Source organism: Paenibacillus sp. J5C2022, assembly GCF_025567625.1.
Lineage (GTDB): Bacteria > Bacillota > Bacilli > Paenibacillales > Paenibacillaceae > Pristimantibacillus.
This window is the reverse complement of record NZ_JAOQJC010000012.1, coordinates 57,672-115,342: the sequence shown is the minus strand read 5'-3', so window position 1 is coordinate 115,342 and position 57,671 is coordinate 57,672. Positions and strand designations below refer to the sequence as shown.

Genomic DNA, 57,671 nt, shown 5'->3' with positions numbered 1-57,671 from the left:
GATCCTGGAGAAGGATTAGAAGAGGCCCGCGACAAGGATTATCCTTGTTGCGGGCCTCTTCTGCACTTTCTTGTGGCGCTTGATTAGAACGGCAAGTCCAACTTGAAGACGGACCAATATGTGAATCCAACGAATGAAATCACCATATATCCCCAGAACATCATGATGTATGTTCTTTCGGAGAAGTTCAAGTAGCCAAGAAATGTGAAAGCGACGGCTTGCGCGAAGAACAGCAGAGCAAATTCCGTCATATGGCCAGCGAAAGCCATTAGTCCGATGACTAAGCACCAAAAGCCGAGTACCCGATACATGCGTGCCATGATAGCATCCCCCTTTCCATACGACCCAATTTCCTATTGAACATTATAACGTTTGCATGATGGAGTGTAAACATGCAGCGGTGACGAATTGGCAAATTTTTTTTGAAGCTCGCTGTGATATCTTTCCTATAGTTTGCTCATTGGTTGAAGTAATCATGTATGAGCGCATTTAATTTTGGTTATACAAAATAGTATCCAATAGATTCTATGAACTCTACCAAGGGCATAGAGATAAAGTAAGCGCCTTTACGTTAGGAGGTTATTGTTGCATGACAGCAGTTAGACAAGATGCGTGGAGTCCGGACGATGATCTTATTCTCGCCGAAGTAACCCTGCGCCATATTAGAGAAGGCAGCACACAGCTTGCGGCATTCGAGGAAGTGGGCGAGCGAATCGGCCGCACCGCAGCCGCATGCGGTTTTCGTTGGAACAGCTGCGTACGCAAGAAGTATGAGGAAGCGATAAGCATAGCGAAGCAGCAGCGGCAGAAGCGCAATTATTTCAAGAAGCAATCGCCTGCGCCTCAGGTGTCTTCCATCGCGATGCTCGATGCAGAAGTAGGCACCGTCTATAAACCGGAAGCGGGTATGGTGGACGAAGGGATATCGATCGATGCCGTTATTCGCTTCCTGAGAAGCTGGAAGACGACCTATCAGGAGCTGTCCCGGCAAATTAAAATGTTCGAGAAAGAAATGAAAGAAAAGGACGAAGAGCTGTTCAAGCTTCGCAGTGAGAATGAGAAGCTGGCCAGCGAAGTCAACAATGCCCAGTCGGATTATCGGGCCGTTAACGACGACTACAAGACGTTGATTCAGATTATGGACCGGGCTCGAAGGCTTACCGTATTGTCGAATGAGGGTGAAGCTAAGCCGAGGTTCAAGATGGATGCGAACGGCAATCTGGAACGAATTGAATAGCATGTACCGCTAAAGCCTGTCAACCTTCTGCGAAGGGTGACGGGCTTTTCACTTGAATGGAGTAAAGTGTATAATAGCGATATTGGTTAACCTGACAGGCAGGAAGTATTGTGAAGGAGTGCGCGTATGCATATCGATGTGATCGGAGCAGGTGCGCTCGGCATGCTGCTTGCAGCGGGCTTGGCGGAATCCGGAGCGCATGTAACGCTATGGACAAGGACGAGACGGCAAGCCGAGCTAATTCAAGAGCGCGGAGTGCTTCGGTATAGACTGGATGGATGCAGCGACGTCATTCGCATCCCTTGCCGATCGATGGGAGAAGACGCAGCGCCTGCAGCCGAACGATGCGTAGTGCTTGCTGTCAAGGCGACGGCAATCAGGCCGGAACTGATGACGCAGCTTCACGCCATTGTGGGCAACGACGCACTGGGGGCTTGTGCAGTCGTCTGCTTGCAGAACGGAGTGGGCCATGTGGAGACGCTGGCTGCAGCGCTCAGTTCCATACCGATTCATGCAGCAGTAACGACGGAAGCATCCAGGCGCGAGGACGAGCGGACCGTGCGTCATACAGGCGCCGGCGAGATCTGGCTGAGCGATCGGGATCCATTCGGGAATGCGGCCGGTGACGCACCGATTCAAAAAAAATTGCTGCAGTCGTTGGAAAAGGCAGGATTCACCAGTTTTCTGTCGAATGACATCAATACTCGTATTTATCGCAAGCTGCTTGCAAACGCGGTCATTAACCCGTTGACAGCTCTCTATTGTGTAACCAACGGCGAGCTGCCGCAAGAGAACTGCCGGCTGACGCTCATGCGCCGGCTGTATGAAGAGACTGCCGAAGTTCTTATGAGGAGCGGACTGCTTCCATCCGAAGATTACTGGCAGTCTATACTGGCTATCTGTGAGGCGACGTCCGGGAATAGATCATCCATGCTGTCCGACGTTCAGGCCGGGCGCGAGACGGAGATCGCCTTCATTAATGGGGCAATTGCAGCGAAGGGCAGGGAGCTGAGAATGCCAACTCCGCTGAACGACGCGCTAATTGCTATTATTCAGGCGTACAGAAAGCCATTGGATGAGGATAAGGGGTGAGGTGCGATGATGGACGGCTTAATGAAGCTTTATGCGATTTTGGCCTTTATACCGGTTATTCCGTTTGCCGTAGTTCTCATCGGTTACGGCACTTACATAAAGGATTGGAAGCGGGCGTTCCGCCTGGCGATGGACGTGTCGACTGTTTTTTTTATCGGCTGCGTTGCCGGACAGTTCAATCTTATATTCAATAGCGAATTCGGCATTTACGGCATTATGCTGGTTATGATTCTTACTGGAGGTCTGCTTGGCAACGCGCAGTTCCGCAAGCGGGGCAAGGTTGAGGTGAAGCGTATTTTTCGCGCGGTATGGCGGCTCAGCTTCTTCGCCATGAGTGTTCTGTATGTTGTATTTATGGCGGTGTTGATCGGAAGGCTGCTCTTCACGATGTCGGCGTAATCCTGCATCAATTGCGACGAGGCCGATTCAGGCGCGCTGCGGCGTCCTGACTCGGCCTTTAATTTTCGTGGCATATCCTGTACAATTATTCTGATGTTGTATCGGAATATATGTAGGGAGGTTTTAATTGTTATGCAAGCTGAACCCTATTCACTACCATCCTCCCAACCATTGACGGAGGCGTATATATCACGCAATGACCCGGGGGTCATGTCCTTGTACGGCTATCATGCCGGTGAGGCTGAAGATTGGAGCCGTCGGCATGCCGTCATTCAGAGGAAGGCGGGGCCAAGAGTCGATGCCGCGCTGTTGGCGGACGTTCTCCGGGCTTATCAACGGCGCATAGGATCGTCGGACAAGGTGCAATGCTCCATCGATGCGATCGCAGAGGGAGCGCCTGTCATCATCGGCGGCCAGCAAGCCGGGTTATGGACGGGGCCATTGCTCGTCGTACATAAGGCCGTATCCATTATTCGTTCGGCCGGCTATGCCAGCGAACAACTGGGCATCCCCGTGATTCCTGTATTCTGGATCGCGGGGGAAGACCACGATTGGGACGAAGCGAACCATGCGTATGTCGTGACAGCGGAGCAAGAGCTGGGCAAGCTGACGGCGGCTATGCCGGAGCGTGTCCGCACGTCGGTGAGCCGCACCATCATCGGGAGCGAGCAATGGGAGAGCTGGCTGGCGGAGCTGGAAGCGGCGCTGCCGGGGTCGGAATTCAAGCCGGGCATGATGGAAGAGCTTCGGCAACTGGCCGATCGCACGACATCGCTGTCCGATATGTTCGCCTGCTTGCTTCACCGCTTGTTCGGCCGATACGGTCTTGTACTGATCGATTCCGACGATGCCGGCTTGCGCAAGCTGGAAGCGCCCATGTTCCGGGAGTTGCTGGAGCGCAACGACGAGCTGGAAGAAGCGTTCCGCTCGACATCTGCACGTGTGAAGGAGCTCGGTTATCCGCTGCAGGCGGATGTGGCGGAAGGAAGTTCGGGACTGTTCTTGTTCCATCCCGACCGTGACGGGGAGCGGACGATGCTCTACAAGCGGGACGGATTGTTCGAGGACCGGAAGGGAAGCAGTTCCTGGAGCAAGGAGGAACTGATCGGACTGACGCATTCCCGACCGGAGCTGTTCAGCAACAATGTGCTGACCCGGCCGCTTATGCAGGAGTATCTGTTCCCCGTGCTCGGCACCGTGCTGGGGCCTGGCGAGATTGCATACTGGGGCGCGACGGGGGCTGCGTTCCGTCTGATGGAGATGGAGATGCCGATCATCGTCCCACGCATGTCCTACACGCTCGTCGAAGGAACCGTAGCGAAGCATATGGCGAAGTTCGAGCTGGACTTCGCAGATGTGATGGAACGCTTCCAGGAACGGAAGGAGCAATGGCTCAAGGAACAAGATGAGCTGTCGCTTCAGGAGCGATTCTCGGCAGTAAGCGACTCTTTCCAGAATATGTACCGCCCATTGCTGGAGCTTGCCGCATCCATTCAGCCCGGCCTGACGAAGCTGGGCGAGACGAATATGGCCAAGATCGTGGAACAGATCGCATTCATGGAATCTCGAACGCTGGATGCCCATCATAAGCGGTTCGAGGCGGCTATACGCCAGCTGGAGCGCATTCGACTGTCGATCAAGCCCGCCGACAAGCCACAGGAGAGAGTGCTGTCCATGATCGGCTATTGGAGCCGGTATGGCGAGTCCTGGCTGGAGGAGCTGATGGAGGCGGATTACCGTCTGACAGGCGGCCATGAGATTGTATATTTGTAAGTTGAATGTAATGTAACTGATATTAACCAGTGGAGGGATTGCAACATGAATGCATTGAACAACAGCATAATCGCGAATCCGGAGCTTGCGCCGGAAGGGCATCTGAAGATAGAGTGGGTACGCGCTCACATGCCTGTATTGAACAAAATCAGGGAGCAGTTCGAGAAAGAACAGCCGTTCAAAGGGTTGAAGGTGACGATCTCCCTTCATCTGGAGGCCAAAACCGCTTACTTGGCGAAGGTCGTTCAAGCCGGCGGTGCAGAAGTGACAATTACCGGCAGCAATCCGTTGTCAACGCAAGATGATGTGTGCGCGGCGCTGGTGGAGGACGGCATTACCGTCTTCGCGAAATACAATCCTAGCGACGAGGAATTCAAGGCTCTCAACATGAAGGCGCTGGAATGCAAGCCGGATCTGCTTATTGACGACGGCGGCGATCTGGTCACGCTGCTGCACTCGGAGTGCAAGGACATGGCGGTCAATCTTCGCGGCGGAGCAGAGGAGACGACGACGGGCATTCTTCGCCTGAAGGCGCTGGAGAAGGAAGGCGCGCTAGCGTTCCCGATGGTTGCGGTGAATGACGCATTCTGCAAATACTTGTTCGATAACCGCTACGGCACGGGACAATCGGTATTCGACGGCATCAATCGCACAACGAATCTGGTGGCGGCCGGCAAGACGGTCGTCGTCGTCGGTTATGGCTGGTGCGGCAAGGGTGTCGCTATGCGGGCCAAGGGGCTTGGGGCGAATGTCATCGTCACGGAGATCGATGCGATCAAAGCGGTGGAAGCTTACATGGACGGCTTCGCAGTCATGCCGATGCTGGAAGCGGCGAAGCTTGGCGACATGTTCATTACGGTAACGGGCAACCGCGATGTCATCCGCGGCGAGCATTACGAAGTAATGAAGAACGGCGCCATTCTGTCCAACGCCGGACACTTCGATGTGGAAGTGAACAAGGTGGAGCTGGCGGCAATGTCGACCGGCAAGCGCACCGTAAGACGCAATATTGAAGAATACCAGCTGAAGGACGGACGCAGCATCTATCTGCTCGCAGAGGGCAGACTCGTTAATCTGGCGGCCGGCGACGGCCACCCTGCGGAAATTATGGATATGACGTTCGCGCTGCAGGCGATGTCGCTGAAGTATGTGAACGATCAGTATGAATCCTTGGGCAAGGAAGTGATCAACGTTCCATACGAGCTTGACGAGCAAGTTGCCCGCATCAAGCTTGATGCGCTCGGCATGGGCATTGACAAGCTGACGCCGGAGCAAGCAGCTTATCTGGACAGCTGGGCGGAATAAGCTGCCGACATAGAGGAAGCCTGCATAAGCCGAATGGCATATGCAGGCTTCTGTGCGTCCCGGCGGGCTACTCTTGATATACGCCGTCTTGTTCATGCGACGGAACGGTATTCATGCAACGGAGGCTAGCCGCTACCTTCCATCCGATATCCTTTGACGATGTCGGAAGGGGCCATTCCGGTATGCTTTTTGAATAAAGTACTGAAGTAGGGAACATTGCGGTAGCCCACTTTCTCGGCAATTTCGTAGATGAGAAGACTGCCTTCCTGCAATAGTTCTTTGGCGCGCTCAATCCGAATTCGTGTAAGGTAATCTACGAATGTCTCTCCTGTCGCTTTGCGGAACAGATCGCCCAGATGGTTGCGCGACAGGTAAACATGGTTCGACAACTGATTCAGACTGATATCTTCCGCATAATGCTCATGCATATATTGAATCACATGCTCGATCGCATGCTTGTGCCTCGCATTTTCGGTCCAATCGCTGATGAATGGACGGGAAGAGTCTGCTGTATTTTGGCCGTTCCGATCGTGCAAGCTTTTGATCGTTTTGCCTAGCACTTCTTTGATGGTCTTCACCGTAACAGGTTTGGACAAATAATCATCCACTTTCAGTCTTAGAGCGGTGCGGGCATACTCGAAGTCGGAATAACCGCTAAGAATAAGGATGGCGCCTTCATATGCGCGACTGCGCAATTTCTCGATCATCTCAAGTCCATTCATGACGGGCATATAAATATCCGTAATGACAATATGAGGGTTAACACTGCTAATGAGCTGTAGCGCTTCTTGTCCGTCTATCGCTTCGCCCGCAAGCTCCGCATTCAGTTCTTGCCACGGGATGACTTTCTTCATCGTACGCAATGCGCCTCTGTTGTCATCGACGAGAACGACTTTCCACATCGTTTTCTCTCCTCGCTTCTTCAGGTTTCTTCCGCATAACGGGTATTGTGATACTTGCCTCAGTACCATTACCGGTATTATAAACGGATAGACGACCGCTTGCGCCGAAGTGGACATCCAGCCGTTCTTGCACATTGCGCAATCCATATCCTCCGGATTGGCCTGTTTTCTTGAGAGCATCGTCCATGCTTTCAGAAATTCCGACACCGTCATCTCTAATGAGGAACAGTAGTTTATTTTCCTTTTCGCAGGCGCTTATATGGATAGAACCTGCATCCTTGCCGTGAAACCCGTGAATGACAGCGTTTTCTACAAACGGCTGAAGGGTTAGCTTCGGCAAATAACAGTGGAGCACCGTCGCGGGCACATCGATGTGGAACGTAAGACTGCCTTCAGAGCGGATACTTTGGATTCCGACATAGCATTCAAGCAATACGAGCTCCTCGCGAACGGTTATATATGTTTCTCCATTGGATAAGCCGATTCGGAGCATTTTCCCGGTAAGCTCCAATATGCTGCTGATTTTGTCTTGTCCTTCTTCAATCGCCATCCAGTTGATTTGATCCAGCGTATTGTACAGGAAGTGAGGGTTGATCATCGATTGCAGTGCATCAAGCTCCACGGCCTTCTGCTTCCTGTATTGCTCCTCCAAAGAATGATAAAGTTCAATGATTCTGTAATTCATCTGCCGGTAACCGTTAAATAGCGCTCCGAATTCGTTCGTATAATCATGAAGCAGCTCTTTCTGAGTTTTGTGTACACCGATGGTGCCCATGGCTTGTAGCAGTCGTCGAATTGGTCGAGAAAGCTGCTTGGATAAATAGAAGGAGTATAGCAAAGCAAGCACGACAGCAGTCAGTCCGATGGCAGCCAATATTCCGGCTAATTTCAAGCTTCCCTCCGTCATTTGACGATAAGGGGTAAGCTCAACAAGGTACCAGTACGAATCAGGCAGTCTGTTCCATGACAAGATAACGTTTTCATTTATTTCGGAACCGGAATCGTTTCTCAAGAGCTTGACCCATTGCTTCTCTGTCTCGCTTGTCGTTGTCGGTGTGGTGGATAAAATGACATTGCCTTGAAAATCCCACAATTGACGCTTCAGCGATTGGTCTGAAGGTTCCCCTGTCATCGTCTTCAGCAGCTCGTCAGCATTGACATGTATCATAAGCACTCCTAAATAATCAGACATATTAGAGTAAAGCTTGCGGGAGAAGCTGACGACCTTTTTCTCGCTATAGGGATTCAGCAATAGATGCTCGCCAATCCAAGTGAAATCGGATGTTATTACATTGGCATACAAGGGATCTTCCGAAATTGTGCTCAGGTCTTTCAGGGAGACGGCGAAATCCTGAGAAGTCGTAGGCGGGTTGCTCATAAAGAGATCCACGGATTCGATTAAAAGCGAGCTGTAAGTCAGCTCGGCAAGCAGCTTCTCGCTGTCTTTTTTCATCACATGCCGTTCATAGCCGGTTTTCTCCGTACTGAGATATTGTTGCAATACTTTGCTTCTGGAAGCCACGAGTGAAGCTTGCTCTACCGCATCCAGCTGAATGGACAACTTTGTGCTTAATTCCTTTAACAGTAATCGTTGATAGTGCGAAGTGTTGCGAATCAGCTCGGCAGATGTGAAGAAGTAACTGACGATCATGACGGCGGCAAGCAATAGTGCCATGAAGCCGGTGAAGGACAAAAACATGACCTTTCCCAGCTTCCACTTTTTTATCGGGTTATACAATTCATTATGCTCCTCCTTCAGATGGACTTCCATCACTTTCAAAATATAAGGGAAAAAGTGAAAGTTTCTGTGCATGACTCGTATACCTGAGGGGAATGGCCATTTGCTAATATGATTATAGATGAACTTAAGGAGGATAAACAATGTTGAAAACGATTTCGAGAATGAAGAGAATTCCTGTAATTCCATTATTTTTGTTGTTGGCCTTGCTATGCGGTTGTACGAGTCAATCAACGCCGGGGAAGAACAATGAAGAGCCGGTTCCCACCGCCCCCGATGCTGAAGAGAACAATGAGACGGTAGAACTGCGCATGGCTTGGTGGGGCTCTCAAGACCGCCATGACCGAACATTGAAGGTAATTCAATTGTTTCAGGAAAAGTATCCCAATATCAAAATTACGCCTGAATTCAGCGGATGGAACGGTTACTGGGATAAGCTCGCAACGCAAGCGGCGGGCAAAAACCTTCCGGATATCATTCAAATGGACATGCAGTATTTATTTGAGTACTCGACAAGGGGGCTGCTGGAGGATTTAACCCCTTACGCAGAACAGAAAATATTAAATCTGGATGATGTGAAGGAGCAGTATTTAAGCGGGGGCAATGTTGCGGGGAAGCTGTATGCGATAAATATTGGAACTAACGCGGTTGCGCTTGCCATTGATTCTGCCATGTTTCAACAGGCGGGAGTCGAGATTCCTCAGCCGGGATATACCTGGGATGATTATGTCACGATGGCAACAGAGCTGAAGCAGCGGCTCGGTGACGCATTTTATGTGCAAGGATTGACCGGACCGCATGAATTTCGCGCCTACCTGAGAGGACATGGACAACATCTGTTCAATGAAGACGGGACGGGCTTAGGTTACGATGACGGCTTGCTGATCGATTTCTTTACGATATGGGACACTCTGCTGAAGGATGGCGTTATGCCTCCGCCTGAAGTTACAGCAGGCGTGAGCAATCTGGAGGATGAACTGATTGTACATAAAATGGCGCCTAACCATGTCACTTCCAGCAATGTAATTGTCGCGCTGACGAAAGCGGCGGGCAGACCGTTGCAGCTAGTCGTTCCTCCAATTGTGCCGGACGGAGAGAAGAGCTCCTATTTAAAGCCTGGAATGCTTCTGTCGGTAACGAGAGATGCGAAGCATAAAGAAGCATCAGCCCGGTTCATTGATTTCTTTACCAATTCGTTGGAAGCCAACGAAATATTGGCTGGTGAACGCGGAGTTCCGATCGCCGGAAAAGTCAGGGAGCATCTGTACCAGACACTGGATGAAACGGCGAAGCAAATGTTTGACTATTTGGACATGCTTGTTCCTTATGCCGGCAAAGTGCCCATTGACCCGCCTGGTACAGGCGCTGTTATGCAGGAATTCAATAATGTGTACGAAGCATTGAGTTATGGAGAATTGACACCGGAGAAAGCGGCGGCAGAATTCCGTAATCGTGCGGAAAGGGTGCTGGCGAAAAATAAGGGGTAGACGACGGGAGGGAGCATCTCAGTCATGAAAGGCGCAACAGCTGGAGTTTGGAGAAAAGGGCTGGCGGGATATGCTTTCATTTCTCCATGGCTTATTGGTTTTCTTGTATTCATAGTTGGTCCGATGATTGTGTCGCTATACTTCTCTTTTACGCATTATGACATGCTTTCAAGCCCGAGATGGGCAGGATTGAGCAATTATGTCACGATGTTCACGGAAGATGCGCGATATGTAAAGTCTTTGCTTGTCACCTTTCAATTTGTATTCATATCCGTTCCATTGAAACTGGTTTTCGCATTGCTGATCGCTCTTGCTTTCCAGTTGAAATTTAGAGGGGTAGGCCTCTATCGTACGATTTATTATATTCCGTCTATCGTTGGCGGGAGTGTTGCAGTTGCGGTGATGTGGAAGCAGTTATTCGGACTGAACGGTACAGTCAACGCGGTGCTGGATTGGTTCGGAATAAAAGGGACGAACTGGATCGCTAGTCCCGATTACGCGCTGTGGACGTTAATTTTGCTCATCATTTGGCAATTCGGTTCTCCTATGCTCATTTTTCTGGCGGGGTTGAAGCAAGTTCCAGTGGAGTTGTATGAAGCGGCGGAAGTGGATGGAGCAAGCTTATTATCGAAATTTGCCCGGATTACGCTTCCCATGTTGACACCTGTCATATTTTTTAATTTGATTATGCAATTGATAGGCGGCTTCATGACCTTTACCCAAAGTTTTCTTGTAACCAGCGGAGGACCTATGGATAAAACACTGTTTTATGCCGTTTACTTGTACGAGAAAGCGTTCGGCCGGTTTGAGATGGGGTATGCTTCGGCTATGGCCTGGATATTATTGCTCATTGTCGGAGCGTTCACTTTGTTCATCTTTAAAACCTCTTCAGGGTGGGTTCACTATGAATCCGAGGAAGGAGAGGGATAAGATGAGCAAGGCGTCGAAATGGCTGTCGTTTCATTTTCACCTAGCCTCCTTGGTGATCGGTTTCATTATGATCTATCCCATCCTATGGACCTTTGCAAGCTCATTGAAAGAGGAGGAAGAAATTTTTCGCCGTGCAACCTCGTTGTTGCCGAGATCATTTGATTGGCGAAATTACGCGGAGGGATGGGTCGGTTTCGGCAATCTCGGCTTTGATGCTTTTTTTCTGAATTCCGCTATAACCACAAGCTTGATCGTTGTGGGGACGTTAATCTCCTCGACCCTCGTAGCTTATGGATTTGCCAGAATGACGTTTCCGTTTCGCGCCTTTCTGTTCGGCTGTTTGCTTGTGACCATTATGCTGCCTAGTCAAGTGACGCTTATACCGCAGTACATTATTTTTCATCGATTAGGCTGGGTGAATACCTTTCTGCCGTTAATTGTACCCGCTTTTATTGGAGGTACGCCGTTTTTTATCTTTTTGACCATCCAGTTTATGAAAGGAATACCTCGTGAGCTGGATCATGCGGCACGGATTGACGGATGCGGGTCTCTAGGCATTTTTTTGCGGATTATATTGCCGCTCATGCGGCCAGTCATGACGACTGCTGCGATTTTTTCTTTCTACTGGGCTTGGGATGATTTCATGACACCGCTTATTTATTTGAATGATCCCAAGCTGTTCACGGTCTCGTTAGGCTTGAAGATGTTCTCGGACCCGTACTCCGTATCGGCTTGGGGACCGATGCTGGCTATGTCAACGTTGTCGCTTCTGCCCCAATTCATCATCTTTCTCTTTTTCCAGAGGTATCTGGTAGAGGGAATAGCGACTACCGGATTGAAAGGGTAGTCCCGCAATTGCTGCAGTCCCAAACTTAAGCTTAAAGGGAGGATTCAGGATGAACGATAAAGAGGAATACAAGTCGTCAACCGATCGCAACAATGCGAATAAAAATGAGAGCAGCCAAGGGATGGCTGTCATGAGTAGGAGAAAGCTGCTTGCTTCGCTCGGGGTAGCGGGTTTGACTGCGTTGACAGGTTCTGTCTGGGTAAATGCGGGAGCATCGGCGCAGGCCGGCAACAGGTCAGTTGCCGATGCGGTATATGGAGAACAGGATGTCAAGAAGAAGCAATTGCTGCTGGCTGAATCACTGCAGTATGTCACTTATACGATGTTCGGCGCTGTATTGGATGGGTTGCATAATGATACGGGAGCGATTGTAGCCGCCCATCAATTTGCCAATGCTCACGGTTATGAAATTCGGCAATGCGGCGGCGTTGCTTTTGTTGATGGCGCAACCGCTATCATTTGGCAAGTGAACGCACGCTATTCCGGCGGTTTTCGCTTTAAGGTCACTCACTTATCCGGAAAGCCGTTTCAGGTGCTGCCTGAATACGAGCAATATGAATTGGATCAGTCGCCATTCCAAATATCGGAGTTTTACAAGTATGCGACACGTATCCCGTCCTTGGCCCGTTATCGGAATCATTTTGTCGGCATCGTCGCTTTAGAAGAAACGGACTTGATCCGTACGGGAGGAGCGCCCCAGCGCAAGCGGTGTGCAACGGTCGTCAACGAAGAAGGGGATCTGGTCTATCCCCTTATCACGGGCTTTAACAGCTTTAGCTCCATCCGAATTTCGCCAATCAATGTGCCTAGAGTCACTATTGAAGGATTCGCCCTTGAAGTATCGGGCGCCGTATCCAGAGCGACTCCAGTGAGCATTCAAAGAAATCGGGTCACCTTCTTGTCTCCCCGATATATCGATGGCGGGACGACGCAGGAGGTGCCGATCCAGTCCTTGTTCAGTTGCGAATTTGTTTACGACTTCCAGTTGATTGATCCCGTATGCGACAAGGTTGGCGGCAACCGGATACCGTACAGCTATATGCTGAATTATTGGACATCAGCCAAAATATTGATTCAAGGGGTCAAGTCATTCGCGGGCTGGGCGCAAACGGACGGGAATTACACGCGGGATGTGGTTCATCGCGATTGTGTCATTGATCGTGCGGGCGGCCATTTTGCATGCTGGGACTTTACGTTTGACAATATTTCGACCAGCAGAAGCCGGGCGATCGAAATTACCGGGGGCGGCCGGCTGACGATTCGCAATTTGAAAACAACAGTGAACGATGCTTATGAGCCCATCAATATCCTTCAATTGCGAGGCGATTACGCTTGCGAATGGGACGGGGAGATTGACATGGAAGGCGTTACAATTGATGCCCGTTCCATCACGTCGGCGACTCAGGACAAGATGGTGAACGTGATTTCCGCGATTACGGATTCTTCTGTCGGAACGCATCATTTCGGGCGGCAGACATATTTGCCCAAATGTATTGCAATGAAAAACATTACCCTTATGTTGAATCCAGTATTGCAAAAACGCGTTACATTGCGTGCTCTTGCCATCGGTCATATTACGGCTATAGGGAGTCCCACCGTGTATCCAGAGCAAATCGTTATCGAACATTTGAATATTATCGATAGCAGAGCCGAGGTCGGTCATGCCATAAAAGCGGTTGAGCTGTTCGGCGGCCAAAAAATGCCCGATCAAAAACAGAGCTGTCGTCTGTCCATCTCAGGCGTACATAATAAGGATCCCAGAGAGTACGGGGCAAATCCTGCTACGGTGGGCATGGATACCGTTGATTTGAAGACGAACGATAATCTTCTGCTGAATGTAGCGCTATCCGACTGTGACTGGCTCAGGATGAAGGTTGCTGGTGGAGACGCAGAAGTGAATGCTACAGGGGTGAGGTTCGCCTATCTGAACGGTGACGAGGCTTGTCGTGTGCAAGCTTATGATTGCCGCTTCGCATCTACACGAATGGCCGGTCATTTAAACTGATGATAGCGGGCGGATTGCTGGAGAGCTATTTGAATGCGGACGGCTCCGGCTACGGCGTACTGGGCTATCCCAACAATCCAGAACAAAATGTCGTTGCGGTACGCGGAATGTTCGTTCAGAAAAATGCGGGCATAAGAGGAACCGTGCTGACAACGGCCAATTTGCAATCCGGTTATTTCGATACTGCTTATTACCAGTCGTTTTGATTTTTTCGGATATCGGTAACCTTTTCCTTCCAAAGGACGTCAAACATGTAAGACGGCGGGGCATACCATAAAGAAGAGACGTCTTAGCCGAGCTTATACCATGTGTCCAGGGGGGATATGTATGGCGGGGTTACAGAGAGAAGGAAATCGCAAAGGGAGCGCGTGGCTGGTCTTGTTGCTGGCAATTGCGCTTATAGCGTCATTGCTCGGGGGCTGCAGCGGCGAAGCGAACAACAATGCCGACTCCGGCAGTGCGTCGTCGGAGATGGCCGACATGAAGAATGTCGCCACATCTTACGATGCATCGGCCAGTACGAAAGTGAAAGCGGATACGGAGGCTGACCGAGAAGCTGGGGGCGAGGCTCAGAGCTCGGCGAATGGCGGAAATGCCGGAGGCGGCGGTGTTTTGTCAGGAACATCATCATCCGAACGCGACATGTTCAACGCGAAAATTATTTATACGGCTAATCTGGTGATGCAAGTGAAGGAGTTGGCCGCGGCCGCTGTGGAGCTGCGAAATCATATTCACATGAGCGACGGGTACATTCTTGAATTCAAGGATACTCGCCATGACGGAGAGATTGCGGCATCCTATACGATCAAAGTGCCAGCCGAGGGCTTCATGTCTTTCCTGGACCGTATCGCGGAGATTGACAATCTGTCCGTCGAGAAGAGCGTGTCCGGCAAGGACGTATCGGAGGAATATGTGGATCTGGAATCCCGGCTGAAGAGTCAATTGCTGGTGGAGGAACGATTGCTGTCGATGATGGAGAAAGCGACGAAGGCGGACGACTTGCTCAAGTTCTCCAATCAGCTGGCGGCGGTGCAGGAAATTATTGAAGGGATAAAAGGAAGACTGCGTTATCTGGACAACAACGTAGCCTTCTCTACGATTCATCTTCGCATCTATCAGAAGGATCAGAAGCTGGCAACAGCCGTTGCCGAAGAGGAGACGACGCTTGGAGGAAAGCTGAACGATGCGTTAACGGGCAGCACGAGCGCTCTGCTGAAGGTGCTGGAAGGCATTCTGATCGTACTGGTCGCCATCCTTCCTTTCCTGCCTATCGCAGCCTTGGTGATTGCCGTTGCATGGCTGGCGGGCAAACTCGGGGCACGGCGGAGAACCGGAGGCACGAAGGCTGCTCCGTCTATCGGCTACGGGTCAGTCATTGACGGGCGGGAGAGCCCGGCAGTTGCAGACCGCTCCAGCGAGCCGAACGGAGAAGACGGCGAGGAACCGGTTCAAAAAAATTAATGAGAGAAAATTATTTTGAAAATCCTGCTCATGGAGCAGGATTTTTATTTTAGGTGGCGAACTATTGTATCTGAGTGGGGGAAAGTGGGTAGAAGTGGAGATAAAGGGGGAAGGGGTGGAGCGGAATTATGTTTTTGGGCGAATATCAGCATAGCATCGACGAGAAAGGACGCCTGATTATTCCATCTAAATTCCGTGAAGCGCTCGGAACCTCGTTTATTGCCACTCGCGGCCTCGACAACTGCTTGTTTGTCTATCCCATGAGCGAATGGAGCATACTGGAGCAGAAGCTCAAGTCGCTGCCGCTCATGAAGTCCGACGCTCGGGCGTTCACGAGATTTTTCTTCTCCGGCGCGACGGAATGCGAGCTCGACAAACAGGGAAGGGTAAATATACCCGCCAATCTGCGCGAATATGCCAAGCTGGATAAGGAGTGCATGGTGCTCGGCGTATCCAGCCGCGTGGAAATATGGAGCAAGCCGGCATGGGAAGGCTACTACGAGCAATCTGAAGGTGCCTTCAACGAGATTGCCGAGAAGCTGGTCGATATGGATATTAATTTCTAGCAAGTGCAGGTGCAACTTAGAATGGGCATCAGGAATGGGAGGAACAAAGCATTGTTTCAGCACACGACAGTTTTGTTAGAAGAAGCGGTGGATGGACTCGCAATCCGTCCTTCCGGCATTTATGTGGATTGTACGCTTGGCGGAGCGGGGCACAGCGAGCTGATCGCTTCCCGGCTCGGCGACGGCGGCCGTCTTATCGCTTTCGATCAGGACGATTGGGCGCTGGACAATGCACGCAATAGATTATCGGCCTACATGGACAAGGTCACGCTGGTGAAGAGCAATTTCAGATATTTGGAACAGGAGCTTCGCCGTCTGGACTTGCCTATGAAGGACGGGGTGCCGCAAGTGGACGGCATACTGTTCGACCTTGGCGTGTCCAGTCCGCAGCTGGACGAAGCGGAGCGGGGCTTCAGCTACAATCATGATGCGCCGCTGGATATGCGCATGGACCGGGACGGAGACTTGACCGCCCACATCATCGTCAACAGCTGGGAAGAGCGGGATATTGCCCGCATTCTGGACCGGTACGGCGAAGAGCGCTTCGCCCGCAACATTGCGAGGAATATCGTTAAAGCCAGAGCGGTCGCGCCGATCGCGACGACCGGCGAGCTGGCGGAGCTGATCAAGTCTTCCATACCGGCAGCTACCAGAAGAACGGGGCCTCACCCCGCGAAGCGATCCTTCCAGGCGCTGCGCATCGCCGTCAACGACGAGCTGGGTGCTGAGGAGGATGCGCTGGAGCAGACAGTTCGCTGCTTGGCCCCGGGCGGAAGGGCCTCCGTCATCACGTTCCATTCGCTGGAGGACCGGATATGCAAGACCATCTTCGCCAAGTACGTCGAGAAGTGCACGTGCCCGCCGGACTTTCCGATGTGCGTGTGCAACAACAAGGGACAATTGACGCTAGTTAACCGCAAGCCGATCGGGCCAAGCGATATGGAGCTTGAGCACAATCCGCGGGCGCGGTCAGCTAAGCTGCGCATTGCAGAAAAAAGGAAAGAGGGGGATTTATAGGTGGCGTACGTCAATGGTAATCTGGCGCTGAAGCCGAAGCAAAAACCGCAAGAGAGACATGTCTATCGCGAGTCGAAACGAAAAGTCATTAAACGAAAATCATTGCCTGTCGGGGAGAAGCTGCTCTACTTGTTCACGGTAATTGTCTGTGTCGCAATCGCCAGCGTCATCATTTTTCGTTATGCGCAAATCTATGATATGAACCTTCAAAATAAGAGAGTCAGCACAGAGGCTCAAACGTTGAATACGGAAATAGCCGATCTGAAGCGTCAAGTGGAAATGCTTAGCGATCCCGAACGGATCAGGAAGCTGGCGGAGGAGCAAGGAATGGTCAGCATGCTGGAGGGCGGCATTACGATAAAGCGGGATGTCAATCTGTCAAAAACGGCTACGCAAGATAGGAAGTGATAGGATGGAGAAGCGAGTCAAATTGCGTACGTTGTTATTTGGAGGGGTAATGACCCTCCTTTTTCTTGTTTTAATTGGAAGAATCTATTACGTGCAAGTTGTCTCAGGAGCGGCTTGGTATGATATGGCGAAGGTGCGCTGGTCGGCCTCGGAGGAATTGAAAGCCAAGAGGGGAAGCATTACGGACAGGAACGGAAATATGCTGGCGATGGATACGATCGCATACAACATCTCCGTCAATCCCAAAATGATCGCCGGCCATGGCATCGAGCAGGAGGTAGTCGACGGCCTGCATGACATTCTGGGCATTTCCAAGGAAGCTCTTATGGCGTATGTGACTGCTCAGAATGCGGAGGGCGAGTATTACAGCCACCGGGAAATCCGCAAGGGAGGCTGGCAGATCGAGAAGGCGAAGGCCGATGAAATCTATCAGTTCCGCGACGAATTAATCGTTCAGCTGAGGAAAGAGAAAAAAACGCCGGATACCGGCATCTATCTTCAGGAAACGCTCAGGCGTTATTATCCGCGCCAGACGCTTGCCTCCCAGGTGGTGGGCTATATTAGTCTGGACGGCCAATATATGTCCGGCGTCGAAGCGTACTTCAATGACCGGCTGACCGGAGAAGACGGTTATATGAGGTATGAGAAGGACGGCAAGCGGGTGCAGCTCTCGAACGGAGAGGTGGACTACAAGCCGGCAAGGGACGGTCAGGACATTCAACTGACGATCGACAACGACATCCAGCACTATGTGGAAGAAGCACTGCGCGAAGTGATGGAGAAGTATTCGCCGAAGAGCGCTACGGCAATTGCCGCCGATCCTAAGACGATGGAAATATTGGCAATGGCCAATATGCCGGAATTCAATCCCAATGAGTTCTGGAAGAGCGACTACGCCAACTATTACAATCATGCCGTCGGTTCGCTGTACGAGCCCGGTTCCACCTTCAAAATTGTGACGCTTGCTTCCGCAATAGAAGAAGGGGTGTTCAATCCCAACGAAACGTATATGTCGGGCAGCATAACGGTGCCTGGCGAGCCAAGGCCGATCCGCGATCACAACCGGGTAGGCTGGGGCGAGATTACGTTCCTGGACGGACTTATTCATTCCAGCAATGTCGCGTTCGTTAAGCTGGGATTCGAGCGGCTGGGCAAGGACAAGCTGCGCGAGTACTTTACGAACTTCGGCTTCGGTCAGAAGACGGGCATTCAGATCGGCAACGAGCTGGCGGGTGATATTAGCTTCCACTATAACAGAGAGGTGGCGGACGCCACGTTCGGACAAGGGGTGGCGGTTACACCCATTCAGCAGGTGGCAGCGGTAGCGGCCGTTGCCAACGGCGGCAAGCTGATGCAGCCGCAGCTGGTGAAGAGCTTCAAGGACCCCATCACGAAGACGACGACCGTCATCGAGCCCCAAATGGTTCGTCAGGTGATCTCGGAGGAAAGCTCGCGCAAGACGAGCGAGTACCTGGAGCAGGTCGTATCGGATATGGAGAAGGGCACCGGCAGAAGAGCCCATATCGAAGGGTATCGCGTGGCCGGCAAAACGGGAACGGCGCAGAAGTGGGTCGATGGCGGATATTCCACAACGAAATTCCTGGTCTCCTTTATCGGATATGCGCCGGTGGAAGATCCGCAGATCGTGATCTACATCGCTGTGGACGAGCCGGCTCATTCATACATCGGCGGCGGCAGTGCGATTGCCGCTCCCGCCTTCCGTGAGATTATGCTGAAGAGCTTGCGCAAGCTGGACGTTCCGCCGAGCTATGAAGTACAGCAGGAAGAAGCAGTGATAGAGACGATGATCTCCGTCCCCAAGCTGACTGCGCTGAAGTTGTCGCAAGCGAAGGCGGAACTGAAGGCGAAGGAGATGGCGTACGAGGTAATCGGGGACGGAACGACCGTTCTGCAGCAAATTCCTGCAGCGGAATCCGTCGTGCATCCCAGCCAACGTGTCTATCTGATTACTGAGCAGAAGGATAAACTGTCGATACCTGACCTGACGGGGGTGTCCCTGCGCGATGCGATCGAGCTGACCTCGCTGATCGGCGTACGCCTCGTTCCGGAAGGAGGAGGTTATGTCGTATCGCAGGAGGTCGAGGAACAAGGCGATGAGCGTATCGTGAAGGTCAAGCTTTCACCGCCGCCGGGCTCGGAGGAATACCGTGACGCATCTGAAGAAGTATCAGAAGGGAGCGAAGCATCGTCTGCAGAGGAGGACAATTCCGGCCATACGCAAGACGATGAAGAAGATGCGGCGGAGTCGACAGCAGATAATGCCGATGCTCCCGGAGTGTCCGATGATGCCGGAATTGCCGATAATGCCGGTGAGGCGGAACAATAAGCTTGTTCTATCCCCCGCCTGTCCCGAATAGGCTTGGAATGAGCCGGTCTATGACCGTTTCGAAGCCGGGAAGCTGGAGGGGGATGATAGGATGAAGGTATCCAATGTGACGGTCAGGCGCCGTCTGTTCATTGTCTTGCTGGCGGGATGCGTGGCATTTCTGGCGCTTTGCTTGCGTCTGGCCTATATACAGCTGTGGCAGGGATCGGAGCTTGCCGAGAGAGCCGAGAACTCTTGGAGGCGGGATATCCCTTACGTTGCCAAGCGGGGAGAGATATGGGACAGAAACGGGGTTCAGCTGGCATACAATATAAGTACGCCGACGGTATGGGCCATTCCCGCGCAAGTGAAGAATCGCGAGGAGACAGCAGCAGCGCTTGCACCGCTGCTGGATATGACGAAGGAAGCTGTCCTTAAGCTGATAACGAAGAAGGAACTGATCATCAGAGTTGGCCCGGGAGGCCGCAAGATCACGATGGAGAAGGCGGATGAGATTCGCGATCTCGAGCTGCCGGGCATTGTGGTGGCGGAGGACAACAAGAGGTATTATCCGTACGGAAGCCTCGCTGCCCATCTGCTCGGCTTCACGGGCATTGACAACCAGGGGCTGACCGGGCTCGAGGCCAAATATGACAATGCCTTGCAAGGGACGCAAGGCAACGTGTCTTTCCTGTCCGATGCGGCAGGCAGACAAATGCCCAATTCGACAGATACGTATATAGAACCGCAGGAAGGGCTGACCTTGCAGCTGACGATTGATAAAGATATTCAGACCGTTATTGAACGCGAGCTGGACCAGGCGATGACGGGATTGCAGGCGGATAGCGCCATCGCTATTGCGATGAATCCCAATAACGGAGAAATATTGGGCATGTCGAGCAGACCGACGTATGTGCCGGATCGCTACCAGGAAGTGCCTTCGGAAGTGTACAACCGCAATCTGCCCGTATGGATGACTTACGAGCCGGGCTCCACATTCAAGATTATTACGCTTGCAGCTGCGCTGGAGGAAGGCAAGGTGGATCTGAACCATGATCGGTTCTTCGATCCCGGAGCGGTGGAAATCGGGGGCGCAAGACTCCGCTGCTGGAAGAAAGGCGGCCACGGCAGCCAGACGTTCCTGGAAGTAGTGGAGAACTCCTGCAATCCGGGCTTCGTGGCGCTGGGCAACCGGCTTGGCAAGGAGAGTCTGTTCCAGTACATCAAGAACTTCGGATTCGGCAGCAAGACGGGAATTGACATCAGCGGCGAGGGGAACGGCATTCTGTTCAAGCTGAATCAGGTAGGACCGGTAGAGCTGGCTACGACGGCGTTCGGCCAAGGCGTGTCCGTCACGCCGATCCAGCAGATTACGGCTGTGTCGGCGGCGATCAACGGAGGAACGCTTTACAAGCCTTACGTGGCCAAGTCCTGGATTAACAGGGAGTCGGGCGAGACGGTGAAGGTGACAGAGCCGGAAGCGGTGCGCACAGTTATATCGGAAGACACTTCCAGGAAGGTACGGGAAGCGCTGGAGAGCGTGGTGGCCAAAGGAACAGGGCGCAATGCCTTTATCGACGGTTATCGGGTAGGAGGCAAGACGGGAACGGCCCAGAAGGTTGTGAACGGACGCTATTCGCCCAACGAGCATATCGTATCGTTCATCGGCTTCGCACCGGCCGACGATCCGCAGATCGTCGTCTACGTAGCGGTGGACAATCCGCAAGGCATCCAGTTCGGCGGCGTGGTAGCCGCACCTATTGTCCGCAATATTATGGAAGATGCGCTGACGATCCTGAAGGTGCCGAGGCGCGAGGGGCAGATCGATCGCTTGTACAAATATGGCGAGACGCCCGTCGTCACCGTGCCGGATCTGATCGGCCGTTCGGTTGTGGAGCTGTATGAAGACCTGAACATGAACTTCAATCTGTCGTCTGCAGGTACGGGCAAGTATGTGATCCGTCAGGCGCCTGCCGCGGGAGCGCGGGTAGTACGCGGCTCGACGATCCGCATTTATCTTGGCGACGAAGATGATATATCGCACTCACATTGACTATACTTGTAGAGGCTGTGTTTTATTGCTTCCTTATTTCCCTTCCGGCGTTAACGCGTTCGCTCTGGGCGGCATATAGTATCCCGTCAGAGTATTCGCGAAGGGATTGAGGTCCATGCGCTTGCGGGAATTGAGGGAATTGCTTCTAACAGCCAAGTTGGCGGGCGACGGGGAGACGGAATTCCACGGGATCGAGAAGGACTCCAGGAAGGTATCTCCCGGCCAGTTGTTCATCTGCGTCCCGGGATATACAGTAGACGGGCACGCCTATGCGGGGGAAGCGGAGAAGCGCGGAGCGGCGGCCATCGTGTCTGAACGGCTGCTGGATATTTCGCTGCCTCAGCTGATTGTGAAGGACAGCCGTCTTGCGATGGCCGTCATCGCCGATTACGTCTATGAGCATCCCAGTCGATCCATCGGCCTGATCGGTGTGACGGGTACGAACGGCAAGACGACGACAACCTATCTGATTGAGCAAATTTTTAATTATAACAACATGCCGACCGGCGTGATCGGCACGATCGAGAGACGCTTCGGAGGCGTCTCCGAAGCGATGAGCGGCACGACGCCGGAAGCGGACGCGCTGCAGCGCTATCTGGCGGGAATGCGAGATGCGGGAGCGCAATATTGCGCTATGGAGGTGTCTTCGCATGCGCTGGAGCAAGGCAGGGTGAAGGGCTGCCGGTTCCGGACGGCAATCTTCACGAATCTGTCGCAGGATCATCTGGACTATCATGGCACGATGGAGAAGTATGCCGACGCGAAGGGACTGTTCTTCTCCCGGCTCGGCAACGGTTACTCGCTGAATGCGGAAGAGCGCTTCTATGCGGTGCTGAACAGCGACGATCCCGCATCCGCCAGATTCCGTTCGATCACTTCGGCGGAAGTGATCACGTACGGCCTTGGAATGGAAGCGGATGTGCGGGCGGTGGACATCGACATATGTGCCGGGGGCGCATCCTTCCGGATCATCTGCTTCGCGGGGGAAGCGGATATCAGCATGCGACTGACCGGCAAGTTCAACGTATACAATGCACTTGCCGCAACGACGGCCGCATTGATCGAGGGAATCGAGCTGGAGCGCATCAAGGACGCACTGGAAGCGATACCGGGGGTGCCGGGCAGGGTGGAGACGATCGAGACGGGCCGGGACTTCTCGGTCATCGTCGACTATGCGCATACGCCCGACGGGCTGGACAACGTGCTTGGAGCGGTGAAGGAGCTGGCGCGGAATCGCGTCATCTGCGTATTCGGCTGCGGCGGTGACCGCGACCGGGGGAAGCGGCCGCTGATGGCGCAGGTCGCGGCGAAGCATGCCGACAAGCTCGTGGTGACCTCCGACAATCCGCGCAACGAAGACCCGCTCGCAATTATTGCGGATATTGAACGAGGGCTTCTGGAGGCGGGTGTGGCACGGGAGCGATACATTGTCGAGTCCGACCGCAGGCAGGCGATCGAAAAAGCGGTTGAAATGGCAAGCCCGGGCGATGTAGTATTGATTGCGGGGAAAGGTCACGAGACTTATCAGTTAATAGGCGGAGCTACGTACCCGTTCGATGACCGAATAGTGGCAAAAGAAGCGATAAGGAGATTAGTGCATTGATTAAACGGACGGTAGAACAAATAGCGAATATGATCGGCACGGTGTATCGCGGCGAGCATAGCGGCCGCTTGGTGCGCGGAATCATGACGGATACGCGGCAGGAGGGGAGCGGCGAGCTGTTCGTCCCGCTCGTCGGCGACCGCTTCGACGGGCATGACTTCGCGGAGCAGGCGGCGCGAAGCGGAGCGAAGGCGATGCTGTGGGAACGTGGCCGGCACGTGCCAGAGACGCTCGGCGATATGCCTCTCATTCTCGTGAAGGACACGCTGGCGGCTCTGCAAGCGCTGGCGTCCAGCTATCGCAGCGAACTGATGGTGCGTGTCATCGGCATTACCGGCAGCAACGGCAAGACGACGACGAAGGATATGACTGCCGCGGCTCTGGGAAGTCATTACCGCGTATTGAAGACAGAGGGCAATCTGAACAATCATATCGGCTTGCCGCTCACGCTGCTCAAGCTGGACGAGGAGACCGAGGTGGCCGTGCTGGAGATGGGGATGAGCGGCTTCGGCGAGATCGAGCTGCTGACGCGGATCGCACAGCCGGATGCGGCCATTATTACGAATGTCGGCGATGCGCATATGCTGCAGCTGGGCTCCCGCGAAGGCATCGCGAAGGCGAAGCTGGAGATAGCGGTTGGCCTCGGGGAAGACGGATTGCTGCTGTACAACGGTGATGAGCCGCTGCTACATAGCGGCCTTCAGAATATGCACTTGCCTGAAGGAGTTGCGTTGCGTACGTTCGGATTGGGAAGAGACAACGAATGGTCGGCGGGCGACATCCATCTGGAACCGGGCGGCAGCTCCTTCACGGCATCGCTGCATGGAGAGGGCAGCAGCCTCGGCAACCTAAGCATTGCAGTGCCCGGCCGCCATAACATCAGCAACGCCCTGGCGGCCATCGCCGTCGCGCGCCACTTCGGCGTGCCGGGGGAACGGATTAAAGCGGGCTTCCAGTCGCTCAAGCTGACCGGCATGCGGATCGAGCCGAGTCGGGCGGCGAACGGAGCTGTCCTGCTGAACGACGCATATAATGCCAATCCTACGGCGATGCGGGCGGCGATTGACCTGGTAAGCGGCCTGCAGGACTTCCGCCGCCGCTGGATTGTGCTGGGCGACATGCTGGAGCTGGGGCCGCAGGAAGCGGAACTGCACCGGGGAATTGGCGCCTATACCGGACCGGACAAGGCGGAGGCCGTGCTTGCGTTCGGGCCGCTCTCGGTTCACATCGCCGAAGGCGCCGCAGAATCGCTGCCCGAGGCGGCCGCAGCGGGACTTGTTCGCCACTTCACAGACAAGGCGGAGCTTGCAGTGTGGCTGCTGGAGCGGCTGCAGCCGGACGATCTGGTGCTGGTGAAGGGCTCCCGCGGCATGCGGATGGAAGAAGTCGTGGAAGCGCTGGAGAGGGGGTGAGGCCGACATGGACATGATGGTCATCTTATTTTCTATCGGGGTATCATTTCTATTAGCGGTGTTGTTGGGACCACTGTTCATCCCTCTGCTCAGACGGTTGAAGTTCGGCCAGCAGATTCGGGACGAAGGGCCGCAGAGCCATATGAAGAAGAGTGGAACGCCGACGATGGGCGGCATCATCATTATGCTGGCGCTAATGATCGCATTCCTGCGGTTCTCGGATAAGACTCCGGAATTCTGGGTGCTGCTGACCGCTTCGCTAGGCTTCGGCCTCGTCGGCTTCCTGGACGACTACATTAAAATCGTGTTCAAGCGCTCGCTAGGTCTAACAGCCAGACAGAAGCTGCTGGGTCAGCTGCTGTTCTCCATCATCGTATGCGCACTGCTGTACAATATGGGGCACAGCACGGAGATTACAGTGCCGGGTACGAGCTGGGGCTTCGATCTGGGCTGGTTCTACTATCCCTTCGTCGTCGTCATCATGTTCGCCGCCAGCAACTCCGTCAACTTCACAGACGGGCTAGACGGCTTGCTTGCGGGGACGAGCGCCATCGCCTTCGGCGCATTCACCATTGTGGCGCTGCAAGCGTCTGCGCACGAGTCGGCGGTGTTCTCCGCGGCGATGATCGGCGCGGCGCTGGGCTTCCTCGTCTTCAATGCGCATCCCGCCAAGGTGTTCATGGGAGATATGGGCTCACTCGGCATCGGCGGCGGCATCGCGGCAGTCGCTGTGCTGACGAAGACGGAGCTTCTGCTTATTCTCATCGGCGGCGTGTTCGTACTGGAGATGCTGTCGGTCATCCTGCAAGTCGCCTCCTTCAAGCTGAGGGGCAAGCGCATATTCAAGATGAGCCCGATCCATCATCACTTCGAGCTGGTGGGATGGTCGGAATGGAAGGTCGTATCCGTATTCTGGTTCGTCGGTCTGCTGTTCGCCGCGGCCGGATTATTGCTCGTCATCTGAATCTATCATACGAACTGGCCAAGCGGTTCTCTACAAGTGCGTGTTCAAAAAGCCCGGTTTTCAGCACCGAGAAGATGGGATGAAACTAGGAATTGAGGAGCGGAGCGTAGTGGAAGCTACGTGAGCACCGGAAGTTCCGGTTGAATTCAATATTCGATGTCGAATATTCTTCTAGGTATACTTCGTGATCAAAAGTGGGCTTTTTGAACAACCTCTACAAGAGAGCCGCTTCATGTGTCCATAGAATGGTGAACAAGTTCTGGAAAGGAATGTCGCTATGAATCATCCAACAACTTACAAGGACAGGCATGTCGTCGTGCTGGGTCTTGCCAGAAGCGGCGTCAGCGTCGCGAAGCTGTTCCACCGGCTGGGAGCGAAGGTAACGGTCAACGATCGCAAGGAGCGCTCGGAGAGTCCCGAAGCGGAGCAATTGGAGAAGCTCGGTATAGCCGTTATATGCGGGTATCATCCCGACAGTCTGGTGCATGACGGTACTGCGTTGCTCGTGAAGAATCCCGGCATCCCCTATAGCGCGCCTCCGGTGCAAGCGGCTCTGGCGCAGGGAGTAGAGGTCGTTACGGAGGTGGAAGTCGCCTCCCTGCTGTCGAAGGCGCCTATCATTGGCATTACCGGCTCCAACGGGAAGACGACGACGACGACGATGATCGGGGAGCTGCTTGAAGCTGTCGGCTTCCATCCGGTCGTAGCCGGCAATATCGGCACGCCGCTCTGCGAAGCGGTCATGGATACACCGGAGGACCATTGGATTGTCGCAGAGCTGAGCAGCTTCCAGTTGAAGGGGACGGCGGAGTTCCGGCCGCGCGTCGCTCTGTTGCTCAATGTATCGGAGACCCATCTTGATTATCATGGTGATATGGCGGATTATGTCGCTTCCAAGCGGAAGTTGTTCGCCAATCAGCGCGATGGCGACACGGCAGTATTGAACTGGGACGACCCCGTCTGCCGAAGCATAGGAGACGGGCTAACGTCTCGTATTCTGCCGTTCTCCCTGTACGAGAGGCTGGAGAATGGCGTATGCGTTGAGCCCCCTTACACGAAGGAGACAATCTCGCTCCCGAATGCAGAGGAGGAATCGGAACGAATGATCGTCTATCGCGATGGAGACCTCGGTAGCGAGGAAGAGACGTGCATCATTATGCCCGTTGCCGAGCTGGGCTTGCCCGGCCGCCACAACGCGGCGAACGCCCTTGCGGCCATCGCCGGAGCGCTGGCCGCCGGAGCCCCGGCTGCAGCTCTTGCCGAGCCGCTGCGCCGCTTCAGGGGAGTGGAGCATCGTCTGGAATATGTCTGCGAACATGGCGGCGTACGCTTCTATAACGACTCCAAAGCGACGAATCCGATGGCGACGACGATGGCGATCGGCTCCTTGTCCGCGCCTATTGTGCTGGTAGCCGGCGGTCTCGACAGAGGCTCGGACTATATGGAGCTGCTGCAAGTATTCCGAGATCGGCTGAAGGGGCTAGTCGCGCTTGGAGAGACGCGCGACAAGCTGGCCGGCGTTGCTCAGCTTGCGGGTTTAGAGCGGGTGGAATCGGTGCAACCTGAAGAGGACGCCGAGAAAACGCTGCTGCTCGCCGTGCGGAAGGCTGCCGCCATGGCGGAGCCGGGGGACATCGTATTGCTGTCTCCGGCCTGCGCGAGCTGGGATATGTTCGCCTCTTATGAGCAGCGGGGCAGCATGTTTAAGAAATCGGCGCATACCTTATAAGTAGGGGGCCTGTCCCTACTTCTCCATGTCAAGAGGTGTGTGTGCTATGGCAAAAGCGCGATCCGCTCCCGATATTTGGCTGCTGGCCGCTATCGGGATCATTCTTTCGATTGGAATAGTGATGGTATATAGCGCAAGCGCGGTGCTTGCTTTTCACGAATACGGAGACCGATTCTATTATGTGAAGAGGCAGCTGCTGTTTGCAGGATTGGGTGTCGGTGCGTTACTATTTACGATGAACGTTCATTATTCCAATTGGAAGAAGTGGGCGCCCGCAGCGCTTATCGTATGCTTCGGGCTGCTTGTGATCGTGCTCATCCCCGGCATCGGGGTGGTCAGGGGCGGTGCGCGCAGCTGGCTCGGGATCAGCTCCTTCGGCATTCAGCCGTCGGAATTTATGAAGCTGGCTATGATTCTATTTCTGTCAAAGTGGTTATCAGATAAGCAGGGGACGATCACGCAGTTTACGACGGGGCTGTTGCCTCCTCTCGGCATCCTGGGCCTCGCCTTCGGGTTAATTATGCTCCAGCCCGATCTAGGCACGGGAGCCGTCATGGTAGGCGCTTCATTGCTGCTTATCTTTACAGCCGGCGCCAGGCTGGCGCATCTGGGAGCTTTGGCGGGAGCGGGCGTGCTGGGCATGGTAGGGCTTATACTCGCCGCCCCATACCGGCTGAAGCGTATCACATCGTTCCTTGATCCGTGGTCCGATCCGCTGGGCGGCGGCTATCAGATTATTCAGTCCCTGTTCGCCATCGGTCCCGGCGGTCTCGTCGGTCTCGGCCTTGGCATGAGCAGACAGAAGTTCAGTTACTTGCCGGAGCCCCAGACAGACTTCATCTTCTCTATATTGGCGGAGGAACTGGGCTTCATCGGCGGAGCATTCCTTATTCTATTATTTCTCGTCGTGATCTGGCGCGGCATCCGCGCGGCGATTGCGGCGCCGGATACGTTCGGCAGCCTGCTGGCTGTCGGCATTACCGGCATTATAGGTGTGCAAGTATTGATCAATATCGGTGTCGTCATCGGCATGATGCCTGTCACCGGCATCACGCTGCCGCTGGTGAGCCACGGCGGCTCGTCGTTGACGCTGCTGCTGACAGCGCTTGGCATTCTGCTTAATATTTCCCGATACTCGAGATGACAGCACATGCGAATCGTGCTGATCGGTGGAGGACCGTTCCAATCTGCAGAGATTACGGGCTTTCTCCGCAAGCATTCGCTGGATAATGTGAACACGGTCATCCGGTTTGTGAAGGGCGTCGGCTGCTTCGAGGAGCTGCTGCCCTATTCAAGCCGGATGTTGTCGTTGGAACGGGCCGGCATGCAGGGGGGCAAGCGCTTGCGGAGAAGAGGCGCGTCCTCTGGGCGGCTGTCACACAACGGAATGCAAGGGCATATGATACTCTATATTCGTGACCGTCATCTTATGGACGCGGATACTGGCAATATACACGCGGCTCTTGAGCCGCCGAGGATAGGCATTCGCCGCATGATGGAAGGAGGAAATCATAATGAAAGCAGTTATAGCGGAGTTGCAGGCAGCGGGAGTCGGGGAGCTTCTGGAGCATGAACCGCTTTCGAAACATACGACGTGGAAGATTGGCGGACCCGCCGATCTGATGATCCTTCCTGGTGGAGGGGAGAAACTCGCAGACGCGATCAAAATCCTGAGAAAGCATGGTATCCCATGGACGAGTTTGGGACGCGGCTCCAATATGCTGGTGGGCGACCGGGGTATACGCGGAGCCGTCATCAAGCCGCATAAGGGACTGGATTACGTGCGATTCGACGGGACGGAAGTTGTTGCGGGGGCTTCGTACTCGTTTGTAACCCTGTCGGTCATGGCCGGCAAGCAAGGGTTGACCGGACTGGAATTTGCAGGGGGTATTCCGGGCTCGGTCGGCGGTGCAGTCTATATGAATGCCGGAGCACATGGTTCGGATGTGTCACGTATTTTCAAATCTGCCGACGTTGTTCTGGAGACAGGGGAATTGGTTACTCTCAGCCGGGATGATATGCGCTTCTCATACCGCCATTCCATTCTGCAAGACATGAAGGGAATTGTTGCGCAAGCCGCCTTCGAGCTGGCGGAAGGGGATCGGCTGGAGATTGCCTCGGCAATGGCTTCCTACAAGGAGCGCCGGCTTAGAACGCAGCCGCTGAAGCAGGCGACGGCGGGCAGTGTATTCCGCAACCCGTCTGGCGATTATGCAGCGAGGCTGATTCAAGAAGCGGAACTGAAGGGGTTCCAGATCGGTGGAGCGCAAGTGTCTCAGCTACACGCCAATTTTATTGTAAACACCGGGCAAGCGACAGCTAGAGATGTTCTCGCCCTGATGGACCATATTCAAAGCACGGTCAAGGAGCGCTTCGGCGTTGCCCTCGTGCCTGAAGTACTGGTGGTGGGCGAGCGGTAATTCGGAGGTGAGACATTGGACAAATTGGTGATTGAAGGCGGGAAACCTCTCTCAGGAACCATTGTTATCCAAGGAGCGAAAAATGCCGCCCTGCCGATATTGGCAGCCAGCTTGCTGGCGGAAGGCACAACGTTCATTCACGATGTGCCCCATTTGCTCGATATCGAAGTCATGTTAAACATTTTGCGCGATTTGGGATGCCGGGCAGAGCATAAAGGAGATAAGGTGTCGCTGGACACGACTTCTGCCGATCAATCCCATGTGCCCCAGCACTTGATGAAGCAGATGCGCTCATCCATCTTTTTGATGGGTCCGCTGCTGGCCAGATTCGGAGAGACGCAAGTCTACCAGCCAGGCGGCTGCGCGATCGGCGAACGCAAGATCGACCTCCATCTGCAAGGTCTGGAGTTGCTGGGAGCGAAGATTGAAGAGACGGGCAACCGAATAATATGCCGCGCCGACAGATTGCAGGGAGCGGATATTCATCTGGACTTTCCCAGCGTAGGCGCCACGGAGAATATTATGATGGCCGCGGTGCTGGCCAAAGGGCGTACGACGCTCAGCAATGCGGCGAGGGAGCCGGAAATTATGGATTTGCAGCGGTTCCTCAATGCGATGGGCGCCAAGGTGATGGGAGCGGGCACGGACACGATCACGATAGAAGGCGTTGAGAAGCTGAACCCGTGCCGCTACAGAATTATCCCGGATCGTATCGTGACCGGAACGATCATGGTGGCTGCCGCAGCCACCAGAGGACAGGTGACGCTGCACAATACGCAGCCGGCCCACCTGACCTCCCTCATCCACGTTCTGAGACGGGCGGGTATTCCAATTGTGACTGACGGTGATATAATAAAGGTTAGCAGTGCCGTCCGACCGGAGGCGGTTGAGCGGATTGCCACTGCGCCTTATCCCGCCTTTCCTACGGACCTGCAGTCTCAAGTCATGGTGTTGCTGTCGCTGGCCAATGGTGTAAGCATGATGAAGGAGACGGTCTTTGAAGGGCGTCTGAAGCATGTCGAGGAGCTGTCGCGCATGGGCGCTGATATTCGCGTCGACAAAAACGCGGCATTCATCAAGGGTGTGCCAAGACTGTACGGAGCGACGGTGGAGGCGACGGACCTTCGGGCTGGAGCCGCACTGGTCATCGCGGGGCTCGCGGCACAGGGCCGGACGGTCGTGGAGCAGGTCCATCATATCGATCGCGGGTACGAGAGCATAGAGAGTATGCTGACAGCGCTTGGTGCGAACATTACCAGATACGCAACTATGCAGAACAAGCAATTCTATGCGCAATAGCGAAAAGGATAGAACGGCAATGGCTTCCTCGCGCGACTGCTATCAAGTGAGGAAGCCGACGCATCGAGGAGAGAGGGACAAGTTATGAGCACGCAAATGCCTGTTCTGAAAGAGCCTGCGCGCAAGCGCAAAGGCAAAAAAGGGCTGCTGGCTATCGTCATATTACTATTTTTCGCCTTGCTTGCCGTCCTGTTCTTCAATTCTTCCATCAGCAAAATATCCGAAATACAGATTAGCGGTTCATTATATGCTACCAATGAGGCGATTGTACAGGCGGCCGGCATTGAGGTCGGCGACGCATTCTTCCAGGCCACGTCCTCGGCGATTGCGGAAGGGATCAGGAAGCTGCCTCATGTAGAGGATGTGAAGGTATCCAAAGTATTCCCGGGCATTGTCAAGATGACGATTCAGGAATATCCAGTCGTGGCCTTCGAGCTTGCGCCAGACGGCGGGCTAACAGCGCTCTTGTCGAGCGGAACGAGCGCGGTGGCCAAGGATGAGCGGCTGACGCTTGTGGACAAGCCCATTCTGACCGGGTGGAAGGACAACGATCCCGTGAAGAAGGAATTGATGAAGCAGTTGGCGCGCATCCCGGAGAAGCAACTGGCGGATTTGTCGGAGATATCTCCAATACCTTCCAAGGCTTACCCCGACCGTATCCGTATGTACACGCGGACGAAGTTCGAGGTCATTACTGCGGTGTCCGTACTGCCGGACAAGATCGACGCGCTTAATGCGGTGATCGAGCATCAGGAGCCGGGCAAAATTACGATGCTGCTGGCGGACACCTACGTACCTTTCAATGCCGATGGAGCGGATGATAGTTCTGCCGATGGAGAATAGGATGAAAATGGATGGAATTATGATGAAAATCTAAGCAAAAAGATACTACTCAATACACGCAAAGAATGGTAGAATTTTAGATACCCTAAAATGGGGTTTCTGGCTACTGCAGCGAGAAGAAACGAAGGTGATACGAGCCGATGCGACCCTATTCGACAGGGGAAGAATCTTTTTATAAAAATTTGTTGAAAAAAGAGGGAAACTATTAATAACGTTGAATATGATAGATAGACTTGAACATGATATAGTAATAATTGCACTCAATATTATCGGAAACGGAGGTGCCGCGAGTTGAGCAGCAATGACATCATCGTAAGTTTAGACATCGGTACATCCAAGGTCCGAGCTATTATTGGCGAGATGAATGGTGGCGCCATTAATATTATTGGAGTTGGATCTGCTGATTCGGAAGGCATACGCAAGGGAGCAATCGTCGACATAGATCAGACCGTACAATCGATCCGCAATGCCGTTGAGCATGCCGAGCGCATGGTAGGCATTCAAATATCAGATGTATACGTAGGCATCCAGGGCAACCATATCGGCCTGCAGACGAATCGCGGCGTGGTAGCCGTATCCAACGAGGATCGGGAAATCGGCGAGGAGGACATCGAGCGGGTGCTGCAAGCGGCCAAAGTTGTCGCGCTGCCGCCGGAACGCGAAATTATCAATCTCGTACCGAAGCAGTATCTGGTTGATGGTCTGGAAGGCATCTCGGACCCGCGGGGTATGATTGGCGTCAGGCTGGAAGTGGAAGCAACGATCGTGACCGGCACGAAGACGGCTATACATAACTTGATGCGCTGTGTGGAGAAAGCCGGATTGCGAATTTCCGGCGTTATTCTGCTGTCGCTCGCTTCCGGCGTCATGTCGCTGACGAAGGATGAGAAGATGGTAGGAACTGCGCTGATCGATCTTGGCGCGAGCTCCTGTACGCTTGCCATCTATGAGCAAGGCGGACTGGCAGCCATTACGACATTGCCGATCGGCGGAGAGTTCGTAACGAATGACATCGCGTACGGCCTCAGAACCCAGAGCGACCAGGCGGAGAAGTTCAAGCTGAAGTACGGCTGTGCGCGCGTGGAGGACGGAGCGGAGGATGTACGGTTCAAGGTGACCCGTATGGGCAGCAATCTGGAGAAGGAATTCACCCAGAGAGATCTGGCCAGCATCATCGAACCGCGCATGCAGGAGATATTCCACTTGATTCGCCAGGAAATCCATGGCATGGGCTACGGTGACAAGGTTAACGGGTATGTGCTTACCGGTGGTGGCGTATCGCTTCCGGGAACGCTTCAGCTTGCCCAGAACGAGCTGGAAGCTTCTGTTCGCATTGCTACGCCTGATTATATCGGTGTGAAGGATCCCGCCTACAGCAGCGGAGTAGGCATGATACAATATGTATCGAAGTATATGGGAGTACGAGGAGCCGCTTCTGTGAAGAAAGCTTCTTCAAGCCGCAAAGCGGGTCCCGCAGCTTCATCTAAACCCGGTATGTTCGAGCGGATTAAAAATATGTTTAATGAATTCATTTGACTGGGGGACTATGAGAGATGTTGGAATTCGACCTGGAGCTTGAACAGCTCGCACAGATAAAAGTAATTGGCGTAGGCGGAGGCGGCAGCAACGCCGTCAACCGAATGATTGAGAACGGCGTGCAAGGCGTAGACTTCATTACGGTCAATACGGATGCGCAAGCGCTGCACTTGGCCAAGTCCGAGCACAAGCTGCAAATCGGGGACAAGCTTACCCGAGGTCTGGGCGCGGGTGCCAATCCGGAAGTAGGCAAGAAAGCGGCAGAGGAATCCCGCGATATGATCATGAATCAGCTGAAGGGCTCCGATATGGTGTTCGTGACGGCTGGCATGGGCGGCGGCACCGGTACCGGCGCTGCGGCTGTAATTGCCGAGATCGCCAAGGAGTGCGGAGCGTTGACAGTGGGCGTCGTGACACGCCCGTTCACATTCGAGGGCCGCAAGCGTTCCGCGCAAGCGGAGATCGGCATCGAGTCGCTGAAGGAAAAGGTCGACACGCTGATCGTTATTCCGAATGACCGCCTGCTGGAGATCGTGGACAAGAAGACGCCGATGCTGGAAGCGTTCCGCGAAGCGGACAACGTGCTTCGTCAAGCCGTTCAGGGCATATCCGACCTCATCGCTGTGCCGGGTCTGATCAACCTGGACTTCGCGGATGTGAAGACCATTATGACGGAGCGCGGCTCCGCGCTGATGGGGATCGGCGAAGCGACCGGCGAGAGCCGGGCAGCGGAAGCGGCGCGGAAGGCGATTATGAGCCCGCTGCTTGAGACTTCCATCGACGGCGCTCGCGGCGTTATCATGAACATTACAGGCGGCACGAATCTGTCGCTGTACGAGGTGAACGAAGCGGCTGAGATTGTCATCTCTGCTTCCGATCCCGATGTGAACATGATCTTCGGTGCGATCATCGATGAGAACCTGAAGGACGAGATTAAGGTGACCGTTATTGCTACCGGCTTTGAGTCCAGAGCCGCCATTCCTCAGCAGCGCCGTACAGGCGGCGGAGCGATGGAGCAGAGCGAAGCGAAGCCGGCGCAATCGGCCGGTTCTTCCAACGTGAAGCCCTTCGGCGCAGGCCTGTCCAGTGATCAGTTGGAAATACCGGCATTTTTGCGCAAGCCGCCACGCGGCGACAGATAATGCAATGACACAAGCCTCTCCGCTATTGCCGGGGAGGCTTTTTTTGTCGTTTAGAAATTTTAAGTTTCGGGGTCCCTGCAGAGTACCTGAGTATGCTTCGAAGCGGAGTCCTGCTTTGCGGGGGATTTGACGTGGGCGAGAAGTCGACAAAAAAAGAGGGGTCGTGACGTCATGAATAGACAGACTTTGAAATAGGATTACCATATACTAGTTTCAATCGTTCTCCCAAGGGGTTCTTGGCCGTGTATATTGACATTTTGTTCCTGCGCGAGCTGCTGCTCGACGGCGCGATTCTGCTTACGACCGCATGGGTTCGCCGCAACAAGCCGAATCCGTTCCGCATCCTTGCTGCTGCAGCATTCGGTGCCTGCTATGTTGTACTTATGCTGTTTCCGCCTTTGTCATTCCTGTTTACTGTCGTCGTGAAGGTTATCATTTCGCTTGCCATGCTGTGGATCGCGTTCGGATTTCATTCGCTGCAGCATTTTTTGAGGACGATAGGAGCGTTCTATAGCGTCAATTTCGTAGCCGCCGGAGCGATCCTCGGTATTTACTATTTGTTCATGCAGGGCTCGGGAGAGGTATGGAGAACGATATCTTTCGCCGGCAGCAGTGTTCGAGCGGAATTGAAGTTTGGTTTTTTTTATTTCATCGCTGCGTTCAGTGTAGGCCTCTATATCTATCGCACTGTCATGACGCAAAAACGTGAACGGGAGCTGGTGCACACTCATTTGGCAAATGTAAAGGTAATGATAGACGATCACTGCTTGAATTGTACCGGTCTTATCGATACCGGCAATCAATTGTACGACCCTTTGTCCCGTACGCCGGTCATGGTGATGGAAGCTTCCGGCTGGCAAGACGAGCTGCCTGCTTCCTGGCTGAAGAGCATCCGGGAGTCGCAAGTGGATCGTCTGGTTGCAGGACTTCATGACGAGCCCTTCAAGTGGCAGGAGCGGCTGCGCCTGATCCCATATCGCGGCGTGAATCGAGGATCGCAGTTCATGCTGGCGTTGAAGCCGGATAAGGTCGAGATTACGCGAGAGGGCATCCTGTACGAGTCATACAAAGTATTAATCGGTTTGGACGGCGGCAAGCTTGCAGCAGACGGTGCATATCAAGCGATAATCCATCCGTCAATGGTACAACCGTAACAAGGCATGCACAATTCATCGGGGAGGGATGGGCCATGCTCGTCAAGTATAAACTGCTTTTTCAATTATATTATTACCGCGTTTTATTTTTATTCGGGCTCAAGAGCGAAGAGATTTATTATATCGGCGGAAGCGAAGCGCTGCCCCCTCCGCTTACCCGGGAAGAAGAAGAATACTTGCTTCAGAAGCTGCCGTCCGGCGACGCTGCGATACGCGCCATGCTCATTGAACGCAATCTTCGACTGGTCGTCTATATCGCTCGCAAGTTCGAGAATACGGGCATTCACATCGAGGACCTGGTGTCCATAGGCGCTATCGGCTTGATTAAAGCGGTCAATACCTTCGATCCGGAGAAAAAGATCAAGCTGGCCACGTATGCGTCTCGATGCATTGAGAACGAAATTCTGATGTACCTGCGCCGCAATAACAAAACAAGAACGGAAGTCTCCTTCGATGAGCCGCTTAATATTGACTGGGACGGCAACGAGCTTCTCTTGTCGGATGTGCTGGGAACAGAGAACGATACGATCTACCGCAATATCGAGGAGCAAGTGGATCGTAAGCTGCTGCATAAGGCACTGGAGAAGCTGTCCGAGCGGGAGCGCATCATTATGGAGCTTCGATTCGGACTGGCCGATGGCGAGGAGAAGACCCAGAAGGACGTAGCGGATATGCTGGGCATATCGCAATCGTATATTTCTCGACTGGAGAAGCGGATTATCAAGCGGCTGCGCAAGGAGTTCAACAAGATGGTGTAGGACGCGGATGTCGAACCTTGTCAGCCAGGGAATAAAATACGTGCCCCGGGAGATAATGTACATTAATGTTTCTCCTTGGGAGGTAATCACGTTGACCCGTAACAAAGTCGAGATCTGTGGTGTGGATACCGCGAAACTGCCTGTACTGACCAATGTTGAAATGCGTGAATTGTTCACGGCATTGCAAGCCCGTGGCGAGTGGGCAGCAAGAGAGAAATTAGTCAACGGCAACTTGCGGCTTGTACTCAGCGTCATCCAGCGATTCAACAATAGGGGAGAATTTGTGGACGATCTGTTCCAGGTCGGCTGCATCGGACTTATGAAGGCGATCGATAATTTCGACTTGAGCCAGAACGTCAAATTTTCCACTTATGCCGTTCCCATGATTATCGGGGAAATCCGCCGTTACTTGCGGGATAACAATCCCATACGCGTATCGCGCAGTCTCCGGGACATTGCCTACAAGGCATTGCAGGTGCGCGATAGTCTAACGAACAAAAATTCGCGCGAGCCGACGATTTTCGAAATATCGGAGGCGCTTAATGTGCCGAAGGAAGACGTTGTCTTCGCGCTTGATGCTATTCAGGACCCTGTGTCGCTGTTCGAGCCGATCTACCACGACGGGGGAGATCCCATCTACGTCATGGACCAGATCAGCGACGAACGCAATAAAGATGTCTCGTGGATTGAAGAGATTGCGCTGCGCGAGGCGATGCATAAGCTGAATGATCGCGAGAAGATGATCCTGTCCATGCGCTTCTTCGAAGGGAAGACGCAGATGGAGGTAGCCGACGAGATCGGCATCTCGCAGGCGCAGGTATCCCGGCTGGAGAAGTCTGCTATCGGGCAGATGCAGAAGCATGTGAAGAGTTGAATAGGACAAGAGGCAGAGGCTTCCCGCTTGCGGGAGCCTCTTTTTTTCGCTGGAGCCGGGCAATAGACGCCGGAGAACGCGCGACCGTCACTGGGCAAATTTCAAGGGGCAGGACATTTTGGGCGAATGGCACATATAGTAATAATAAGAGCTTGGAAGGGATATTATTCTGCAGAAAAGTGGTGATGCCATATGAAAATATCCGATTTTCAAACGAAGGACGTCATTAATATAGTGGATGGCAAGCGACTTGGGCAAGTAACGGATCTGGAGCTTGACTTGCGGCATGGCCGCATCGATTCCATCGTCGTGCCGCAGTATGCCAAAATGTTCGGGCTGTTCGGAAGCGCAGGTACGGAGGTCGTCATTCCTTGGCAAAATATTGTGAAGATCGGAGCCGATGTCGTATTGGTGCGGCTTGACGAGAGGGGACAGCTAAAAGGCGATGCCGATGATTTGCACATGGACTCCTGACAGGCTAAACTGATAGTACAAGCGAGCGAGCCTCGCAATCGAAATCGCAGCGTACAAGAGACAGAGGTGAGAGGATGGAACCGTTTCAGGCGACAAGCGCTTTGCCTGCGCTTTTTTTGCTGCCGGTCTGGCAGCAAGCCGACAGCCGGCTTGCGGCAGGATTCACCGGACGGCAGGGAGGCGTTAGCGACGAGCCTTGGGACAGCTATAATATGGGTTTGCATGTGGGGGATCAAGCCGACGATGTCATCCGCAACCGCAAGCTTCTGGCTGACAGCATTGGCTGGCCTTTCGAGGCATGGACTTGCGCGGAGCAAGTTCACGGCCGGAAGGTGAGCAAGGTAACACGGAAAGAGCGGGGCAAAGGGCGTACGATGCATGAAGACGCCATTAAAGGGGCAGACGCCATCATGACGAATGAGCGGGGGGTGCTGCTGGCTTCCTATTATGCGGACTGCGTTCCGCTCTATTTCTATGACGAGGAGAACGGAGCCGTTGCGCTGGCGCATGCCGGCTGGAGAGGCACGGTAGCATCCATTGCTGCGGAGACGGTGCACGCGATGCACGAAGCTTACGGCACGAAGCCGCAGTCGCTTCGGGCAGCCATCGGCCCTTCGATCGGCTCGTGCTGCTATGAGGTTGACGGTCCCGTTATTACGGCCGCCGCTGCCGTCATGCATGAGCTGGGACTCCGGCAGGAGACGGCCGATGCATGCCTGGAGCGAATAGACGGTGAGAAAGCTCACATAAACTTGAAAGAATTGAACCGACAGATTATGATAAAAGCAGGAATTTTGCCGAGCCATATCGAAATAAGCACATGGTGCACAAGCTGCCGGAGGGACTTGTTCTTCTCCCACCGGGCGGATGGCGGCCGCACAGGCAGAATGGCCAGCTGGATCGGCTTATCGGAAAGGTGAATGAAATCATGAATTTGCAGGAACGAATGCAAGCTGTAGAAGAGCGGATTGCAGCAGCTGCCGAGCGATCGGGGCGGCAGAGAGAGGACATCTCCGTAATCGCGGTAACGAAATATGTATCGCTGGCTGCCGCCGAGGAGGCGCTGCTGCTCGGCTTGGAGCATCTGGGGGAAAACCGCTGGCAGCATGCCGAGCAGAAGTGGCGTGCTCTGAGCGGGGATGAGGAACGGCAAGGGAAGAAGCCTGTATGGCATTTCATCGGTTCCTTGCAGACCAATAAAGTGAAGGAAGTTGTGGGAAGGTTCCGGTACATCCACTCCTTGGACAGGCTGTCGCTCGCAGAAGCTATACATAAGCAAGCATCCAGGCTTGGCATCGTTGTTCCGTGCTTTATTCAAGTCAATGTCTCCGGAGAGTCTTCCAAGCACGGCATGAACCCGGAAGACGTGCATGAATTCATACAATGTCTTGGCGATTATCCCGCTGTGAAGCCGATCGGATTAATGACGATGGCGCCATTCGAATCCGAACCGGAGCAGACAAGAGAGGTATTCCGTTCGCTCAGACGGCTGCGGGACGAGATTGCGGTCCGTCACGGCGAAGGCTGCGGCATTCGCCACCTGTCAATGGGCATGTCCAACGACTTTGAGATTGCCATCGAAGAAGGCGCTACATGGATACGGCTTGGAACCATCCTAATGGGGAAAGAGGAGGAATGAACGTGAGCGTAATGAATCGATTTATGAACTTCCTGGGCTTGCAAGAGGAAGAGGAAGTGGTCGAGCGCCAGCGTGTGCCACAAGACGAGGAGCAAGAGGCTGAAATGACTCCCTTTGAAGCGCGTAAACATGCCAAAAGCCAATCTTCGGGGGGACATGGCAATGTTGTCAGCATTCATTCGCAGAAAAATATGCGTGTCGTATTAAGCGAACCGCGTTCCTACGACGAAGCGCAGGAAATTGCCGATCATCTCCGGTCGCGCCGTGCCGTGATCGTTAATTTGCAGAGGGTGCGCAGCGATCTGGCACTGCGGATTGTTGATTTCCTGAGCGGGACGGTGTACGCTTTAAGCGGAAGCATCTCCAAGCTCGGACCTCAAATTTTTCTGTGCACGCCTGATTCGGTAGAGATTCAAGGCGCCATTACGGAGATGCTGGCGGAAGAGCATGACTACAACAAAATGAGGTGACCTAAGGTTTGGAATATTATATTTTGAGTTTCGTTAAATATGCATTAGATATCTATACCTACATGATCATTGGCTATGTCCTGCTGTCCTGGTTTCCCAATGCGCGTGAAAGTCAGATCGGTCAACTGCTCGCCAAAATTGTGGAGCCTTACCTGGGCATATTCCGCAGATTCATTCCGCCGATCGGCGGAGTGCTGGATCTGTCGCCTATCATTGCAATCTTCGCCCTGAATTTCATCAAGCTGGGATTGTTCGCAGTACTTCAATTCCTTCTGGGCATAGGTTAAGGAAGATACCGATATGAAACCAACCATATACGAGCATTTCCACCCCGAGGAGAAGCCCTTTATTGATCGGGCGGAGGAGTGGATAGAGCGGTCCGCGCAGCTACATGAGCTGAGGCGGACCGATTTTTTGGACCCCAGGCAAGGCGAGATCGTCGCCATGTTGGCGAACCGGAACGGCGATGTGACGGTCAGGCTGGAAGGAGGGCATCCCGGAGCGGAGCGAAAGCGGGCGATTATCGCACCGGATTACAGGCATCTGGAGGACGAGCCGATGGGAATCGCCGTATTGGAAGTAACTGCTCCCGGGACGAGCTTCGCTGCGCTGGATCATGGCGATTTCCTTGGCTCCATTCTGGGGCTGGGCGTGAAGCGTGATGTAATAGGAGATATTCATCCCCACGACAGCTTCTGTCACATTCTTGTGACGGAGGAGATGGCGGACTATGTACTTATCCACCTTCGTCAAGTGCACCGCATCCATGTGCTGTCCGAATTGCTGCCTCTCGAGAAGCTGAAGCCGGCCGTGCAGAAGCTGGAGGAGACGAGTCTGTCCGTCGCTTCCATGAGACTTGACGGCATAGCGAGCGATGTATTCCGGATTAGCCGCTCCAAGGTGGTCGATCCGATACGTGCCGGAAGATGCAGGGTGAATTGGCGGACGGAGGAGAATCCGTCGACTCTCCTGAACGAAGGCGATGTCGTCTCTATGAAGGGGCTGGGCCGGTTCAAAGTCTTGCAAGTGGACGGCATGACAAAAAAAGGCAGAATTCGGGTAGCCATCGGCAAATTTATTTAAAAGGCAGCAGGAAAAAAGCTCATCCCTGTCGAATGTTTCAACTCAGAAGACAGCGCTTGCTTACAGAGCAAGCCGTCGCATCAGAGGAATGGACCAAGTCTATAGGAGGTGCGCCAATGCCGCTTACGCCATTGGACATACATAACAAGGAGTTTTCGCGTCGCTTGCGCGGTTACGACGAGGATGAAGTGAATGAGTTCTTGGATCAGGTGATCAAAGATTACGAAGCGCTCATTCGTGAGAATAAAGAACTGCAAAACAACATGCTTGCGCTGCAGGAAAAGCTGAATCACTTCTCCAACATTGAGGAGACGCTCAGCAAGACGATTATTGTGGCGCAGGAAGCTGCGGATGAAGTGCGCAACAACGCCAAGAAGGAAGCGCAGCTGATTATCAAAGAAGCGGAGAAAAACGCAGATCGCATCGTGAACGATTCTCTTAGCAAGTCACGCAAAATTGCGCTGGAGGTGGAGGAGCTGAAGAAGCAGGCTTCCATCTATCGGGCAAGATTCCGCACCCTTGTGGAGGCGCAGCTTGAACTGCTGTCGCAGGACAGCTGGGAATCGCTTGACTCCCCGGACGAGAGTGCCAGACATGAGCTGCTGCGGGGCTGATTTGACAAGAAACGGGCAATTGCGTTATAACTAATATCAATCATTACATTTTCACTTTCGACGACGAGAACGAGTACGCTTAGACTCATTCCCCAGAGAGCCGGTCATCGCTGAAAGCCGGTGTATGAGCTATTGCGGAATATCATCTCCGAGAAGCGATGCGGAACGCCATTGCATGGTCAGTAAGCATCGACGGCAGTCCCCCGTTACCGGGAACACGAGTCCATCGCGATTCGTGACCAGAGCGCCGCATGGCGAACAATCGCTTGGATAGCGATCGGTTCACCGCTTCCATTGAAGCGGGACACGCATGCGGAACAAGGGTGGTAACGCGAGCAAGCCTCGTCCCTTTATTAAGGGGCGGGGTTTTATTTTTTTTAAATACTGGAAGGAGTAATGAGAGATGCAGCGTGTAGATGTGAAGGAACGCGCACGCAGCCGTGAGCTGCGCATACTGAAGCAGTGGCAGGAAGAGGACACATTCAAGCAGTCCATCGCGAACCGGGAAGGAAAGCCGAATTTCGTATTCTACGAAGGGCCTCCTACCGCCAACGGAGCGCCTCATATCGGTCATGTGCTGGGCAGGGTTATCAAGGATTTCATCTGTCGGTACAGGACGATGGCAGGCTACCGGGTCGTGCGGAAGGCGGGTTGGGATACCCATGGTCTGCCGGTGGAGCTGGGTGTGGAGAAGCAGCTTGGCATATCCGGCAAGCAGGAGATTGAGAACTACGGTGTGGAAGCGTTCGTGAAAAAGTGCAAGGACAGCGTGTTCGAGTATGAAAAGCAGTGGCGCGAGCTGACGGAAGCGATCGGCTACTGGACGGATCTCGACAATCCTTATATTACGCTGAAAAATGAATATATCGAGAGCGTCTGGCATATTCTGTCCAACATTCACGAGAAGGGCTTGTTGTATCGCGGACACCGTGTCAGTCCGTATTGTCCTTGCTGCCAGACGACGCTCAGCTCGCATGAGGTCGCGCAAGGCTATGAGGATGTGAAGGATCTCAGCGCAACGGCGAAATTCAAGCTGGCGGAATCCGGTGATTATATACTGGCATGGACGACGACGCCATGGACGCTGCCGGCCAACGTAGCGCTTGCCGTTCATGAGGAGCTGGAATATGTCCGAGCGCGCAAGGACGGAGAAGTGTACATTGTGGCGAAAAATCTGGCGGAGGATGTGCTGAAGGAAGGATATGAGGTACTCTCCGTGCTGAAGGGCAAAGAGCTTGTCGGTCAGGCTTACGAGCCGCCGTTCCGCTATGTGCCGATTGAGAAAGGCCACATCGTCATTGCCGGTGAGTTCGTCAGCGATACGAGCGGTACGGGCATCGTGCATATTGCTCCCGCACACGGTGAGGACGACTACAGGGTGGCGCGGCAGAACGGCATAAGCATGCTTAGCGTCGTCAATAACGCGGGCCGTTACGAGGAGACAGTAACGGACCTGGCCGGCCGCTTCGTTAAGGATTGCGACGTTGACATTGTGAAGATGCTCAGCGAGAAGGGGCTGCTGTATGCGAAGGAGCGCTATGAGCATAGCTATCCGTTCTGCTGGCGCTGCAAATCCCCGCTGCTCTACTACGCCACGGAAAGCTGGTTCATCGAGACGACTGCCGTGAAGGAGCAGCTGATCGCCAATAACAATGGCGTTGACTGGTATCCCGGCCATATTCGCGAAGGCCGCTTCGGCAAGTTCCTGGAGGATCTCGTCGACTGGAACATCAGCCGCAATCGCTACTGGGGAACGCCGCTCAACGTGTGGATATGCGAAGCGACAGGCAAGCAATATGCGCCGGGCAGCATAGCGGATCTGAGAGCGCGCGCAGTAGGCGAAGTCGCTGAGGACATCGAGCTGCATAAGCCTTATGTGGACGATATCGTACTGAAGAGCCCGTTCCAGGAAGGCGCGGTCATGAGACGGACCCCGGAAGTGATCGATGTATGGTTCGACAGCGGCTCCATGCCGTTCGCCCAGCATCATCATCCGTTCGAGAATGAAGAGGAATTCGCCCAGCAGTACCCGGCCGACATCATATGCGAAGGCATCGATCAGACACGGGGCTGGTTCTTCAGCCTGCTGGCCGTATCGACGCTGTACAATGGCAAGGCGCCTTATAAGGCGGTCATCTCTACAGGCCATATTCTGGATGAGAACGGCCAGAAGATGTCGAAGTCCAAGGGCAATGTCATCGACCCGTGGGAGATCATTAACGAATACGGCACCGACGCGTTCCGCTGGGCGTTGCTTGCAGACAGTGCGCCATGGAACAGCAAGCGCTTCTCGCGCGGGATCGTCGGCGAAGCGAAATCCAAAGTAATCGACACGATCGTCAATACACATGCGTTCTATACGCTCTACGCATCCATCGACGGTTACGATTACAATCAGCACGGCGAAGCGAAGCCGACCGGCAAGCTGGATCGCTGGATCACCTCGCGTCTCAACAGCTTGATCAAGACGGTAACCAAGGGATTGGATGCCAACGACTTCCTGAATCCGGCCAAGGCGATTGAAGACTTCGTCGATGAGCTGAGCAACTGGTATATCAGACGCTCCCGCGACCGCTTCTGGGGAAGCGGCTTGACCGAAGACAAGGTAGCCGCATACGGCACGTTGCGCCAAGTGCTGCTGACGCTGGCCCGCTTGATGGCGCCGTATACGCCGATGCTGTCCGAAGACGTCTATCGCAATCTTGGGGGAGAGCAGAGCGTTCACCTGGCGGATTATCCCACCGCCGACGAAGGTGCGATCGACGAGGCGCTGGAGCGGGACATGGAAAGCGCGCGCACGATCGTCGAGCTTGCGCGCAACGTTCGCAACGAGACTTCGATCAAGACGCGCCAACCGTTGTCCGAGCTCATTGTATCGCTGGACCGGGAGTTCGCCATTGAAGAATATGAGGCTATTATCAAGGATGAGATCAATGTCAAATCCATCAAGGTGGAGACATCCGACAGCGGATTTGTCGATTTCAGCCTGAAGCTTAACCTGAAGCTGGCCGGACGCAAATACGGCAAGCTGGTGTCGCCGATCCAGAATGCGCTCAAGGCTCTGACAGCCCAAGAGGCGGCTGCAATTGTACGAAGCGGTTCGTTCCGCTTCGATTCGCCTGAAGGCGAATCGAAGGACATCGCGATTGAAGAGCTGCTTGTCGAGAAACAAGCGAAGAGCGGATTCGCTTCCGCTTCGGGGAACGGCATGACAGTTGCCCTCAATACGGAAATTACGCCGGAGCTGGAGCAGGAAGGCTGGGTGCGTGAAGTCATTCGCGCCGTTCAGGATACGAGGAAGAAGCTGGATCTGCCGATCGAGAAGCGAATCGACCTCGTGCTGGACGTTGACTCCGTCTTGCAGGCTGCGCTTGCCTCCTTCGAAGATGTGCTGAGGGACAATGTACTGGTGCACAGTGTCGCTTACCAGACAGTCGAGGGAATGGAACGTGTCGCATTGGGCGACAAAGAAATCGGCATTTTCATCAAGGAATAGGGATATAGTATAGGAATAAGCCCGCCCGCCATGCCGGCGGAGCGGGCTTATTTCCGCAGAGTGGCAAAGGAGATTTCCGGTATGATGAAGAAGAGAGGCCAAAAAGGCTATAAAGTGCAGCTGACAGAGCAAGCCAATCAGGAGAAGGAGCCGGATTTTCAAGCGCTGCAACAATCGCTGGGGGCGCTCGACAAGCGCATGCAGCATATCGCAACGCAGATGGAACGAACGCAAATTGCGGAATACGTCGATCTTCTGAACAGGCCCTTCAAGCTAATGTGGCGCAACTTGTTGGCGGGAACGGCCCGCGGCGTCGGCATTGCGATCGGCTTCACGTTCTTCGCGGCGACAATCGTATATGTGCTTCAAATTCTGGGCGCCCTTAACCTGCCGATCATCGGAGACTACATAGCGGATATCGTCAGAATCGTTCAAATGCAGCTTGATGTAAAGAGCTACTAAGCTTCGGCATCAAGGCTATGATCGCCTTCACCGCTGTGCATATAGTCGTCGTATTCGCGATTGCGGATGACGGATACATGCCGGCCTGTAATGTCGGTGGCGAGGAAGCTCTCCATGGCCTCCACATAACCGTCGTTCTCCTCCGCATCAATAGCGATATGATTGTAATCGGCGGCATCCCGATTCTCCGACATCGCGGGTGAATCGGAATTGCCCCAATTCTCCACAATCTGCCAGCTGTCCTCGCCGTCGAAGCCGCTATACTCATGCTCATCCATGCTGGTACGGCCGAATGGGGGATGCAGGAACTGCTCTTCCACAGGACGCGCGTCGGACAGCAGGGAACGGGGAGCATGCTGAATGCAATACAAGCAATCGGGCAGAGCATTCAGCCGCTCGAACGGAATCGGCTCGCCGCATGCGGCGCATTGGCCGTAAGAGCCGTCCTCAATAGCTCTTAGCGCTGCCTCAATCCGTTGCAGATGAAGCTCTTGCTGCTCCAGAAGGGCGATATCCTTGCCGCGCTCGTACAGTTCCGTTCCTAAGTCGCCGGGATGATTGTCGATCGGAGACAACTCTCCGGTCTCGTCCCTGAGCGAACGGGCAAGTCCGTCATGTTCGGACTCCATGATTCTGGATTGTACAGCTTCATGCTCGTCCTTCAGCCGGCTGCGCAACAAGTCGAGCTGATCCGGTGATATATCATTCATGATGAAGCTCCTCCTTCTTCTGCCTGGTTGATCAAGCTTAGTTTGACCGCAGGATGCCTTTTTAACCAGTGGACATGCATGGAAGGACAGGTCGCGGCAGGAAGGTCTGCTGGCTCGCCGGCAGCGCAATATGATACACTTAGATGGACTGACTATCGACTTTAGGAGTGGTGGCATGCGTTTTTACTATTATTGGATTGGCCTGCTGGTGCTTGTGCTGGATTACATCACCAAGCTGATCGTGAAGACGACAATGAATCTTGATGAAGAAATAAGCATTATCGGCAATTTCTTTCTGATTACCTCGCATCGCAACCGAGGAGCCGCTTTCGGCATTTTACAGGAGCAGCGGGCTTTTTTTATCATCATTACCGTCATCATTGTAGCCGGACTGATCTGGTATATACAGACGATGAGAAAGTCGGCCAAGCCGGTGCTTATGATCGGATTGGGACTAGTGCTGGGCGGCGCCATCGGCAACTTCATCGACCGCGTGCGATTCGGCGAAGTGGTGGATTTCTTCAAATTCAATTTTGGAAACTACACGTTCCCGATCTTCAACATTGCAGATTCCGCGATTGTCATTGGCGTAGGGCTCATCATGCTGGATACGCTGCTCGGCATGAAGGATGAGAAGGCGCGAATGGGAAGAGAGGAAAGCAAGGAGCAAGATGAACATGAACAGCAGACGGTATAATGAGCAAGAAGAAGTAATGGATTGGGACATTCCGGAAGGAGATGTCGGAGAGCGGATCGACAAGTGGCTGACGGATGCGCTGGAAGAGGAATCCGTATCCCGGACGGCGGTTCAGGAATGGGTCAAGCGCGGATTGGTGCAAGTGAACGGAGCTGCGGTGAAGCCGAATTACAAGCTTGCGGCTTCCGACAGAGTGGAGCTGCAGCTGCCGGAGCCTGAAGCTGCGGAGATTCAGCCTGAAGCCATACCGCTGGATATCGTCTATGAGGATTCCGACGTGATCGTCGTGAACAAGCCGCGAGGCATGGTCGTGCATCCCGCTCCTGGCCATCTGACCGGTACGCTGGTCAATGCATTGATGCATCATTGCAGCGATCTGTCGGGCATTAACGGCTTGCTGCGCCCCGGCATCGTGCATCGCATCGACAAGGATACGACAGGGTTGCTGATGGCTGCGAAGAACGATATGGCGCATCATTCCTTGGCCGAGCAGCTGAAGGAGCATAGCGTTACCCGCCAATATGTGGCGCTGGTCCATGGCGATCTGCCGCATGACAACGGTACGATCAACGCGCCGATCGGCCGGGACCCGCAAGACCGCAAGATGTTTACCGTGACGAACAGGGGGGCCAAGGAAGCCGTTACCCACTTCGCTGTACTGGAGCGTTTGACGGGCTATACGCTTGTAGAGCTTCAGCTGGAGACGGGCAGAACGCATCAGATCCGCGTCCATATGAAGTACATCGGCCATCCGCTCGCAGGCGATCCGGTGTACGGCCGGAGCAAGACGGTAGCATTGGACGGTCAGGCGCTGCATGCGGGCGTATTGGGCTTCACCCATCCTCGCAGCGGGGAACGGATGGAGTTTCGGGCCGATATGCCTCAGGATATGAAGCATGTGCTGGAAAGCTTGCGCAAGTCGTAAGCTTTCTTTTTTCTGTTGCAGGATTGGCGGAGGGTGTTGCGGAAGACAAATAGTGCAAACTTTTGCTCACATTATTCATTATGGCGGGCGGCTATCTGCGATATTCTTGTCAGTATGGGAATATTAATGGATGAAGGATAGGTGATTAAGCTATGACACATATTAATCAACATTTTCTGGAGCTGCAGGGCAGCTATTTATTCTCCGAAATTGCCAAGAGGCGCACGAAATTTATCGCTGATCATCCCAATGCCGAAATCATCAGCCTGGGCATCGGCGATGTCACGAGAGGATTGCCCGAGGCTGTCGTTCAAGCTATGCACAGCGCAGTCGACGAGCTGGCTGTACCGGGCTCCTTCCGCGGTTACGGTCCGGAGCAAGGCTACGACTTCCTGATCAATGCCATCATCGAGAACGATTATAAATCGCGCGGCGTCGAGATTGCCGGCAACGAAGTGTTCGTCAGCGATGGTTCCAAATGCGACGTCGGCAATATCCAAGAGATCTTCAGCACGGACAGTATCGTCGCCGTTCAAGATCCCGTCTATCCTGTCTATGTGGATACGAATGTGATGGCTGGCCGCTCCGGCAAGTATAATGAAGCAACAAAACGCTTCGACAACATCGTATACTTGGAGTGCACGGCGGAAAACAACTTCAAGCCTAGTCTGCCTGCAGGCAAAGTGGATTTGATCTATCTCTGCTATCCCAACAACCCGACAGGAATGACGCTGACGAAAGACGAGCTGAAAGAATGGGTTGATTACGCTCGGGCGAACAACTGCATTATTCTGTTCGATTCCGCTTATGAAGCCTTCATTCAGGAAGATGATGTTCCGCATAGCATATATGAGGTTGAAGGCGCGAGGGAAGTGGCCATCGAATTCCGCAGCTTCTCCAAGACAGCAGGCTTCACCGGCGTTCGCTGCGCCTACACAGTTGTTCCGCGCGAGCTGAAGGGCTTCGACGCCAGCGGCAACGAAGTGCTTGTCAACGACCTGTGGAACCGCAGGCATACAACGAAATTCAATGGCGTATCCTATGTAACACAGCGTGGGGCTGCTGCGATCTACTCGACGGAGGGCAAGGAACAGATCTCGTCTCTCGTTCAATACTATATGTCCAACGCAGCCATTATTCGCGACGGACTTGCATCGCTTGGACTGGACGTATATGGCGGTGTGAATGCGCCATATATATGGCTGAAGACGCCGCAAGGGCTGGATTCGTGGGCGTTCTTCGACAAGCTGCTGACAGAGGCGAACATTGTAGGCACGCCGGGTGTCGGCTTCGGCCAGAGCGGTCAAGGCTACTTCCGCCTCACGGCATTCGGCAGCCGCGAGAATACGGAGAAGGCAGTAGAGCGTATACGCAAGCTGACTCTATAGAAGGAACCGATTCAAGGAACGGATCTAAGCTTGACAGAACATGTCGAACGTGGGATAATTCTTGTGATACGAAGCAGTACCTTTAACTCAGTCCCGTGAGGCTGGCAAGGTAGCGTGATTCACAGGTCAATAAGATGAAGGGCGAAGCGTCTTCGCACAGTTGCTCATGGATTCATGGGAGCTGGGGCAGATGCGTCTCTTCAGGCTGAATCTCACAACTCCTTGCGCTTGCCGCAAGGAGTTTTTTTGTGCGACGCTGTCGGCGGGTGGAATGGTGAACAAGCCAGAGAAGGGAGTTCTCGGTCATGACGGAAGCTGAACACTTGATCATTATGGATGAAGCGGCAATCCGGCGCGCGCTGACGCGCATTGCCCACGAGATTGTCGAGAAGAACAAGGGAATCGAGAATTGTGTCATCGTCGGCATACGTACCAGAGGCATCTATCTGGCTGAGCGAATAGCGGCGCGCATAGCGGAGATTGAAGGCAAGCCGGTGCCGGTGCAGGAGCTGGACATTACGTCTTATCGCGACGATCGGCTGGAAGCGGCTGCCGCAAGCGCGGAAGCGGCGAATGAGCCGGGCGCTGCGAACAATGCCAAGCTGTCCGTCAAGGACAAGAGAGTGATCCTGTTCGATGACGTCCTGTATACGGGCCGAACGATACGCGCGGCGCTAGATGCGATCATGGACAGCGGAAGACCGCAGAGCGTTCAATTGGCTGTGCTTGTGGACCGTGGCCACCGGGAGTTGCCGATCAGGCCCGACTTTGTCGGCAAGAACGTACCTACCTCCAAACAAGAGCAAATACAGGTTTTCTTAAGCGAGATCGACCTGATGGACAGAGTGAATATTATACATCAGAGGGGGCTTGCCAAATGACGATGGCAACGACAGGGACAAGGAGCCTGCTGGGACTTAAGCAGTTGGATGCGGATGAAATCCTGTCCATACTGGACCGTGCGGCATACTGGGAACAGCATGCGGAGAAGGTGCACGATAAGCTGAAAGGGAAATTCGCAGCCAACATGTTCTTCGAGAACAGCACCCGCACCCGCTTCTCCTTCGAAGTGGCGGAGAAGCGGCTGGGCGCTGAGGTTATCAACTTCACAGCGGCAGCTTCCAGCGTGGAGAAGGGCGAATCCATCTACGATACGGTCAGGACGCTGGAATCGATGGGCATCGATGTCGGAATCATCCGGCTGAAGCCGATCGGCGTGCTGGCGGAGCTGGCGGAGCGGATCAAAGTACCGCTAATCAACGCCGGAGACGGGAACAACGAGCACCCGACCCAAGCACTGCTGGACCTATACACCATGCGCAAGCAATTCGGCGATATTCGGGGGCTTCATGTGGCGATTGTCGGCGATATTCTTCACAGCCGCGTAGCACGCTCCAACTTGTACGCGCTCCGGAAGCTTGGTGCGAAGGTCAGCTTCTGCGCGCCGGCTAATATGGCCGCGCCGGAACTGGATGCGCCTTATATCTCCATCGACGAAGCGCTGAAGGCTGATGTCGTCATGATGCTGCGCGTTCAGCTGGAGAGGCACGAGAAGGGTATGATCACTTCCGCGGAACAATACCGCGAGCAGTATGGCCTGACGGTGGAGCGGGCGGGGCAGATCGCAAGCCATGCGATCATCATGCATCCGGCGCCCGTCAATCGCAATGTGGAAATCGACGACGAGCTTGTCGAGCATCCGCAATCGCGCATTTTTCCTCAGATGGAGAATGGCGTTCCGGTCAGAATGGCTGTTATCGAAAGAGCGTTCGGATAAATAAAAGTTTGTTCATACTAAAGACTGGTAGGGGGAATCGTGAATGTCTCTATGGATCATGAATGCTAGCGTGTGGAACGAAGAGCGGAGCGAGCTGGAGAGGAAGCATGTGCGAATCGAAGAAGGAGTAATCGAATCGATCTTGAACGGTTCCGAGTCTGTCGAAGCAGGCGGCTCCGAGACAATCGATGCGGAGGGCAAGCTGCTCTCCCCCGGCTTTATCGACATGCACGTCCATTTGCGCGATCCCGGCTTCCAATATAAAGAAGATATCGAGAGCGGCTCGCGCTCGGCGGCGAAGGGCGGCTTCACGACGATCGCTTGCATGCCGAATACTCGTCCTGTTACGGACACTGCGGAGACGGTGCGCTATATTGTAGACAAGGCGCGGGACCAAGCGATAGTCAAGGTGCTTCCTTACGCGGCGATCACGAAGAACGAGCTTGGACGGGAGCTGACCGATTTCGCTTCCTTGAAGGAAGCAGGCGCAATCGGCTTTACGGACGACGGTGTCGGTGTGCAGAACGCGCAGATGATGAAGGATGCGATGGCGCTCGCGAAGTCGATGGATATGCCGGTAATCGCCCACTGTGAGGACGACACGCTGGTGAAAGGCGCCTGGGCGACAGAAGGCGAATTCTCGCGCAAGCACGGTATTAAAGGGATTCCGAATGAATCCGAAGCGATACACGTCGGCCGCGATGTGCTGCTGGCGGAGGCGACAGGCGTACATTACCATGTCTGCCATGTCAGCACGGAGCAATCCGTACGTCTGATCAGGCTGGCCAAGCAAGTCGGCATACGGGTGACGGCGGAGGTGTGTCCTCACCATCTGCTGCTGTCGGATGAGGATATCCCGGGTCTGGACGATGCGAACTGGAAGATGAACCCGCCGCTGCGCTCGCCACGCGATGTGCAAGCGGTCATCGAAGCGCTGGAGGACGGTACGCTTGACATGATCGTAACGGACCATGCGCCGCACAGCGCCGAGGAGAAAGCGCGCGGAGTCGACCTGGCCCCGTTCGGAATTGTCGGCTTCGAGACGGCATTCCCGCTGCTGTATACGAAATTCGTAGAGACGGGACGCTGGACGCTCGGCTTCCTGCTGCAGCGAATGACATCCGATCCGGCGCGCGTGTTCCGGCTGAACTCGGGACGGCTTGAAGTGGGTGCGCCTGCCGACCTGACGATCGTGGATCTGACGAGCGAGCGCGCTGTTGATCCCGCTTCGTTCCTCTCGAAAGGAACGAACACGCCGTTCGGCGGCTGGAGCTTGAAAGGCTGGCCGGTTGCGACGATTGTCGACGGCAAAACGGTATGGAGCGAATAATTACGGAATAGTTCCGGAATGAATCCGGGAATGATGCAATAACAAGAATAGATCGAGGATCGAGCAGATCATCAACAACTGGAGGAGTGAAAGGGATGCAAGCAAGACTATTGTTGGAAGACGGCACATTGTTCACCGGCCTGTCCTTCGGAGCAGAGACCGAAATGGCGGGAGAGGTTGTATTCAATACAGGAATTACAGGCTACCAGGAGGTGCTCTCCGATCCGTCTTACTGCGGTCAGATCGTGACGATGACATATCCGCTGATCGGGAACTACGGCATTACCCGCGATGACTTCGAGTCAATCCGCCCCTTCATCCACGGCTTCGTCGTTCGTCGTCATGAGCCGGTGCCGAGCAACTGGCGCGCCCAGTATTCATTGGGTCAACTGCTGAAGGAGTACGGCATTCCCGGCATCAGCGACATCGATACGCGCATGCTGACTCGCAAGCTGCGCCACTACGGAACGATGCGCGGATTGTTGACGACCGGCAATGAGAAGCTGGAAGAGCTTCAGGAGCGTCTGACCGCTACCAGTCTGATGAGAGACCAGGTTGCCCGCACCTCCACGAAGCATGTATTCTCCAGCCCGGGCAACGGAGCACGCATCGTGCTCGTAGACTTCGGAGCGAAGAGCGGCATTCTGCGCGAGCTGACGAAGCGCGGCTGCGACGTAGTCGTCGTTCCTCACGATACGACTGCGGACGAGATTCGCCGCCTGGCGCCTGACGGCATCCAGCTGTCCAACGGCCCTGGGGACCCGAAGGATGTGCCTCATGCCGTAGCGATGATCAAGGAACTGCTGGGCGAGTATCCGATCTTCGGCATCTGCCTCGGGCATCAGCTGTTCGCCTTGGCTGGCGGAGCGGATACGACCAAGCTGAAGTTCGGCCATCGCGGCGGCAACCATCCCGTCAAGGAACTGGCGACAGACCGCTGCTACATCACTTCGCAGAACCATGGCTACACCGTACTGGAATCTTCCGTCTCCGGCACACAGCTGGAGGTTACGCATATCAACAATAACGATAAGACTATCGAGGGACTGAAGCATAAGCAACATCCCGCATTCTCGGTGCAGTATCATCCGGAAGCGGCTCCCGGCCCATTCGACTCCAGCTATCTGTTCGACGAGTTCTTGAACATGATCGCAGACTATAAAGCCAACAACCCGCAAAAACCTCGTCAAGCCTTGCTATCGGAGACGCTGAAAGGAGAGCTTCAATATGCCCAAAAATAATAAACTGAAAAAAATTCTGGTGATCGGCTCCGGTCCGATCGTCATCGGACAAGCGGCTGAATTCGACTACGCCGGCACACAAGCGTGCCAAGCTCTCAAGGAAGAGGGTTACGAGGTCGTGCTGATCAATAGCAACCCAGCGACGATCATGACAGATACCAATATGGCGGACAAGGTGTATATCGAACCGATCACACTGGACTTCGTCTCGCAAATCATTCGTCAGGAGCGCCCTGACGGCCTGCTGCCGACACTCGGTGGACAGACCGGCTTGAACATGGCGGTTGAACTGGCCCGCGCGGGCGTGCTGGAGCAGGAGAATGTACAACTGCTTGGCACACAGCTTACAGCTATCGAGAAGGCGGAGGATCGCGACTTGTTCCGCGAGCTGATGCGTGAGCTGGAGCAGCCTGTTCCGGAGAGCGACATCGTCACGACTGTGGAAGATGCCGTGACATTCGCGAGCAAGATCGGATACCCCATTATTGTTCGTCCCGCATACACGCTGGGCGGCACAGGCGGCGGCATCTGCGCAGACGAAGAAGAACTGCGCGAAGTAGTCGCTTCCGGCATTCGCTACAGCCCGATCAGCCAATGTCTGATCGAGAAGTCCATTGCGGGCATGAAGGAAGTGGAATACGAGGTTATGCGGGATGCCGGCGACAACTGTATCGTCGTCTGCAACATGGAGAACTTCGACCCCGTCGGCGTTCATACCGGCGACAGCATCGTCGTAGCGCCTTCCCAGACGCTGTCCGACCGTGAATACCAGATGCTGCGCTCGGCATCTCTGAAGATCATTCGCGCGCTGAATATCGAAGGCGGCTGCAACGTGCAGTTCGCGCTCGATCCGTACAGCTATCAATATTATGTCATCGAGGTGAATCCTCGCGTCAGCCGTTCATCTGCGCTCGCTTCCAAGGCGACGGGTTATCCGATCGCCAAGATGGCGGCGAAGATTGCCGTCGGCTATACGCTTGACGAGCTGGTCAACCCGGTTACGGGGCAGACCTACGCTTGCTTCGAGCCGACGCTGGATTATATCGTATCGAAAATTCCGCGCTGGCCGTTCGACAAATTCGTGGACGCCAACCGCAAGCTGGGCACGCAGATGAAGGCGACCGGCGAAGTTATGGCGATTGGGCGCACGTTCGAGGAGTCGATTCACAAAGCAGTCCGTTCTCTGGAGATCGGCGTACATCGCTTGCATCTGAAGGAAGCTGCAGAGCTGGATGACGAGACGCTCCGCCAGCGGCTGGAGAAGCCGGACGACGAGCGCATGTTCCTTGTCGCGGAAGCGTTCCGCCGCGGCTATGCGCTGCAGGATATACAAGATATTACGCGCATCGACTGGTGGTTCCTGGACAAAATTGCGGCGATCGTCGCCTTCGAGGATCGTCTGCGGAAGGAAGCGACACTGTCCGCTCAAACATTGTATGAAGCGAAGCGGATGGGCTTCTCGGACCGCTCCATTGCAGAAATTCGCAAGGAAGGCTTCCCGAGCGGCAACCATACGATCGAAGCGGAAGTGAGAAGCTTCCGTCTGGAGAACAACATCAAGCCGGTCTACAAGATGGTAGACACTTGCGCGGCCGAGTTCGAAGCAACTACTCCTTACTATTACTCCACCTATGAAGTGGAGAATGAAGTGACGGAGACGAACAAGCAGAAGGTGCTGGTGCTGGGTTCCGGGCCTATCCGGATCGGTCAGGGCATCGAGTTCGACTATTCCACCGTACATGCGGTATGGGCGATTCAGAAGGCCGGCTATGAAGCGGTTATCATTAACAACAATCCCGAGACGGTGTCGACGGACTTCAGCACATCCGACCGCTTGTACTTCGAGCCTCTGTTCTTCGAGGATGTCATGAACGTCATTGAGCAAGAGCAGCCGATCGGCGTTATCGTGCAGTTCGGCGGCCAGACGGCAATCAACCTGGCGGCGCCGCTGGCGAAGGCGGGCGTGCGCATTCTGGGCTCCAGCCTGGAGAGCATCGACGCAGCGGAAGACCGGAAGAAGTTCGAAGCGCTGCTTCGCAAGCTGAACATTGCCCAGCCGGAAGGCAACACCGTGACATCCGTGGACGAAGCGGTCGTGACCGCACAGAAGCTGGGATACCCTGTACTTGTGCGCCCGTCCTACGTACTGGGCGGACGTGCGATGGAGATCGTCTACTCCGATCAGGAGCTGCTGAGCTATATGGAGCAAGCGGTGAAGATCAATCCGGAGCATCCCGTACTGATCGACCGTTACATGCTGGGCAAGGAAGCGGAAGTCGACGCGATCTGCGACGGCGATACGGTTCTCATCCCTGGCATCATGGAGCATGTGGAGCGCGCGGGCGTTCACTCCGGCGATTCCATCGCGGTCTATCCGCCTCAGTCGCTGTCGGAAGTGATCAAGTCGCAGATCGTGGACATTACGATCGAGATTGCGAAAGAATTGAAAGTCATCGGGCTGGTGAACATTCAGTTCGTCATTCATAACGAGCAAGTGTACGTCATCGAGGTGAATCCGCGCTCGTCCCGCACCGTGCCGTTCCTGAGCAAGGTGACGAACCTGCCGATGGCCAATCTGGCGACCCGCGCCATTCTGGGCGAGAAGCTGGCGGACAACGGCTACGTGGACGGCCTGTGGCCTGAAGATGAGTATGTATCGGTCAAGGTGCCGGTATTCTCCTTCGCCAAGCTGCGCCGAGTCGATCCGACGCTGACGCCGGAGATGAAATCGACGGGTGAAGTCATGGGCCGCGACGTGCAATACGCGAAGGCGCTGTACAAGGGACTGATCGGAGCAGGCATGAAGATTCCTGCAGCGGGCTCGATCGTCGCGACGGTAGCCGATAAGGATAAAGAGGAAGCTACGGAATTGCTGCGCGGCTTCGCCAATATCGGCTACAAGATCTATGCGACAGGCGGAACGGCAGCTGCATTGGAGCAAGCGGGGCTGCATGTGATGCAAGTGAAGAAGCTGAGCGAGGGATCGCCGAACATTCTGGATCTCGTGCGCGAAGGCAGCGTGCAGATCGTGGTCAACACGCTGACGAAAGGGAAAACGCCGCAGCGCGACGGATTCCGCATTCGCCGCGAAGCGGTAGAGAACGGCGTCGTATGCTTGACCTCGCTGGATACGGTTCGCGCATTGCTGGTCATGCTGGAGACGATCAACTTCTCCTCCCGGTCCATGCCGGTACTGCAGAAGTAAGAGGGGGAATCGGGTATGGCATTGTCAAGAGAACAAGCCGCCGGGAAGGTTATGATCGCGTTAGACTATCCCGACGAGGCTTCCGCTAAGACGCTGATCAAGCAATTGCAAGGCATTCCCTGTTACATGAAGGTGGGCATGCAGCTGTTCTACGCTGCCGGCCCCTCCTTCGTGGCATCGCTGAAGGAACAAGGCTATTATGTGTTCCTCGATGTGAAAATGCACGATATCCCCAATACGGTCAAAGGCGGCTCGGACAGCGTGACGCGCCTTGGCGTGGACATGTTCAATGTCCATGCCGCCGGCGGCAGAGCGATGATGGAAGCGGCGCTGGAAGGGGTGGATGCGGCGATCGGAGCCGGGCAGAAGAAGCCGGATGTCATTGCGGTCACGCAGCTAACAAGCACCAGCCAGACGATGATGAACGAGGAGATCGGCATAAGCGGCTCCGTGGAAGCAGCCGTTATCCGATATGCGGAGCTGGCGCAAGCCAGCGGACTGGACGGCGTCGTCGCCGCTCCGACCGAGGTGATCGCCGTGAAGTCGGCATGCGGCGCATCCTTCAAGACGGTCACGCCAGGCATTCGTCCCTTCGGGGTCGCGGCCGGAGACCAGTCGCGCATTATGACGCCGGGCGAAGCGCTGCGCCAAGGCACCGACTATATGGTCATCGGTCGTGCAATTACAGCGGCGCAGGACCCGAGAGCAGCGCTTGAATCTATTCTGGAGGAGTTGATCGGAAATGAGTAGTACAACGTTGACGGAGCTTCCGAACAAAATTGCAAGGAGCTTGCTGGACATCGAAGCGGTAGCGTTGTCGCCGAATGAGCCCTTCACATGGACTTCAGGTCTGAAGTCTCCGATCTACTGCGACAATCGT

53 protein-coding genes, 1 pseudogene and 1 other annotated feature (2 of these 55 cut by a window edge) are annotated in these 57,671 nt (G+C 54.3%); of the genes and pseudogenes, 50 read left to right on the top strand and 4 right to left on the bottom strand.

Annotated features, from left to right (window positions below; genetic code table 11):
- On the top strand, positions 1–19 hold the 3' portion of the coding sequence (locus M6D81_RS12250; protein ID WP_262677189.1) for a class I SAM-dependent methyltransferase. The gene continues 1,127 nt to the left of window position 1, outside the view; 19 of the gene's 1,146 nt are visible here — the last part of the coding sequence; the start codon falls outside the window, past its left edge; the stop codon is at positions 17–19.
- 64 nt (positions 20–83) lie between these two features.
- On the opposite strand, the gene M6D81_RS12245 is transcribed toward M6D81_RS12250, so the two are convergent.
- The gene (locus tag M6D81_RS12245; RefSeq protein WP_262677188.1) at positions 84–320 is read right to left on the bottom strand and encodes a DUF2626 domain-containing protein; all 237 of its coding nucleotides are present in this window, start codon (positions 318–320) and stop codon (positions 84–86) included.
- Positions 321–589: 269 nt separating this feature from the next.
- On the opposite strand from M6D81_RS12245, the gene M6D81_RS12240 reads away from it, so the two are divergent.
- From M6D81_RS12240 to M6D81_RS12220, 5 genes are all read left to right on the top strand, one after another.
- Positions 590–1,237, top strand: coding sequence for an RsfA family transcriptional regulator (locus M6D81_RS12240; protein ID WP_262677187.1), 648 nt, complete (start codon positions 590–592; stop codon positions 1,235–1,237).
- 126 nt (positions 1,238–1,363) lie between these two features.
- Positions 1,364–2,329: a ketopantoate reductase family protein gene (locus tag M6D81_RS12235; protein ID WP_262677186.1), complete on the top strand. Its 966-nt coding sequence runs from the start codon at positions 1,364–1,366 to the stop codon at positions 2,327–2,329.
- A gap of 6 nt (positions 2,330–2,335) precedes the next feature.
- Positions 2,336–2,728, top strand: a complete 393-nt coding sequence (locus tag M6D81_RS12230) for a DUF3397 domain-containing protein (RefSeq protein ID WP_262677185.1) — start codon at positions 2,336–2,338, stop codon at positions 2,726–2,728.
- 132 nt (positions 2,729–2,860) lie between these two features.
- A complete protein-coding gene (bshC, locus tag M6D81_RS12225) occupies positions 2,861–4,501 on the top strand; it encodes a bacillithiol biosynthesis cysteine-adding enzyme BshC (RefSeq protein WP_262677184.1) in 1,641 nt (546 codons plus the stop codon).
- Positions 4,502–4,546: 45 nt separating this feature from the next.
- Complete coding sequence (locus M6D81_RS12220; RefSeq protein ID WP_262677183.1) at positions 4,547–5,806, top strand: adenosylhomocysteinase; 1,260 nt, start codon at positions 4,547–4,549, stop codon at positions 5,804–5,806.
- A 125-nt stretch (positions 5,807–5,931) separates the two neighbouring features.
- Here the strand turns inward: M6D81_RS12220 and M6D81_RS12215 are convergent, their stop codons facing one another.
- Complete coding sequence (locus tag M6D81_RS12215; protein WP_262677182.1) at positions 5,932–6,708, bottom strand: response regulator; 777 nt, start codon at positions 6,706–6,708, stop codon at positions 5,932–5,934.
- A complete protein-coding gene (locus tag M6D81_RS12210; protein ID WP_262677181.1) occupies positions 6,683–8,521 on the bottom strand; it encodes a sensor histidine kinase in 1,839 nt (612 codons plus the stop codon). The genes M6D81_RS12215 and M6D81_RS12210 overlap by 26 nt, the downstream gene beginning before the upstream one ends.
- Positions 8,522–8,589: 68 nt before the next feature.
- Here M6D81_RS12210 and M6D81_RS12205 point away from each other — a divergent pair, with 68 nt between their 5' ends.
- From M6D81_RS12205 to M6D81_RS12040, 34 genes and pseudogenes are all read left to right on the top strand, one after another.
- A complete protein-coding gene (locus M6D81_RS12205; RefSeq protein WP_262677180.1) occupies positions 8,590–9,933 on the top strand; it encodes an ABC transporter substrate-binding protein in 1,344 nt (447 codons plus the stop codon).
- A gap of 24 nt (positions 9,934–9,957) precedes the next feature.
- On the top strand, positions 9,958–10,863 hold the full coding sequence (locus tag M6D81_RS12200; RefSeq protein WP_262677179.1) for a carbohydrate ABC transporter permease: 906 nt from the start codon (positions 9,958–9,960) through the stop codon (positions 10,861–10,863).
- 1 nt (position 10,864) lies between these two features.
- The gene (locus M6D81_RS12195) at positions 10,865–11,710 is read left to right on the top strand and encodes a carbohydrate ABC transporter permease (RefSeq protein ID WP_262677178.1); all 846 of its coding nucleotides are present in this window, start codon (positions 10,865–10,867) and stop codon (positions 11,708–11,710) included.
- 49 nt (positions 11,711–11,759) lie between these two features.
- Positions 11,760–13,715, top strand: coding sequence for a hypothetical protein (locus M6D81_RS12190; RefSeq protein ID WP_262677177.1), 1,956 nt, complete (start codon positions 11,760–11,762; stop codon positions 13,713–13,715).
- Positions 13,715–13,921: a hypothetical protein gene (locus M6D81_RS12185; RefSeq protein WP_262677176.1), complete on the top strand. Its 207-nt coding sequence runs from the start codon at positions 13,715–13,717 to the stop codon at positions 13,919–13,921. Before M6D81_RS12190 ends, M6D81_RS12185 begins: the two co-directional genes overlap by 1 nt.
- Positions 13,922–14,042: 121 nt before the next feature.
- Positions 14,043–15,176 carry a DUF4349 domain-containing protein gene (locus M6D81_RS12180; RefSeq protein WP_262677175.1) on the top strand — a complete coding sequence of 378 codons (1,134 nt, stop codon included), beginning with the start codon at positions 14,043–14,045 and terminating at the stop codon, positions 15,174–15,176.
- Positions 15,177–15,304: 128 nt separating this feature from the next.
- Positions 15,305–15,742: a division/cell wall cluster transcriptional repressor MraZ gene (mraZ, locus tag M6D81_RS12175; protein ID WP_262677174.1), complete on the top strand. Its 438-nt coding sequence runs from the start codon at positions 15,305–15,307 to the stop codon at positions 15,740–15,742.
- A 51-nt stretch (positions 15,743–15,793) separates the two neighbouring features.
- The gene (gene rsmH, locus M6D81_RS12170; protein WP_262677173.1) at positions 15,794–16,759 is read left to right on the top strand and encodes a 16S rRNA (cytosine(1402)-N(4))-methyltransferase RsmH; all 966 of its coding nucleotides are present in this window, start codon (positions 15,794–15,796) and stop codon (positions 16,757–16,759) included.
- Positions 16,760–17,167 carry a cell division protein FtsL gene (gene ftsL, locus M6D81_RS12165; protein ID WP_262677172.1) on the top strand — a complete coding sequence of 136 codons (408 nt, stop codon included), beginning with the start codon at positions 16,760–16,762 and terminating at the stop codon, positions 17,165–17,167. It abuts the gene before it with no gap.
- Between the two features lie 4 nt (positions 17,168–17,171).
- Positions 17,172–19,514, top strand: coding sequence for a penicillin-binding transpeptidase domain-containing protein (locus M6D81_RS12160; RefSeq protein WP_262677171.1), 2,343 nt, complete (start codon positions 17,172–17,174; stop codon positions 19,512–19,514).
- A 91-nt stretch (positions 19,515–19,605) separates the two neighbouring features.
- The gene (locus M6D81_RS12155; protein ID WP_262677170.1) at positions 19,606–21,546 is read left to right on the top strand and encodes a stage V sporulation protein D; all 1,941 of its coding nucleotides are present in this window, start codon (positions 19,606–19,608) and stop codon (positions 21,544–21,546) included.
- Between the two features lie 115 nt (positions 21,547–21,661).
- Entirely contained in the window at positions 21,662–23,149 is a 1,488-nt protein-coding gene (locus tag M6D81_RS12150) for a UDP-N-acetylmuramoyl-L-alanyl-D-glutamate--2,6-diaminopimelate ligase (protein WP_262677169.1), read from the top strand.
- The gene (locus M6D81_RS12145) at positions 23,146–24,561 is read left to right on the top strand and encodes a UDP-N-acetylmuramoyl-tripeptide--D-alanyl-D-alanine ligase (protein WP_262677168.1); all 1,416 of its coding nucleotides are present in this window, start codon (positions 23,146–23,148) and stop codon (positions 24,559–24,561) included. Before M6D81_RS12150 ends, M6D81_RS12145 begins: the two co-directional genes overlap by 4 nt.
- Before the next feature lie 7 nt (positions 24,562–24,568).
- A complete protein-coding gene (gene mraY, locus M6D81_RS12140; protein WP_262677167.1) occupies positions 24,569–25,525 on the top strand; it encodes a phospho-N-acetylmuramoyl-pentapeptide-transferase in 957 nt (318 codons plus the stop codon).
- Between the two features lie 277 nt (positions 25,526–25,802).
- A complete protein-coding gene (murD, locus tag M6D81_RS12135; protein WP_262677166.1) occupies positions 25,803–27,254 on the top strand; it encodes a UDP-N-acetylmuramoyl-L-alanine--D-glutamate ligase in 1,452 nt (483 codons plus the stop codon).
- Between the two features lie 46 nt (positions 27,255–27,300).
- A complete protein-coding gene (spoVE, locus tag M6D81_RS12130; protein WP_262677165.1) occupies positions 27,301–28,398 on the top strand; it encodes a stage V sporulation protein E in 1,098 nt (365 codons plus the stop codon).
- A gap of 27 nt (positions 28,399–28,425) precedes the next feature.
- A pseudogene (locus tag M6D81_RS31695) lies at positions 28,426–28,589 on the top strand (undecaprenyldiphospho-muramoylpentapeptide beta-N-acetylglucosaminyltransferase); the annotation flags it as partial.
- Positions 28,590–28,768: 179 nt separating this feature from the next.
- Positions 28,769–29,674, top strand: a complete 906-nt coding sequence (murB, locus tag M6D81_RS12120) for a UDP-N-acetylmuramate dehydrogenase (protein ID WP_262677163.1) — start codon at positions 28,769–28,771, stop codon at positions 29,672–29,674.
- 15 nt (positions 29,675–29,689) lie between these two features.
- A complete protein-coding gene (murA, locus tag M6D81_RS12115; protein ID WP_262677162.1) occupies positions 29,690–30,973 on the top strand; it encodes a UDP-N-acetylglucosamine 1-carboxyvinyltransferase in 1,284 nt (427 codons plus the stop codon).
- A gap of 84 nt (positions 30,974–31,057) precedes the next feature.
- Positions 31,058–31,816 (top strand): cell division protein FtsQ/DivIB, encoded by a 759-nt coding sequence (locus tag M6D81_RS12110; RefSeq protein ID WP_262677161.1) that lies wholly within the window; start codon positions 31,058–31,060, stop codon positions 31,814–31,816.
- A gap of 291 nt (positions 31,817–32,107) precedes the next feature.
- Positions 32,108–33,352, top strand: coding sequence for a cell division protein FtsA (gene ftsA, locus M6D81_RS12105; protein ID WP_262677160.1), 1,245 nt, complete (start codon positions 32,108–32,110; stop codon positions 33,350–33,352).
- Between the two features lie 17 nt (positions 33,353–33,369).
- Entirely contained in the window at positions 33,370–34,494 is a 1,125-nt protein-coding gene (gene ftsZ, locus M6D81_RS12100; RefSeq protein WP_262677159.1) for a cell division protein FtsZ, read from the top strand.
- Between the two features lie 242 nt (positions 34,495–34,736).
- On the top strand, positions 34,737–35,648 hold the full coding sequence (gene spoIIGA / locus M6D81_RS12095; protein WP_262677158.1) for a sigma-E processing peptidase SpoIIGA: 912 nt from the start codon (positions 34,737–34,739) through the stop codon (positions 35,646–35,648).
- A gap of 35 nt (positions 35,649–35,683) precedes the next feature.
- Entirely contained in the window at positions 35,684–36,406 is a 723-nt protein-coding gene (gene sigE / locus M6D81_RS12090; protein WP_262677157.1) for an RNA polymerase sporulation sigma factor SigE, read from the top strand.
- A 91-nt stretch (positions 36,407–36,497) separates the two neighbouring features.
- Positions 36,498–37,280 (top strand): RNA polymerase sporulation sigma factor SigG, encoded by a 783-nt coding sequence (gene sigG / locus M6D81_RS12085; RefSeq protein WP_262677156.1) that lies wholly within the window; start codon positions 36,498–36,500, stop codon positions 37,278–37,280.
- Positions 37,281–37,472: 192 nt separating this feature from the next.
- Complete coding sequence (locus M6D81_RS12080; RefSeq protein ID WP_262677155.1) at positions 37,473–37,754, top strand: YlmC/YmxH family sporulation protein; 282 nt, start codon at positions 37,473–37,475, stop codon at positions 37,752–37,754.
- 74 nt (positions 37,755–37,828) lie between these two features.
- Positions 37,829–38,674, top strand: coding sequence for a peptidoglycan editing factor PgeF (gene pgeF / locus M6D81_RS12075; protein ID WP_262677154.1), 846 nt, complete (start codon positions 37,829–37,831; stop codon positions 38,672–38,674).
- Positions 38,675–38,682: 8 nt separating this feature from the next.
- Entirely contained in the window at positions 38,683–39,393 is a 711-nt protein-coding gene (locus tag M6D81_RS12070) for a YggS family pyridoxal phosphate-dependent enzyme (RefSeq protein ID WP_262677153.1), read from the top strand.
- Positions 39,394–39,395: 2 nt separating this feature from the next.
- On the top strand, positions 39,396–39,863 hold the full coding sequence (locus tag M6D81_RS12065) for a cell division protein SepF (RefSeq protein ID WP_262677152.1): 468 nt from the start codon (positions 39,396–39,398) through the stop codon (positions 39,861–39,863).
- A 23-nt stretch (positions 39,864–39,886) separates the two neighbouring features.
- Entirely contained in the window at positions 39,887–40,150 is a 264-nt protein-coding gene (locus M6D81_RS12060; RefSeq protein WP_262677151.1) for a YggT family protein, read from the top strand.
- A 13-nt stretch (positions 40,151–40,163) separates the two neighbouring features.
- Complete coding sequence (locus M6D81_RS12055; protein ID WP_262677150.1) at positions 40,164–40,946, top strand: YlmH family RNA-binding protein; 783 nt, start codon at positions 40,164–40,166, stop codon at positions 40,944–40,946.
- Positions 40,947–41,062: 116 nt separating this feature from the next.
- Positions 41,063–41,560, top strand: a complete 498-nt coding sequence (locus M6D81_RS12050; protein ID WP_262677148.1) for a DivIVA domain-containing protein — start codon at positions 41,063–41,065, stop codon at positions 41,558–41,560.
- Positions 41,561–41,611: 51 nt separating this feature from the next.
- Positions 41,612–41,913: a binding site (T-box leader), on the top strand.
- 50 nt (positions 41,914–41,963) lie between these two features.
- Positions 41,964–45,056, top strand: coding sequence for an isoleucine--tRNA ligase (ileS, locus tag M6D81_RS12045; RefSeq protein ID WP_262677146.1), 3,093 nt, complete (start codon positions 41,964–41,966; stop codon positions 45,054–45,056).
- Positions 45,057–45,140: 84 nt separating this feature from the next.
- On the top strand, positions 45,141–45,518 hold the full coding sequence (locus tag M6D81_RS12040) for a DUF5665 domain-containing protein (protein WP_410795729.1): 378 nt from the start codon (positions 45,141–45,143) through the stop codon (positions 45,516–45,518).
- Here M6D81_RS12040 and M6D81_RS12035 read toward each other — a convergent pair.
- Positions 45,515–46,228, bottom strand: coding sequence for a TraR/DksA C4-type zinc finger protein (locus M6D81_RS12035; protein ID WP_262677144.1), 714 nt, complete (start codon positions 46,226–46,228; stop codon positions 45,515–45,517). The genes M6D81_RS12040 and M6D81_RS12035 overlap by 4 nt on opposite strands.
- Before the next feature lie 175 nt (positions 46,229–46,403).
- Here M6D81_RS12035 and lspA point away from each other — a divergent pair, with 175 nt between their 5' ends.
- From lspA to pyrE, 10 genes are all read left to right on the top strand, one after another.
- A complete protein-coding gene (gene lspA / locus M6D81_RS12030) occupies positions 46,404–46,925 on the top strand; it encodes a signal peptidase II (protein WP_262677142.1) in 522 nt (173 codons plus the stop codon).
- Complete coding sequence (locus M6D81_RS12025) at positions 46,906–47,850, top strand: RluA family pseudouridine synthase (RefSeq protein WP_410795728.1); 945 nt, start codon at positions 46,906–46,908, stop codon at positions 47,848–47,850. Before lspA ends, M6D81_RS12025 begins: the two co-directional genes overlap by 20 nt.
- 152 nt (positions 47,851–48,002) lie before the next feature.
- Complete coding sequence (locus M6D81_RS12020; protein ID WP_262677141.1) at positions 48,003–49,238, top strand: LL-diaminopimelate aminotransferase; 1,236 nt, start codon at positions 48,003–48,005, stop codon at positions 49,236–49,238.
- A 305-nt stretch (positions 49,239–49,543) separates the two neighbouring features.
- Positions 49,544–50,119: a bifunctional pyr operon transcriptional regulator/uracil phosphoribosyltransferase PyrR gene (gene pyrR, locus M6D81_RS12015; protein WP_262677139.1), complete on the top strand. Its 576-nt coding sequence runs from the start codon at positions 49,544–49,546 to the stop codon at positions 50,117–50,119.
- On the top strand, positions 50,116–51,015 hold the full coding sequence (locus M6D81_RS12010; RefSeq protein ID WP_262677138.1) for an aspartate carbamoyltransferase catalytic subunit: 900 nt from the start codon (positions 50,116–50,118) through the stop codon (positions 51,013–51,015). Before pyrR ends, M6D81_RS12010 begins: the two co-directional genes overlap by 4 nt.
- 43 nt (positions 51,016–51,058) lie before the next feature.
- The gene (locus M6D81_RS12005) at positions 51,059–52,345 is read left to right on the top strand and encodes a dihydroorotase (RefSeq protein WP_262677137.1); all 1,287 of its coding nucleotides are present in this window, start codon (positions 51,059–51,061) and stop codon (positions 52,343–52,345) included.
- A 95-nt stretch (positions 52,346–52,440) separates the two neighbouring features.
- Positions 52,441–53,586: a carbamoyl phosphate synthase small subunit gene (locus M6D81_RS12000; protein WP_262677136.1), complete on the top strand. Its 1,146-nt coding sequence runs from the start codon at positions 52,441–52,443 to the stop codon at positions 53,584–53,586.
- Positions 53,573–56,791 (top strand): carbamoyl-phosphate synthase large subunit, encoded by a 3,219-nt coding sequence (carB, locus tag M6D81_RS11995; protein WP_262677135.1) that lies wholly within the window; start codon positions 53,573–53,575, stop codon positions 56,789–56,791. Before M6D81_RS12000 ends, carB begins: the two co-directional genes overlap by 14 nt.
- Positions 56,792–56,806: 15 nt before the next feature.
- A complete protein-coding gene (gene pyrF, locus M6D81_RS11990) occupies positions 56,807–57,541 on the top strand; it encodes an orotidine-5'-phosphate decarboxylase (protein WP_262677134.1) in 735 nt (244 codons plus the stop codon).
- On the top strand, positions 57,534–57,671 hold the 5' end (the start) of the coding sequence (gene pyrE, locus M6D81_RS11985; protein ID WP_262677133.1) for an orotate phosphoribosyltransferase. The gene runs 510 nt beyond the window's last position; the window shows 138 of its 648 coding nt (coding positions 1–138); it begins with the start codon at positions 57,534–57,536; the stop codon falls past the right edge of the window. The genes pyrF and pyrE overlap by 8 nt, the downstream gene beginning before the upstream one ends.

Bases quoted from the DNA above. Each gene is read 5' to 3' on its own strand.
- M6D81_RS12245 (WP_262677188.1), bottom strand. From the start codon at position 320: ATGGCACGCATGTATCGGGTACTCGGCTTTTGGTGCTTAGTCATCGGA.
- M6D81_RS12240 (WP_262677187.1), top strand. From the start codon at position 590: ATGACAGCAGTTAGACAAGATGCGTGGAGTCCGGACGATGATCTTATT.
- M6D81_RS12235 (WP_262677186.1), top strand. From the start codon at position 1,364: ATGCATATCGATGTGATCGGAGCAGGTGCGCTCGGCATGCTGCTTGCA.
- M6D81_RS12230 (WP_262677185.1), top strand. From the start codon at position 2,336: ATGATGGACGGCTTAATGAAGCTTTATGCGATTTTGGCCTTTATACCG.
- bshC (WP_262677184.1), top strand. From the start codon at position 2,861: ATGCAAGCTGAACCCTATTCACTACCATCCTCCCAACCATTGACGGAG.
- M6D81_RS12220 (WP_262677183.1), top strand. From the start codon at position 4,547: ATGAATGCATTGAACAACAGCATAATCGCGAATCCGGAGCTTGCGCCG.
- M6D81_RS12215 (WP_262677182.1), bottom strand. From the start codon at position 6,708: ATGTGGAAAGTCGTTCTCGTCGATGACAACAGAGGCGCATTGCGTACG.
- M6D81_RS12210 (WP_262677181.1), bottom strand. From the start codon at position 8,521: ATGCACAGAAACTTTCACTTTTTCCCTTATATTTTGAAAGTGATGGAA.
- M6D81_RS12205 (WP_262677180.1), top strand. From the start codon at position 8,590: ATGTTGAAAACGATTTCGAGAATGAAGAGAATTCCTGTAATTCCATTA.
- M6D81_RS12200 (WP_262677179.1), top strand. From the start codon at position 9,958: ATGAAAGGCGCAACAGCTGGAGTTTGGAGAAAAGGGCTGGCGGGATAT.
- M6D81_RS12195 (WP_262677178.1), top strand. From the start codon at position 10,865: ATGAGCAAGGCGTCGAAATGGCTGTCGTTTCATTTTCACCTAGCCTCC.
- M6D81_RS12190 (WP_262677177.1), top strand. From the start codon at position 11,760: ATGAACGATAAAGAGGAATACAAGTCGTCAACCGATCGCAACAATGCG.
- M6D81_RS12185 (WP_262677176.1), top strand. From the start codon at position 13,715: ATGATAGCGGGCGGATTGCTGGAGAGCTATTTGAATGCGGACGGCTCC.
- M6D81_RS12180 (WP_262677175.1), top strand. From the start codon at position 14,043: ATGGCGGGGTTACAGAGAGAAGGAAATCGCAAAGGGAGCGCGTGGCTG.
- mraZ (WP_262677174.1), top strand. From the start codon at position 15,305: ATGTTTTTGGGCGAATATCAGCATAGCATCGACGAGAAAGGACGCCTG.
- M6D81_RS12160 (WP_262677171.1), top strand. From the start codon at position 17,172: ATGGAGAAGCGAGTCAAATTGCGTACGTTGTTATTTGGAGGGGTAATG.
- M6D81_RS12155 (WP_262677170.1), top strand. From the start codon at position 19,606: ATGAAGGTATCCAATGTGACGGTCAGGCGCCGTCTGTTCATTGTCTTG.
- M6D81_RS12150 (WP_262677169.1), top strand. From the start codon at position 21,662: ATGCGCTTGCGGGAATTGAGGGAATTGCTTCTAACAGCCAAGTTGGCG.
- mraY (WP_262677167.1), top strand. From the start codon at position 24,569: ATGGACATGATGGTCATCTTATTTTCTATCGGGGTATCATTTCTATTA.
- murD (WP_262677166.1), top strand. From the start codon at position 25,803: ATGAATCATCCAACAACTTACAAGGACAGGCATGTCGTCGTGCTGGGT.
- spoVE (WP_262677165.1), top strand. From the start codon at position 27,301: ATGGCAAAAGCGCGATCCGCTCCCGATATTTGGCTGCTGGCCGCTATC.
- murB (WP_262677163.1), top strand. From the start codon at position 28,769: ATGAAAGCAGTTATAGCGGAGTTGCAGGCAGCGGGAGTCGGGGAGCTT.
- M6D81_RS12110 (WP_262677161.1), top strand. From the start codon at position 31,058: ATGAGCACGCAAATGCCTGTTCTGAAAGAGCCTGCGCGCAAGCGCAAA.
- ftsZ (WP_262677159.1), top strand. From the start codon at position 33,370: ATGTTGGAATTCGACCTGGAGCTTGAACAGCTCGCACAGATAAAAGTA.
- sigE (WP_262677157.1), top strand. From the start codon at position 35,684: ATGCTCGTCAAGTATAAACTGCTTTTTCAATTATATTATTACCGCGTT.
- M6D81_RS12080 (WP_262677155.1), top strand. From the start codon at position 37,473: ATGAAAATATCCGATTTTCAAACGAAGGACGTCATTAATATAGTGGAT.
- pgeF (WP_262677154.1), top strand. From the start codon at position 37,829: ATGGAACCGTTTCAGGCGACAAGCGCTTTGCCTGCGCTTTTTTTGCTG.
- M6D81_RS12070 (WP_262677153.1), top strand. From the start codon at position 38,683: ATGAATTTGCAGGAACGAATGCAAGCTGTAGAAGAGCGGATTGCAGCA.
- M6D81_RS12055 (WP_262677150.1), top strand. From the start codon at position 40,164: ATGAAACCAACCATATACGAGCATTTCCACCCCGAGGAGAAGCCCTTT.
- M6D81_RS12050 (WP_262677148.1), top strand. From the start codon at position 41,063: ATGCCGCTTACGCCATTGGACATACATAACAAGGAGTTTTCGCGTCGC.
- ileS (WP_262677146.1), top strand. From the start codon at position 41,964: ATGCAGCGTGTAGATGTGAAGGAACGCGCACGCAGCCGTGAGCTGCGC.
- M6D81_RS12040 (WP_410795729.1), top strand. From the start codon at position 45,141: ATGAAGAAGAGAGGCCAAAAAGGCTATAAAGTGCAGCTGACAGAGCAA.
- M6D81_RS12035 (WP_262677144.1), bottom strand. From the start codon at position 46,228: ATGAATGATATATCACCGGATCAGCTCGACTTGTTGCGCAGCCGGCTG.
- lspA (WP_262677142.1), top strand. From the start codon at position 46,404: ATGCGTTTTTACTATTATTGGATTGGCCTGCTGGTGCTTGTGCTGGAT.
- M6D81_RS12025 (WP_410795728.1), top strand. From the start codon at position 46,906: ATGAACAGCAGACGGTATAATGAGCAAGAAGAAGTAATGGATTGGGAC.
- M6D81_RS12020 (WP_262677141.1), top strand. From the start codon at position 48,003: ATGACACATATTAATCAACATTTTCTGGAGCTGCAGGGCAGCTATTTA.
- pyrR (WP_262677139.1), top strand. From the start codon at position 49,544: ATGACGGAAGCTGAACACTTGATCATTATGGATGAAGCGGCAATCCGG.
- M6D81_RS12010 (WP_262677138.1), top strand. From the start codon at position 50,116: ATGACGATGGCAACGACAGGGACAAGGAGCCTGCTGGGACTTAAGCAG.
- M6D81_RS12005 (WP_262677137.1), top strand. From the start codon at position 51,059: ATGTCTCTATGGATCATGAATGCTAGCGTGTGGAACGAAGAGCGGAGC.
- M6D81_RS12000 (WP_262677136.1), top strand. From the start codon at position 52,441: ATGCAAGCAAGACTATTGTTGGAAGACGGCACATTGTTCACCGGCCTG.
- carB (WP_262677135.1), top strand. From the start codon at position 53,573: ATGCCCAAAAATAATAAACTGAAAAAAATTCTGGTGATCGGCTCCGGT.
- pyrF (WP_262677134.1), top strand. From the start codon at position 56,807: ATGGCATTGTCAAGAGAACAAGCCGCCGGGAAGGTTATGATCGCGTTA.